We start from the raw sequence: 54,379 nt of genomic DNA, 5'->3' as shown, positions 1-54,379 counted from the left end.
TTCATGCCGATCGTGGTCCGCGCCCTGCCGGAGGCCGAGTACCAGGCCTGGCTGGCCAAGCAGAAGGGCGGTGAAGCCGCCGCTGCCGCCCCGGCCGCCGCCGCCCCGGTCGAAGTGGCCGCCGCCGCGACCACCGCCACCGACGCCGCCCCGGCCGCCGCTCCGGTGGAGGTTGCCGCCGCTCCGGCCGCCGCCGCCCCGGCTGCCCCCGCCGCCGCCAAGGACCTGTCCAAGGACGAGCTGATGAAGAAGGGCGAGCAGGTCTACACCGCCAACTGCTCGGCCTGCCACCAGCCCACCGGCAAGGGCCTGCCGCCGAACTTCCCGTCGCTGGTCGGCAGCAAGATCGTCAAGGGCGCCGCCGTCGACCACATCAAGCAGACGCTGAACGGCAAGGGCATGATGCCTCCGTTCAAGCACCTGTCCGATCTCGACGTCGCTGCCGTGGTGACCTATCAGCGCAACTCGTGGGGCAACAGCAGCGGTGTGGTCCAGCCCGCCGCCGTCGCCGCCGCGCGCTAAGAAATTCAGGAGTAGAACATGGCTCATCACGACCACGCCCACGACGATCACGCTCACGATCACGATCACGAGCACCATGGTCCCGAGAAGGGAATCATGCGGTGGATCAAGACCACCAACCACAAGGACCTGGGTACGCTGTACCTGTTCTTCGCGTTCACGATGTTCTTCATCGGCGGCCTGATGTCGCTGGTGATCCGCGCCGAGCTGTTCCACCCCGGCCTGCAGTTCGTCGATCCTGAGTTCTTCAACCAGATGACGACGATGCACGCGCTGGTGATGATCTTCGGCGGCGTGATGCCGGCCTGGGTCGGCCTGGCCAACTGGATGGTGCCGATGATGATCGGCTGCTCCGACCTGGCGCTGCCGCGCATCAACAACTGGGGCTTCTGGATCCTGCCCTTCGCCTTCACCATGCTGCTGGGCACGCTGTTCATGGAAGGCGGCTCCCCCGCGGGCGGCTGGACCATGTATCCGCCGCTGGTGCTGCAGACCGGCAACGCCTTCCCGTTCCTGATCTTCGCCGTGCATCTGATGGGCATCTCGTCGATCACCGGCGCGATCAACGTGGCGGTGACGATCCTGAACATGCGCGCCCCCGGCATGAGCCTGCTGAAGATGCCGCTGTTCGTCTGGACCTGGCTGATCACCGCCTACCTGCTGATCGCGGTCATGCCGGTGCTCGCCGGCGCCGTGACCATGCTGCTGACCGACAAGTACTTCCTCACCAGCTTCTTCACGGCGGCTGGCGGCGGCGACCCGGTCATGTTCCAGCACATCTTCTGGTTCTTCGGCCATCCCGAGGTGTACATCCTGATCCTGCCGGCCTTCGGCATCGTCAGCACGATCATCCCGACCTTCGCCCGCAAGGCGCTGTTCGGCTATGACTCGATGGTGTACGCGGTGGCGTCCATCGCCTTCCTGTCGTTCATCGTCTGGGCTCACCACATGTTCACGGTGGGCATGCCGCTGGCCGGCGAGCTGTTCTTCATGTTCGCCACCATGCTGATCGCCGTGCCCACGGGCGTGAAGGTGTTCAACTGGGTGGCCACGATGTGGAAGGGCTCGATGACCTTCGAGAGCCCGATGCTGTTCGCCCTGGCCTTCGTGTTCCTGTTCACCATCGGCGGCTTCTCGGGCCTGATGCTGGCCATCACCCCGGTGGACTTCCAGTACCACGACACCTACTTCGTCGTCGCCCACTTCCACTACGTGCTGGTGCCGGGCGCGGTGTTCGCGATCCTGGCCGGCGTGTACTACTGGATCCCGAAGTGGACCGGCCGCATGTACAGCGAGAAGTGGGGCAAGATCCACTTCTGGCTCTCGGCGATCTTCATCAACATCACGTTCTTCCCGCAGCACTTCGCAGGCCTCGCCGGCATGCAGCGCCGCGTGCCGGACTACGCCGTGCAGTTCGTCGACTGGAACGTCTGGTCCACGATCGGCGCCTTCGGCTTCTTCCTGGCCCAGTTCATCTTCATCATCAACATGCTCGCCTGCTGCTACGGCTGGTTCGGCCGCAAGCAGGGCCTGCCGGACCGCGTCTGGGAAGGCGCGCATGGCCTGGAGTGGACGGTGCCTTCGCCGGCCCCGTACCACACCTTCGAGGAGCCGCCGGTCGTTTCCGACAACGAACTGACCGCCGCGCATGACTCGGTCGATGCGCTGGATCACCACAAGCTGAGCTGATGACCATGGGCAGCGTCGATCTTCGCGCCCGGGCGCGCCGCAACAAGATCCTGGGGATCGTGCATCTCCTGATCGCGGTCGGCATCCTGGCGGCCTTCGTCGTCGCGCAGAGCCATCGCTGATGAACACCGGCGCGCGGCGCAGCACCTTCAAGTTCGTGCTCGTCGTGGCCGGCATGTTCGGCTTCGGTTTCGCGCTGGTGCCGATGTACAACGCGCTCTGCGACGCGATCGGCCTGAACGGCAAGGTCAAGATGCAGGCCGCGGTGGCGGAGCCGGTGCAGGTGGACACCAGCCGGACGGTGACGGTGCAGTTCGTCACCACCGTCAACGGCGGCAAGCCCTGGCAGTTCCGGGCCGAGGAGACCAGCGTCAAGGTCCACCCCGGCGAAATGCGCGCGGTGAAGTTCTACGCACGCAACACCGAGAACCGCGACCTGGTCGCGCAGGCCGTGCCCAACGTCGCGCCGATGGAAGCGGCGAAGCACATGCGCAAGACGGATTGCTTCTGCTTCAACCAGCAGCCGTTCGCGGCGGGCGAGGAGAAGCACATGCCGGTGGTATTCATGCTGGACCCCGCCCTGCCCAAGGACGTGGATACCGTCACGCTGTCGTATACGTTTTTTGAAGTCGAGCAGGTGGCCCACCAGGGCGCACCGGCACAACCGAAGATTTGAGACACAGAGGAACTGTCATGGCCGACCACGCCACACCGAATCCCGACCGCTATTTCGTACCCGCTCCCAGCGCCTGGCCGTTCGCGCTGACGGTGGCGCTGGTCGCGATCCTCGGCGGCGTCTCCAGCTACCTGGAAGACAAGCACATCGGCCCGCTGCCCATCTACGCCGGCGGCGCGCTGCTGGTCTACATCCTGTTCCGCTGGTTCCGCGGCGTGGCCCTGGAGAGCGAGGGCGGCTTCTACGGCGCGCAGGTGGACCGCACCTACCGCTGGAGCATGGCCTGGTTCATCTTCTCCGAGGTGATGTTCTTCGGCGCGTTCTTCGGCGCGCTGTACTACGCCCGTCACCTGTCGCTGCCCTGGTTGGGCGGCGAGGGCAGCAAGATCGAGACGAACCTGCAGCTGTGGCCCGGCTTCGAGAACGCCTGGCCGACCAACGGCCCGGCCAAGCTCAACGGCGACTTCGACACCATCCCGGCGTTCGACGTGCCCTTCGTCAACACCCTGCTGCTGCTGACCTCGGGCGTGACCCTGACCTTCGCGCACCACGCGCTCAAGGCCGGCAAGCGTACGCAGACGATCCTGTGGATGTGGGCGACGGTGGCCCTGGGCTGCGCCTTCCTGTTCCTGCAGGCCGAGGAATACATGCATGCCTACGGCGACCTGAACCTGAAGCTGGCTTCCGGCATCTACGGCTCGACCTTCTTCATGCTGACGGGCTTCCACGGCATGCACGTGACCCTGGGCACGATCATGCTGCTGGTGATCACGCTGCGCCTGATGTCCGGCCACTTCAAGCCGGACTCGCACTTCGGCTTCGAGGGCGTGGCCTGGTACTGGCACTTCGTGGACGTGGTCTGGATCGGCCTGTTCATCGTGGTCTACTGGCTCTGATCCGGCCGGCAGGAAACCACGGCTAAAAAAAGAAGGGGCGGCCATCCGGCCGCCCTTTTTCGTATCGGGGTTGGATTACTCAGGGAGCCTGTTGGGCGCTGGCGGCGGGGCGGCCCTGGTAGAGGCCGTGGGGCTTGAGCCAGCCCATGGCGTAGCTGAGGACCAGGAAGAGGATCAGCGTGACCGACAGGGCCACGCGCAGTTTCAGGCTGTTGAGCATGCGGCGGCGGTTGCCGGGGTCCTTCACCAGGAAGGTGCCGCCGGCGATCAGGGCGCCGATGATGGCCAGCAGCAGGACGATGACGATGGTTTTGACGATCATGGGCAGCACATCCGGAGGCGGGAAAGCGGCGACGCAGGGAACGCCTGTGGCCGCGGGCCGGTCATCTTACCGGTCCGCCACCGTGATCGCCCGCCACCCGCTCCCATGAAGTACAGCTTCCGACCGCCCTGGTGGGCCTGGCTGGCCACGGCCGCCCTCTGTGCCCTGATGATCAACCTGGGCCTCTGGCAGTACCACCGCGGCCAGGCCAAGGAAGCGCTGATGCAGGCCTACGCCGAGGCGGCCAGCGGGGCGGCGACGCCCTTCGACCCGGCCGAGCCTCCGCGGGCCGAGGCGATGCTGCGGCGCTCCCTGGCTGGCGAGTACCTGGGCCCGCGCCAGCTGCTGCTGGACAACCAGGGTTCCAGGCGCCGCGCCGGCTACCACGCCTGGACGCCGCTGCGCCTGGCGGACGGGGACCTGGTGATGGTGGACCGCGGCTGGCTGCCGGCCCATCCGGACCGCAGCCGGCTGCCGGTGCTGGACGTCCCGGCCGGCAAGCAGGCCGTCGAGGGTTTCTGGCGGCCGCTGCCGCGGCCGGGCCTGCGCATGGCGAGCGATAATTGCGCCGGGCGGCCTTTCCCGCGCGTGGTGCAGTACCCCACCGCCGAGGACCTGGTCTGCCTGTACCCGGGCGAGCGCGTGGCGCCCGGCCTGCTGCTGCTGGCGCCCGAGGTGCCCGGCGGCTATGAACGCGAATGGAATATCGGCGTCGAAGTGCCGCCGCAAAAGCACTACGGTTATGCCCTGCAGTGGTTCGCCTTCACCGCGACCCTGCTGGTCCTCTTCATCAGGCTCAATCTCAAGCGTCGACCATGAATCCCACCGAGCACCCCGTCGGCCGCGGCCGCGGCCAGTTCCTGCTGCTGGCCACGCTGTTCTTCGCGCCGCTGCTGCTGGCCATCGTCTTCTACTTCTTCGCCCCGGGATGGCAGCCGACCCACAAGACCAACTACGGCCAGCTGGTGACGCCGGCGCGGCCGCTGCCGGAACTGCAGCTGCTGGACGCGGCAGGCCAGCCGAAGGACCGTGAGGCCCTGCGCGGCAAGTGGAGCTTCGTCTACCTGGCCGGTGCCGGCTGCGAGACCGCCTGCCTGCAGAAGCTCTACCAGATCCGCCAGATCCGCACCCTGCTCAACGAGAAGCGCCAGCGCGTGCAGCGCGTGTATCTCGCCCCCGACCTCGCCGGCCTGAAGGCGGGGGAGGAGGCACTGAAGAAGGAGCACCCGGACCTGGTGTTCCTGGCCGCCAGCGGCCGGGGCGAGGACCTGGGCCGCTTCCTGGAAGCGCGTGACCCGCAGGCCCTCTACCTGATCGACCCGCTGGGCAACTGGCTGATGGTCTATCCGGGCGATGCGCAGTCGCCGGGCATCCTGAAGGACATCAAGAAGCTGCTGCGGCTCAGCCAGATCGGGTGATCCGCTGCGCCTTGGCGAGGCCTGGACGGCACCGCCTGCTGCGGATCATGGCGGCCAGGGACGGCCGCCCAGGGGGCGGATCAGGAGGCCAGGTCCCGCCATGGATGGCCCCCCGACGGTTTGCCGCCGCTGGGGCGAAATGCCCAACCGACCCCATCGTCCCGATCCTGTAAAATCCGCCCCCCGAACCCTGCCCCTCGCTGCCCTCCGGCCGCGTCACTAGCCTGCCGCCATGTCCTGGTTCCGCCGCATCAACTTCCTCGCCCTCTGCCTGTGCTTCGGTGTCGTCGTGCTCGGGGCCTTCGTGCGCCTCTCGGATGCCGGCCTGGGCTGCCCCGACTGGCCGGGCTGCTACGGCCACCTCGGCGTGCCGCAGGAAGCGCACGAGATCGCGCGCGCCGAGCAGAACTTCCCGCAGCGCCCGGTGGAGGCGCACAAGGCCTGGAAGGAGATGATCCACCGCTACTTCGCCTCCACGCTGGGCCTGCTGATCTTGGCGCTGGCGTTCATGAGCCTGAAGCTGCGCGAGCAGGGCGTGCCGCGGGTGCTGCCCTGGGCCCTGGTGGCCCTGGTGATCTTCCAGGGCATGCTCGGCATGTGGACCGTCACCGAACTGCTCAAGCCCCTGATCGTGACGGGGCACCTGATCGGCGGCATGACCACGCTGTCGCTGCTGGCCTGGCTGTGGCTGGCCAGCGGCCGCCCCGCCAAGGCCGCCGCCGATGCCGAACCCGCCCGCCACCGCTCCGAGCGCCAGCTGGCCATCGAGCTGCAGCGCGCTCCGGCACAGGAGGGTCCGTCGCCCCTGCCGCTGCCGCCGGCGAAGCTACGCCGCTATGCCCTGGCGGCCCTGCTGCTGGTCTGCCTGCAGATCTTCCTGGGCGGCTGGACCAGCACCAACTACTCGGCCCTGGCCTGCCCGGACCTGCCGACCTGCCACGGCAAGTGGCTGCCGGAGCTGGACGTCAAGACCGCCTTCACCCTGTGGCATGGCCTGGGTATCGACTACGAGCACGGCATCCTCGATGCGCGCGCCCGCGTGACCATCCACTTCTTCCACCGCGTCGGCGCCGTGGCCGTTACCGTGGCGCTGCTGCTGCTCGGCCTGTTCCTGTGGCGCCGCGGCGAGTTCCCGATCTGGCGCGGCTTCGGCGCCGCCGTGATCGCGGCACTGGCTCTGCAGCTGTCCATCGGCCTGTCCATCGTCAAGCTGCAGCTGCCGCTGGGCCTGGCCACGGCGCACAATGCCGGCGCCGCGATCCTCCTGCTGACCCTGGTCAGCCTCAATTTCTTCGCCTGGAAAGCCAGCCGGTAGGCGGCTAACGACATGGCAGCCACGATGGAACAGACCCTGGGCCTGCGGGCACGGCTCAACGAGTACTACGAGCTCACCAAGCCGCGCGTGGTGATGCTGATCGTGTTCACCGCGATCGTCGGCATGTTCCTGGCCGTGCCCGGCCTGCCACCCTGGGGCGGCTTCCTCTGGGGCACCCTCGGCATCGCGCTGCAGGCCGCCTCCGCCGCTGCGGTGAACCAGATCATCGACCGCAACATCGACGCCCGCATGGCCCGTACCTGCGGCCGCCCCCTGGTCACCGGCACCCTGACGATGACCGAATCCATCGCCTTCGCCACGGTGCTGGGCATCGCCGGCTTCGTGCTGCTGTGGTTTCTGGTCAACCCGCTGACGGCGGTGCTGACCCAGTTCACCCTGATCGGCTACGCCGGCATCTACACGCTGTACCTCAAGCGCGCCACGCCGCAGAACATCGTGATCGGCGGCGCCGCCGGCGCCGCGCCGCCGGTGCTGGGCTGGGTGGCGGTGACCGGGGAGGTGCACCCGCACTCCCTGATCCTGTTCCTGATCATCTTCATCTGGACGCCGCCGCATTTCTGGGCGCTGGCGATCGAGCGGCACAAGGAATACGCCGCCGCCGACATCCCGATGCTGCCGGTGACCCACGGCCTGGAGTTCACCCGTACCCAGGTGCTGCTCTACACCGTGCTGCTGACGGCGGTGACGGTGCTGCCTTTCGCCGTGGGCATGTCGGGCTGGCTGTACCTGGCCGGCACGCTGGTCCTCGACGGGCTGTTCCTGTACTACGCCTTCCGGCTCAAGTACGCGCCGGTGGCAGGCCTGCCGATGAAGACCTTCGGCTATTCGATCGTCTACCTGATGGCGATCTTCACCCTGCTGCTGGTGGACCACTACCTGACCCGCCCGGGGATGTGACGCGCGTCCCAACTGGCTGACTCCAAGGGACTTATTGCACTTTTTCGCGGTTCGACAAGCGGCTTTGGACTGTTGTAGAGTCAAAACGCAGTCGCTACAAGCCTGTATTCACCGCGGCCTTACCTCATCGTTCCACGACGGTGCTGTGCAATCCCCCGGCTACACTTGATGGCGGTTGAAGACCCCGCTTTCATCATTGAAATAGTTCAGAAGGAACGTTACATGTCGAATGTCTCCAATGGCACCGTCAAATGGTTCAATGAGGCCAAGGGTTTTGGCTTCATCACTCCGGAAGGCGGCGGTGAAGATCTGTTTGCGCACTTCCGCGAAATCCAGGGCACCGGCTTCAAGACCCTGAAGGAAGGACAGCGTGTCCAATTCGAGGTGCGCCGCGGCCCCAAGGGCCTGCAGGCGGCGGCGATCAAGCCGCTCTGAACGATCATTCCGCGGATCGTTTCACCCTCAGCCGCGGCCCACGCCGCGGCTGATTCTTTTGGGGCTCCCCCTTCTGCCGTGCCGGACCTGCCTTCCGGCCTGCATAGACAATTCATACTGTCGGGCGCCGACCGACGAGGCTTGCGGGCATTTGCCAATGGCCGGAGCCTGTCCAGTGGGCTAAACTGCCCCCTGATCGTGGAATAACCTTAGGCCGCAATCGTCGGCTTGCCTGTCTTTCTGTAGGGAGATGCATCACATGTTCGAGCGATTCCGCGGAGCCGGTACGGTCCTGGCCGGTTCCCTGGCCCTGTTGCTGGCTGCCTGCGGCGGCGGTGGTGGTGGCGGTGGCAGCGGCCCCAACGGCAGCGCAAAGTCCTGCTCCGAGCAGTTCAGCGCCGAGGCCGCCCAGGCCGACAGCACGTCCTGCCAGCCGGAGTACTACACCCAGTGCGACTCGCTCGACCTGCGCCTGCCGGTGAATTCGATGAATCCCTCCGAGTGCACCAAGGACGGCGCCGATGGCGGCGTGGTCGCCGAGAAGGGTAGCGCCGGCGGTACCAGCTACGACATGGTCCGTCCGGCCAACGGCGGCAAGAAGGGCCTGTACGTGGCCCTGCACTGGCGCAGCGGCAACGGCGCCACGATGATCAACAACATGCGCCTGTCCGAGCTGGCCAAGGCCCGCGACCTGACCGTCGTGGCCCCGGACTCGCCGTACAAGATCCTCGCCATCGCGCTGAGCGACTGGGACTATGAAGGCGCCCCCGAGGTGATCTCCGCGGTGATCGCCGACGCCAAGGCCCGCGCGGGCCTGCCCAACGACGTTCCGGTCATCCTGGCGGGCGTCTCCTCCGGCGCCGCGGCGGCCAACCGCTTCTTCTGCGCCGGCAACACCGGCATCAAGGGCCTGCTGCTGGTGGCTTCCGGCAAGATCAGCGAGGCCGAGTCCACCGAGTGCCTGTCCGCCGCCGCGGCAGCGGCCAAGGCCGCCACCGTCTCGCCGGTGGCCGTGGTCCTGGTCGAAGGCAGCAGCGATCCGGCCTACGAGGACACGGTGGTCAACTACGGCCACTTCCGCACGATCAATGGCTGCCCCGGCGCCGGCACCACGGTGGTGCTGAACGAGCAGGTGGACATCAACTACAGCAACAACTGCGGTTCCGGCCACGGCGCGGCGATGGTCACGGTCAAGGACAGCGGCCACAACTGGCCGGGCATGGATCGCCCGATCCCGCCGAACCCGCTGACGGACCTGATCCCCGGCGGCAGCAGCAGCGGCGCGATGAGCATCTTCGGCAAGGTCTCGTATTCGTTCGACGCGACCCTGCAGGGCTATGACCTGGTGCGCTCGCTGGATTGAGGCCTCCCCGGGCTGAAACAAAAAACCGCGGCCTCGTGCCGCGGTTTTTCTTTTGGGGGGCTGCGCAATGCAGGAGTGCGCCGCGCGCGCCCTGCAACATGCCGCTCAGCGCTTGGGCTTGAGCATGGTGCCGCTGCACTCGGGCGCGCCGCAGCGGCAGGCCCAGAGGGCCTTCATCTTCGCGGTCTGGCGCACCGGCAGGCTGATGCCGTAGTCGTAGGTCAGCTCCTCGCCCGCCGCGATCTCGCGCAGCGTCTCGATCAGGATGCGGTCCTTCTTCGGATTGCCGTCGGTGCTTTCCGCCCACACGGCCTGGCAGTTGGGGGCGCAGCTGTGGTTGAGCCAGCGCGCTTCGTTGCCCTCGACATTGGCATCGATGATGTAGCGCTCGTTGAGCGTGAACAGGAAGGTGTGCCCGGTATCGACGCCGCCTTCGTAGAGGCGGTCGGCCTGTGCATGCGTGAGCAGGCGGCCGCGGTACTCGATGAGTTCGTCGCCGGCGGCGAGCTTGCGGGCGGCGAAGACGCCGTTGCCATGGATGGGGGAGCGACGCGTGACGATCTTGCGGGACATGCGGTTGGAGCGGTGAGGGACTCGGCAGATTGTCCGCACGGAGCGTGCCATTGCGATGACGGCTGCCGGCGGGCTGCGCATTGTGGGCAAGTCTTTGTTCCGAGTCACGTTCATGGGGGGTTCAGTCGGGCATGACCATCCTGCTGGCACCGCATGACCGCGGAACGGCGGCCCTGAAGAGGCCGGACGTCACCCCCATGACAGGAGTCACCGACATGAAAACCCTCACTCGAACGCGTCTGCTGATCGCCGCCGGCGCCCTGGCCGCGATGCCCGGCCTGGCCGCCGCCCACAACTACACCTACCTGGAAGGCGGCTTCCTGAACCGCGACTACGGCCCCGACGACGAATCCGGCTTCCGCATCGCCGGATCGGGCGACATCCACCGGAACGTCGCGCTGATCGGCGAATACGCCGATACCGGCGACCTGGAGCAGATCAGCGCCGGTGCGCTGTTCCACACGCCGCTGAACAACATCCTGGACTTCACCGCGGGCGCCACCTACGAGCACATCGAGTTCGGCCCGGCCGACGACAACGGTTTCGGCCTGCGCACGGGCCTGCGCTGGCAGAACGCCGACGGCCGCCTGGAGCTGGCGCCCGAGATCCGCTACGTGGATTTCGGCGATGACGATGACACCTCGCTGCGCGTCTCCGGCCTCTACGGCCTGACGCCGCAGCTCGACCTGGTGGCGGCGGTGCAGGGCGCGGGCGACGACGACCGCCTGGAAGCGGGCCTGCGCTACAACTTCGGTCCGCGCCTCACCGGCCGCTGAGTCCGGTTTGGTGGCCAAAGGCGGCGCCCTCCGGGGCGCCGCCTTTTTTGTGCCCGCCCGCGGCGCTTCCCGCCTTAGGCGGACAGGCCTGTAGGGGTTTTTCGCACGGCTCCGGCCTGGGGCGGGGCGTATGCTCGCGCCGGGGTCCAGGGCTGGGGAGCCCGCTCAGCGGTAGACAAGGAGAGTCTGAAAATGAAAGGCAAAACGATCCTCGGCATGCTCGCCATGCTGGGCATGGCCGGCATCGCACAGGCACAGCAGGCCACGGCCCCCCAACCGATCCGCGGCCTGGTCAGCCAACTGATCCCCGACCAGTACATCGTCGAACTGGCGCCGGACGCGGCCCGCAGCGGGCCGCTGCGGCAGGTCGCCCAGGGCCTGGTGGGCAGTGTCGGCGGCGGCGAGCTGCGGCAGGTCTATACCCACGCGCTCAAGGGCTTCAGCGTGCGCCTGCCGGCCGTCGCGGCCGAGGCCCTGGCGCGCAACCCGCGCGTGCTGCGCATCGAGCAGGATCGCACGCTGTTCCTCAGCGAGACCCAGGTGAACCCGCCGTCCTACGGCCTGGACCGCATCGACCAGGTCGACCTGCCGCTGGACGGGCAGTACAGCTACCCCGCGACCGCCGGCCAGAACGTGCATGTCTACGTGATCGACACCGGCCTCAATGCCGCGCACACCGACTTCGGTACCCGCGTCAGCACCGGGCGAAACTTCGCCGCCAACGGCAGCGAGGGCTTGCTGTGCACGCTGCTGGGCCTGGGCTGCCCGCCCACCGACCCGGCCAACACCACCGACTGCAACGGCCACGGCACGCACGTCTCGGGCACGGCGGTGGGCAGCAGCTTCGGCGTGGCCAAGCGCGCGACCCTGCACCCGGTGCGCGTATTCGGCTGCGGCCGCAGCACCGCCACCTCCACCATCATCGCGGGCGTGGACTGGGTCGCCGCCAACCGGCAGCTGCCGGCGGTGGCCAACCTGTCGCTGGGCGGCGGCGCTTCCGACCTGCTCGACACGGCGGTCAACAACCTGATCGATGCCGGCGTGACGGTGGTGGTCGCGGCGGGCAACGAGACGGCCAACGCCTGCAACGGCTCGCCCAGCCGCGTGCCGCGCGCCATCACGGTCGGCGCCACCACCAACACCGACGCGAGGGCCTCCTACTCGAACTTCGGCGCCTGCCTGGACCTGTTCGCGCCGGGCTCCAGCATCGTGTCGGCGGCCTACAACAGCAGCACCGGCTCCAGCACCCTCAGCGGCACCTCGATGGCCAGCCCGCACGTGGCGGGCGCGGCGGCGCGCTATCTCGCCGCCAACATCGGTGCCAGCCCCGCGGCGGTGGATGCGGCCCTGAAGGCCGCCGCCAGCAGCGGCAAGGTCGGCAGCCCGGGCACGGGTTCGCCCAACCTGCTGCTGCGCCTGGACCCCGTCGCCTACTGAGCAACAGTTCCTCCGCTCGGCGGGCCCATCTGGGCCCGCCTTCTTTTTGCCCGCTTCAGAAGATGCCGCAGGCCAGCCCGGCGGCCAGGGTCTGGCCCAGTTCACGGCAGCGCGACAAGGCGGCCTCGTCGGGCTCGCCCTGCACGATCAGCGCTTCGGCCACGCGGGTCCAGCCGTAGCCGGTGGCGATGCGCTCCAGCGCGCGCACCGCGCCCGTCCCGTCGTTGCCGGCGGACACGAACATGGCCCAGGGCAGCCCCAGCGTCTTGCCCTCGGCCGGGTAGTAGGTGCGATCGAGGAAATCCTTCACCGCGCCGCTGAGGTAGCCGAAGTTCTCGGGCGTGCCGATCAGCAGGCCCTGCGCCCAGAGCAGGTCGTCCAGGCTGGCGTCGAAGGCGCGCAGCACGCGCAGCTCCACGTCATCGGCGAATTCCCCGGCGCCTTGGCGCACCGCCTCCATGAGCCGGGCCGTATGGCCGCTCTGGCTGTGGTAGACGAGCAGCAGGCGCTTCATTCCGCGATCAGGATCTGGGTGCCGCGCCAGGCCTGGCCCGGGGCCAGGCGGACGGGTGCCAGCGTGCTGCCGGCCTCGACGCAAAGCATCCGCAGCCAGCCGTCGGGCTCCATGTCGGCCAGGGTGGCGGTGAGCCCGGCGGCCGGGTTCCACACCACCGTGTCGGTGAAGCCCTCCTGGCGGATGCGCAGGCGCCGCGCGGGTTCCTCCAGCCGCAGTTCGCCCGGGGCATCGACGTAGATGCGGTCGATCCATTCGCCCAGCTGCAGCGGCTCCTGCTGCTGCACGTGGTACTCGCGGTGGCGGACGGCGTCGAGATAGCGGCAGCCCTGCAGGCCATGCAGGCGGGTCTGCCGGATGTCGTCGACCTGCAGGTAGCTGTGCAGCGCCGCGGTGAACTCGAAGGCCGCGCTGCCGGTGTTGAGCACCGTCAGCGCCGCTTCCAGCCGGTTCGCCTGCATGGCGAGGTCGAGCCGCAGTTCGAAGGGATGCGGCCAGAGCGCGAGCGTCTGCGGCGACTCGCGCAGCCGCATGCGGCAGCCCGCCGGGCCCTGCTGCTCCAGCGCCCAGGGCTGCACGCGCGCGAAGCCATGCTTGGGCAGCGGGCCGTGTCCCGAGAACTGGGGGAACACCACCGGGATGCCGCCGCGCACCGAGACGCCGTGGCGGTACTCCGCGGCCGGGCTGAGGAACAGGCGGTTGCCGTGCTCCCCCGCAGGCACCCAGGACAGCAGCTGCGCGCCGTAGGGCAGCAGTTCCAGGCTCGCACCGTCCGCTCCCTGCAGGCGCAGCGGCTGGAACGGGTCGGAACAAGGGGCGGGGGCAGCTTGGCTCATGAGCAGGGCGGATGGTCCGAGGGGTCAATCCAAGCATAGCCTGCCCGTGACAGAATCCGGCATCTCCTTCGGCGCGAGTGACCCATGCCGCACGTCAGGGCCAATGGCCTGCAGATCTGCTACGAAACCTTCGGCAATCCGTCCAATCCGGCGCTGCTGCTGATCATGGGCCTGGGCGCCCAGCTGGTGCACTGGCCCGATGCCTTCTGCGAGGCCCTGGCGGCCGGCGGCTACCATGTGATCCGCTTCGACAACCGCGACATCGGGCTGTCGGAGAAGCTGGACCACCTCGGCAAGCCGGACCTGATGCGCAGCGGCCTGCTGTACACGCTGCGCCTGCCGCAGAAGGCCGGCTACCGGCTGGACGACATGGCCGAGGACGCCGTGGCCCTGCTCGATGCGCTGAAGATCAAGACCGCGCACGTGGTGGGCCTGTCCATGGGCGGCATGATCGCGCAGGTCCTGGGCATCCGGCATGCCAGCCGCGTGCGCAGCCTGACGCTGATCATGACCAGCAGCGGCAACCCCTGGCTCAAGAAGCCCTCTCTGCGCGTGCAGATGCGCATGATGTCCAAGCCCAAGGCGCGCGACCGCGAGAGCCTGCTGCAGTTCGGCATGAACACCTGGCGCATGATCGGCAGCCCGGGCTATCCCTCGCCGGAGCCGGAACTGCGCGAGTACGTGGGCCGCGCGCTGGACCGCAACATCCACCCGCAGGGCCTGGCGCGGCAGATGGTCGCGATCATGGCCTCCGGCAGCCGCGTGAAGCAGCTGTCGCGCATCAAGGCGCCTACGCTGATCATCCACGGCGACAAGGATCCGCTGGTGCCGGTGCCGGCGGCGCATGACCTGAAGAAGCACATTCCCGAGGCGCAGCTGGAGATCATCCACGGCATGGGCCATGACCTGCCCTCGGCGCTGCTGCCCAAGCTCTCGCACCTGATCCTGCACCATGCCAAGCACGCCGAGCGTTCGCACGGACGCAAGCCCGGCACGCCGGCGGGGCGCAGCGCGGCGCGCGCGTGAGCGCCAGCGGCGAGTCGCGCCGCCGCACCGTGATCGCCGTGGGCCTGGGCCAGCTGCTGGCCTGGGGCTCCAGCTACTACCTGCTCGCCACGCTGGCGCGGCCCATGGCCGCGACGCTGGGCCTGGCGCCTCCCACGGTCTACCTGATGTTCTCCGCCGCGCTGCTGCTGGCCGCGGCGCTGGGCCCGGTGGTGGGCGGGCTGATCGACCGCCACGGCGGACGCCGCGTCCTGCTGGCCTCCAACCTGGCGTTTGCCACGGCGCACCTGCTGATGGCCACGGCCCAGGGGCCGCTGCAGCTGGCGCTGGGCTGGCTGCTGCTGGGCGCGGCGATGCCCATGGGCCTCTACGATGCCGCCTTCTCCACCCTGGTCAGCCTGTATCGCGGCGACGCCCGCCGCTCCATCGTCGGCGTGACCCTGCTTGGCGGCTTCTCCAGCACCGTGAGCTGGCCGCTGACCGCGGCGCTGGAGGCGCACTACGGCTGGCGCGTGGCCTGCGCCGTGTGGGCGCTGGCGCACCTGACCATCGGCCTGGGCATCCACGGCTGGCTGGTGCCGCGCGTGGAGCGCCCCCTGGAGATGCATCGCGCCGAGGCCGCCGCGCCCGCCGCGGGCCCTCCGGCGCTCACCATGTGGGTGATCGCCGGGGCCTTCACCTGCTCCGGACTGGTGTTCGCCGGCATGGCCACGCACCTGCCGCGCATCCTGGAGCGGATCGGCTGCACGCCTGCCGTGGCGGTGGCGGCGGCCTCCCTGTTCGGCGTCTCCCAGGTGGCGGGGCGCCTGGCCGAAGCCGGCTACCTCAACCGCTTCCATCCGCTGGTGGCGGCGCGCATCTCGATGTCGCTGCATCCGCTCGGGGTGATGCTGATCATGGCCTTCGGCGCGCCCTTCGCCGCGGTGTTCACGGTGCTGCATGGCATGGGCACCGGCCTGATGACCATCATCAAGGGCACGCTGCCGCTGGCGCTGTTCGGCCCCGCCGGCTTCGGGCGGCGCGCCGGCTGGCTGGAGGCGCCCTCGCGCGTCGCCCAGGCGGCCGCGCCACTGGCGTTCGGCATCGGGGTGGACCGGCTCGGCGGCCATGTGCTGTGGATCTCCGCCGGCATAGGCTTGACCGGCTTGAGCGGGTTGCTGTGGCTGCGGCGCAGTGCTTCCGCGACCAAACATTCTTGAGGAGCAGGACATGACGAAGAAGACCCATCCGCTGGCCGAGGCGCTGCTGGATGCCCACGTGCAGTTCACGCTGGAACAGCTGGAGGGCGAGGAGCTGAAGGCGGTGGTGGCCGAGCTGCTCGACGAGGGCCTGGCCGACGCGGCGAAGCTGAAGCTCTCCGAGGCGGTGACCAAGAAGCAGATCAAGGACACCGCCCATACCTATGCGGCGAACCTGGACCTGGGCGCCGGCATTCCCGAGCTGGTGGGCGAGATCGCGCGCGTCGTGCACGCGCACCCGGCGCTGGACGATACGCGCCTGAGCGCCCTGATGAGCGACCGCCAGTTCGAGGAATTCACCGACCTGGTGCTGGAGCAGAGGTCGGCGCGCGAGGCGATCGTGCGCGGCGTGGTGGCCAGCCCGCTGTACGGCCGCATCGCCTCGGAACTGCTGCTCAGCGGCATCCGCGGCTATCTGTCGCAGTCCAACCTGGGCGAGAACATCCCCGGCGCGCGCTCGATGATGAAGCTGGGCAAGGCCGTGCTGAGCCGCGCCGCCGCCGTGTCGGGCCTCGACGACACCGTCGAGGAGGGCCTGCGCCGCTACATCGCCAAGAGCGTCGGCAGCGCCTCGCAGCGCGCGGTGGAGATGCTGCTGGACGAGGAGGGCGACGAGATCCTGCGCGATGCCGCGCTGCGGGCCTGGAAGGAGCTGAAGAACCTGCGCCTGGGCGAACTGCGCCGCCACATCGACGAGCGCACTCTGGAGGAATTCTTCGTCACCGGCTTCGAGTACTGGCGCGAGCTGCGCAAGGCGCCGATCTACACGCAGCTGATCGACGCCGGCATCGACGCCTTCTTCGAGCGCTATGGCAAGGTCTCGCTCAAGGCCCTGCTGGACGACCTGGGCATCGACCGCGACCTGATGCTGGCCGAGGCCATGCGCCATGCGCCGCACGTGATCCAGGCGCTGAAGAAAAAGAAGATGCTGGAACCCAGCGTGCGGCGCCTGCTGCAGCGCTTCTACCATTCCGGCGCCTTCGAGAAGGCGCTGGCCGCGCACGGCGGCTGAAACGCGGGGCCGGATGCAGGAGCCAGCTTGCCGGCTCCTGCATCGGCAGATCCTGCGGGTTCAATTGAGCGGCGACTGCTGCGGGTAGTCCACGCCCGGGTTCACCTGCGGCAGGGCCGAGCACTCCAGCGCACCCACCACCACCTCCTGCGGCGCCTGGCTGGCCGCGGGCGGCGGCGGGTTGCCGTAGGGCTTCACGCCCTCCTGCAGGCCGCGCGGGGTGTAGTTGCAGACCCAGACCTCGGCCGTCTCGCAGCGTGCGCGGCCGCAGCCCACTTCCTCGGTGGCGCCCCAGATCATCTGCAGATACTGGCCGCATTGCGTGCCGCCCTGCTTGCGGCACTGGTGCAGGTTGTGGTCGTAGTCTCGGCCTTCCTCGTTCCAGCGCGAGACCACCTGCGCCGCGGTACGGCGGTAGCCCTCGTAGGCCTGGCCGGCGGTGGCGCGGAACACGTTCTCGCCGTACTTCTCGCGGCGGGCCATGTCGGGGTTGTAGCGCGCGGCGCAGTTCTCGCGCGCCAGCTGGTCGGCCCAGGACTGGGCCTGCGCCGCGGCCGCGGCCGACCAGCGCAGCGGAGCCTGGCCCACGGCGGCGCGGATGCCGTTGTGGGCGCCCAGCATGCCCTCGAAGCCCGGCGGCTCGGCCTGGGCCTGCAACATGCCCGGCAGCGAGCCCAGGGCCAGCAGCAGTGCGGCGATCAGTCCTGTCTTCATGTCCCTCACCTCGCTCCTGAGCCCGGACACCCGTCCGGGGCTGACACCATGGACCTCAGCGGCCGGCGAAGGATTCCGCCAGGAAGTCCTTCATCATCTCGAAGGCGCGCTTGGCGGCGCGCGGGTCGTACATCGCCTTGCCCGGCTGGTTGGCGTCGGGGTCGGTGAAGGAGTGCACCGCGCCGCCGAAGCGCATCATCTGCCAGTCCACCTTGGCAGCGCGCATCTCGTCGAGGAAGGCGTTGATCTGCGCCACCGGCACGTAGGGGTCGGCGTCGCCGTGCAGCACCAGGATGCGCGCCTTGGGCGGCTGGCTCGGCGCCGGCGCGTCCAGCGAGGGGTTGCCGTGGAAGGACACGACGGCGCTCAGCTCCTCGCCGGTGCGCGCCAGCTCCAGCACGGTGGAGCCGCCGAAGCAGAAGCCGATGGCGGCGATCTTGTCCGGGTTGGCCGGCAGCTTGAGCTTCTTCACCGCGGCCTGGGCCTGCTCCTTGGCGGCCTTCACGCGGGTGCGCAGCACCAGGCGGTTGCCGTAGAGCTGACCCACCAGCTTGCCGGCGGCGTCGGGATTGGCCGGCTGCTGGTCGCGGCCGTACATGTCGGCCAGGAAGACCACGTAGTCGCGCCCCGCGATCTTGCGGGCCTGGCGGCGATTGGCCTCGGAGGTGCCCATCCAGTTGGGCACCATCAGCACCACCGGGCGCTTCTTGGCGCCGGCGGTGTCGTAGTAGACGTAGCCGCGGTAGGCCTGGTCGCCCACCTGGTAGTCCACCACCTTTTCCACGGTCCTGGCCTGCGCTCCGCCGGCGAGGCAAAGCGCCCCGGCAGCCAGCAGTGCCGCGATCCCGTTGCGTATCTTCATGCTCTCGCTCCCTGCGATCTGCCGGCGGCCTCAGGGGCGGCCGAGGAAATCCTGCTTGCCCAGTTCCACGCCGTTGTGGCGCAGGATGTTGTAGGCCGTGGTGGCGTGGAAGTAGGCGTTGGGCAGCACGAAGAACTGAAGGTAGTCGCGGCCGCTGAAATTCATTTCCCCGCGCGGCGACTTGAGCTGGATCGGCCGGTCCTCGCTGCCGTCGATCTGCTCCGGGCGGAATTCCCTGAGGAAGGCCAGCGTCCGGTCGATGCGCGCGATCAGCTCGGCGAACGTGGTCTCGGTGTCCTCGTAGCGCGGCACGTCCACGCCGGCCAGGCGCGCGGCGGCACCCTTGACCATGTCGGTGGCGATCTGGACCTGCCGCGTCAGCGGGAACATGTCCGGGTAGAGGCGGAAGCCGGTGAGGGCCGCCGGGTCCAGCTTGCGCGCCTCGGCATGGGCCGCCGCTTTCTCCAGGATGCCGCGCAGGCTGGCGAGCAGGCGGACGAAGGCCGGCACCGAGGCGGAATACATGGTCAGGCTCATGGAATACCTCGCAGGATCAGGCAGTTCGGATGCCGGATTCTAAGGTTTTGCGGAGCCCTTGGGTTGAATCCCGGTCCGGCGCCCGCGGGCATGGCGCGGGTTCAGATTCGGTTAAGACCGTTGCGCTAGTGTCAGGGCCGTCTACCACGCGATCCGAGGTCGCATATGAAACGCACCATCCTGGGTTTTCTGGCTCTTGCCGGCGCCACCATCGCCAGCCCCACCTTCGCCGGTGACGACCGCGCGGTCGGCGCCGTGATCGGCGGCGTCGCCGGCGGCGCCATCGGCCACTCGGCCGGCGGGTCCGACGGCGCCGTGGTCGGCGCGGTCCTGGGCGCCGTGGTGGGTGCCGCGATCGCGGACGACCGCCACGATCACCGCCACTACCGCTCGTCCTCCTACCGCGAGGACTACTACTATGCGCCGCCTCCGCGCGTGGTCCACTACCGCGAACCGCCCCGCGTGGTGCATCACCACTACCGTGAGCCGGTGCGCCATGTCTACCACCGTGACTACCGCGGCGGCCGCCATGACCACCGCCATGACTGGCGCCACGACCGCCGCCACGACCGCCGCCACGACCGCCGCCATGACCGCGGCGACGGCCGCTGGGACCGTGACGACCGCCGCGGCCACTGGAACGGCCGCCACTGAGGTCATTGCTGCAGGGCACAAAAAGGCGGGCTTCGGCCCGCCTTTTTGCTTATGCTCGCCGCATGGACGAAGAACGCCTGATCGAGCTGGAAATCCGCTTCGCGCACCAGGAGGAAACCCTGCGCGTGCTCAACGACATCGTCACCCGCCAGCAGGACCGTATCGAGCGGCTGGAGCAGATCTGCCGCCAGCTGGCCGAGAAGGCCATGGGGGCGGGGGACGGGGTGTTCAAGGGGACGGCGGCGGACGAGGTGCCGCCGCATTATTGAGTGTTGAAGCTAAGATTCCATTCTGCCTCTGAAATGGGTTCAGAACTCCTTGCACGACCGAATTACATCGGACGAGCTTTTCCACTTTGTTGGCCATGGGCGTCCCGCTGACCATGAAGCTAACTTCGGGGTGTTGAGCAAAGTTCTCAGGACAGGATGCATTTCACATCCGCCACACGATGGAACGGCAGGCAGGATTGGTTATACCGTCACTTGGAACAAGCATCTCGAGGATGAAACACTTATTGTTCCGACGGTTACGTGCTTTGCAGATATACCCAAGAATGCACTTTCAATACACATTAGCAAATATGGCGCGTTTGGCGTCGCATTGTCCCGGAGTTTGTTAGTAGCTCGAGGAGCTAGACCGGTAACTTACATTCCGCTCAGTTCTGGAGATTGGATGTCCCTATCAGGACGAGGATTGTTGCGAGATATAGAGGCTATTCGTAAAGGGTTTAGTATTCGGGTTATCGAACCTTGCAAAGAATGCTTGCCGAAGTCCCGAACGTACGGAAAGGAGCCAAGCACTTTTGAAGAGGCTATTGCTGCAGTTGAGGAAATTCTGGATAAGGAGTTCCTCCCTTTCTTAAAGCCATTCAATTCCGAGCTTTCAGACTGCGATGCCGACAATTTCTATATGGAACGCGAATGGCGGAAATATGGAAATATGAAATTCCGCGCATCTGACGTTACAACTGTAGTGGTAGCGAAAGGCTACGAAGAGCGCCTTCTCGTAGAATTCCCTGAGTATGCTGATCGCATATTGCCTATTTCCATATGATTCGTCGCGATGGGGAGGTCGCATGCTTTCGCTGAGTCCCTCTGAAATGAGTGTTGATCTCGCCTGCCAGGGGCTGTTCCCCTAGCCAGCACGAGGTAAGAAACGTAGGGTGGAAAGGCGTAGCGTGCCTACCTAGTGGGTTTTCCCGGAATGGGCCAAAGCCCGCCCTGCTACCTGCTAAAGTCAATTTCATATGGCATTTAATCCGTTCACCTATCGAACTGACACTATTGCTCCGAGGAGTTCTGTCCGAAAAACCTTGGATTTTTACAACTTAAAATATGATTCTTTCGTCCTGGCTGTATTTTTCTGGAATATTTATATTTTTCTGGCAGCTTTAACTACAAGAAGGTGTCATGCCGCGAGGATCCTCACGCTCTAGTGAAATCTTTAAAGCTGTTCTGGATACAGCTGCGCGTCAACTGCATATCGAATCCGACAGGGCAGCCGCGTTCCAGCATAGGGGAATAAGAGGTGACGAGAGGGCAGCCGCTCTTGCAAATTTTCTTCGCCAGCAGTTGCCCGGCAATATTGGTGTTGCAAAGGGTGAGGCGATCGATTTTCTTGATCGAAGAACGGGACAACTCGACATTCTTATCTACGATGCGGAAATGTCAGCGCCTATAAGCGCTCAATCCGAGAATGTCTTAGTGCCAGCCGAGAGCCTGCTCGCAGTCATAGAGGTAAAGACCACCTTGACCCAAAGCGACCTCGACGATTGTTACAGCGCAGCGCGGAAGTTGCGCGCTCTTCGGCCTTTCAAACGATCCTTTGTTGGCGCAAGAGAAGAGGGTAGAGCGGCCAAAGACGGTAACTTTAGGTGCCTGCACGTAGTCTTCTCATATGGTACCAATTTGATTGCAGAAGGATGGTTGGAGAAGGAGTTTCGACGGTTGATGCTTTCAGCAGAGAAAGTCAAAGGCAAGCCCGGCTTGATCGATGTTGTTTATGTCTTGAGTCGGGGCATGATTCGACCTGCAAATCAGACGGGGAAGATCAATGACGAAGATCAGCTAAATACCTTCCTGGAATTCTATCTGCACTTAGTGAATTTCCTTCGGAGAGAGATGCCACGACGTCCGGCGATGGATTGGCAGGCATACTCGACAAAAACGTCCAAAGGCTGGACGCAACTTGGCAAGTTGGCCTCAGCTCTAGAATCGTAGGAATGCGAGAAGCGGAGGGTCAGCTCTATCCTTTTCTGTTGCAGCTGGTGGGGCATCTCCGCATCCGATTGGCAGCCTTGCGTTGCGGCAGCCTCACCACCGCATCAGCACCGCGCCCCAGGTGAAACCCGAGCCGAAGGCCACGGCGCAGACCAGGTCGCCCTTCTTCACCTTGCCCAGCGCCCGCGCCTCGGAAAGGCACAGCGGGATGGTGGCGGCGGTGGTATTGCCGTACTTCTGGATGTTGTTGTGCACCTTGCTCTCGTCGATCTGGAGCAGCTTGGCCACCATCTCGTTGATGCGCAGGTTGGCCTGGTGCGGGATCAGCATGTCGATGTCGGACACGGCCAGCCCCTGCGCCGACAGCACCTCGTGGATCACCTCGGGCATGCGCTTGACCGCGGTCTTGAAGACCTTCTGGCCTTCCATGTTGGGCCAGATGCGGCCCTCGTCGATGTCCTGCTGGGTGACGAAGGCCTCGCGCCCCGCGGCCATGCCGGGCCACTGCATGGCTAGGCATTCGGCGTCGCTGCCGTCGGAGTGCACGCGGCTGGCGAGGATGCCGCGTTCCGGCTCGTCGCTGGCGCCGATCACGGCCGCGCCGGCGGCATCGCCGAACAGCACGCTGACGGTGCGTCCGCGCGTCGACTTGTCCAGGCCGCGCGAATGCACCTCGCCGCCGATCAGCAGGATCTTCCGGTACTGGCCCGAGCGGATGAAGGCGTCGGCCATCTGCAGGCCGTAGACGAAGCCGGAGCACTGCTGGCGGATGTCGAAGGCCGGCACGTGGCCGATGCCCAGTTCGCGCTGCACCAGCACGCCGCAACCGGGGAAGAAGTAATCCGGCGACAGCGTGGCGTAGATGATGCAGTCGATCTCGCCGGCCTCGCAGCCGGCGTCGGCCAGCGCCGCGCGGGCGGCCTTGACGCCCATGGTGTAGTTGCCGTCCTCGGGCTGCACCCAGTGCCGCTCCTCGATGCCGGAGCGCTCCACGATCCACTCGTGGCTGGTTTCCATGACCTGCACCAGGTCGTGGTTGGTGACGACGCGGGAGGGGACGTAGGTGCCCAAGCCCAGAATACGTGCGCGCGGTGTGGTCACAGGAGTCCCCGGTAGTGAGGCGCCGATAGTAGCGGCCGGACCGGGGAATGGGGAGTGGTGGGCGCTAGCCTGGGCGCAGCACGGTCCTGAAGCCGACGTGCGAGGTCGGCAGGTCCGCTTCCTGCGGATGCCGCGCCGAGGCGCGGTAGCGCACGCAGAAGTTCGCGGCGCAGAGATAGCTGCCGCCCTTGATCACCGCCACCGCGGCGTCGATGGCCGGGCGGGCCAGCGCGGCATCGCCGTGCCCGTGGGGCTGGCGCGGGCCGGCGTATTCGTCGCGGGTCCATTCCCAGACGTTGCCGATGGCGTCGTGCAGGCCGTAGGCATTGGCGGCGTAGCAGCCCACCGGGGCGCGGCCGGCGTAGTGGTCGCGGGCGTCGTCGGTGTAGGGGAAGTTGCCCTGCCAGAAGTTGGCCTTGGGGGCCTCGGCATTGCCGACGGCGAGGTCGGCCTCCGGATTGCCCAGGCCGGCCTTGGCGGCGGCCTCCCACTCCGCTTCGGCGGGCAGGTCGCGGCCCAGCCAGCGGGCGTAGGCCATGGCATCGGCGCGGGTGACCTGGACCACGGGATGGTTGTCGCGCCCCTCGATGCCGCTGGCGGGTCCCTCGGGGTGGCGCCAGTCGGCCCCGGCCTGGTACTTCCACCAGGAGGAGGGGCTGGCCGCGGCGTCCGTGGCCGGGCTGGCGAAGACGGCGCCGCCGCCCTGGCGCTCGGCGTCGGTGACGTATCCGGTGGCGGCGACGAAGGCGGCGAACTGCGCGTTGCTGACCTCGGTGGCGTCGATCCAGAAGCTGCCGATCCGTTCGCGCAGCACGGGACGCTCGTCGGCGTAGCCGCGGTCGGATCCCAGCTCGGCTTCGGCGGCGGCCACGCGGACCATGCCGGCCTTGCGGTCGTCCAGCCAGCCCGGCGGCAGGCCCCCGTAGTGCGCGCAGCGTTCGAAGTTGCCGAGCGCCGCCTGTTCCGGACCGGTGTCCGGGGCGCGCTGCGTCAGCCAGGCGGCGAAGAGCAGCCCCGGCAGGGCCAGCAGGCCGCTCCCGAGCCATGCCGTCCGGCGCCATCCGGGCTTCACGGGAGCTTCTCGCGGGAGTGGGTGCCGAGGGCGGTATTCATGAGGCTTTTGCGGGGAAAGCGTGAATATATAGGCTGGGAGCGGTCAAGCCTGCCGAAAACGATGTTTTTCTAAGCATGTAACGCAATCGCCGGGCCGCCGCGCCTTGAACGGCCCCGTTGCGGTCATACTGGAAGAAGATGCGGCCAGCCGGCCGCACAGCCTGGTGGACGGATCATGATCAGCTCCCTTTTCGGCGGCAGCAGCCTGCGCATCAGCCCCAAGGATTTCCCGGCTCCGGCGGAGGATGCGCCGCTGGCGGCGCGGCCCGGCCGCGCGCTGGCGGTGCTGGCGGGCGGCTGCTTCTGGTGCACGGAGGCGGTATACCTGGAGCTGGACGGCGTGCTGTCGGTGGTGTCGGGCTACTCCGGCGGCACGGCGGAGACGGCGGACTACAAGAGCGTCTGCACGGGCCGCACCGAGCATGCCGAGGTGATCCAGATCGAGTACGACCCCTCGCGCCTGAGCTTCGGCGCGCTGCTGAAGATCTTCTTCGCCGTGGCGCACGACCCGACGCAGCTTGACCGCCAGGGCAATGACGTAGGCACGCAGTACCGTTCCGCGATCTTCTACGCGGACGCGGAGCAGAAGCGCATCGCCGAGGCCTACATCCGCCAGCTCGACGCCGCCCAGGTGTTCTCCTCCAAGATCGTCACGCGGCTGGAGCCGCTGGAGGAGTTCTTCGAAGCCGAGGCCTATCACCAGAACTACGCCGCGCTGAATCCCGGTCAGGGCTACATCCAGGCGGTGGCCATGCCCAAAGTGGAGAAGCTGCGCAAGTACTTCGGCGATCAGCTCAAGGGCTGACGCTCAGGATTCCTCGGGTTTCCACTCGAGCCGCAGCAGCTTCATCAGCGCCCGCGCATCGCGCGGTGCGCAGACCTTGGCATCGTTGTCGAAGTAGCAGTACACGTCGCGTGGCCGGCTGCCGCCGCTCCATTTGCGGATGCGGCGCGCCCAGCGACGCAGCGCTTCGTCGGTATAGCCGCTGGTGTAGAGCTCCTCGTCGCCGTGCAGGCGCAGGTAGACGAAGTCGGCGGTCAGTTCCTCGATGTACGGCCATTTGCCGGCGGTATCGGCGAATACCACGGCCACGTTGTGGCGGCGCAGCTGCCGCAGGAAGGCTTCATCCTCGAAACTCCCGTGCCGCACCTCCAGCGCATGCCGGAAGCGCACCTCCGGCGCCGCCAGCTTCGCGCGTCCGCTCAGCAGGGGGCCGCGGCGGCGTGCCAGCGCCGAGGCGCTGGCGGCATCCCGCGGCAGCAGGGCCAGGAAGTCCTCCAGCAGGCCCTCGTCGTAGCGCAGGCTGGGCGGCAGCTGCCACAGCATCGGGCCCAGCTTGTCGCCGAGCGCGAACAGGCCCGAAGCCAGGAAATTGGAGATTTCCTGGCGTACGCCGCGCAGGCGGCGGATGTGCGTGATGTAGCGGTTGGCCTTGACGCTGAAGACGAAACCCTCGGGTGTGTCGCGATGCCAGCGCGCGTAGCTCCGCGGCTTCTGCAGGGAATAGAAGGAACCGTTGAGCTCGATGCTGGGGAATTGCCGCGAGGCGTACTCGAGTTCGCGCTTCTGTGCGAACTCCTGCGGATAGAAAACGCCGCGCCAGGGCGCATAACGCCAGCCCGAGATGCCGATGCGGATCCTGCCCGTGGTTTTGCCCATGTTCATCTGAGCGGAGCGACCGGCGTTTCGTTCCGGTGGCGTTCAGGCGAGTGTTGCGATGCTGGTCCCCGAGCTTCCAGGACGGAGAAAGACACATGCAACGCAAGGAAGAAATCCTCAGTCGCCTCGATGAACTGCTGACGGCCGAACTGCCGGATGCCGGCGGCGGATTCGACTTCGACGATGACCTGCTGCCGGGACTCAGCCGGGCCGGGCGCGGCGGCGACGACCTTACCCCCGCCACGCTGCTGCGCGAGCACGGCAGCCTGTGGGCCACGCGCCGCGGCGAGGACGACATGGGGCTCGAAGACCCGGATGCCTTCGCGCTGAGCGAGGCCTGGGAACTGGAGTCGCCGCGCCGCCGCCAGTTGCATTGAAGCGTGGCGGCGTTCTGCATGCAGGCCTGTTCGGCCCGTGCAGAACGCCGCCCGATGCCGACCCGGGGAAGGAGAGCCTCCTGTGGAGACTGCAGCCGCTATCGCCGGCCCCCTGCTGATGGGCCTGGTGGCCGTGGGTGTCCTGCTCTCGATCAAGATCGCGCGACGGCGGGAGGCCACGCGCAGCGCGAGTGCCGGCCGGGCGTCCCGCGTGGGCGAGACGGTGCCGGCGCAGCCGCTGTCGCGGCAGGATGCCGCCGCCATGATCCGCCGTTACGTCTGGTCGGCGGCGGCGATCGTAGCGGCCTTGCTGCTGGCGCTGCTGCTGATGGCCTGAGGGACCTTCGGCGACGCGGTCAGGGAACCAGGCCCAGGGCACGGCCCTGCGTCAGGCAACGGGTCCATTCCACCAGGGCATCGAGCTGCCTGCGGATCAGTTCACGGGCCTTTTCGTCCTTCAGATCTCCGGAGGCATCGAAGGCCGCGCTCGCCGGGCCGATCATGATTTCCGGCTTGTTCAGGGGATGCATGTCGAGCGACAGCAGCACCTGGCGCAGATGCGCCTGCGCGCGCGCCGTGCCGAAGCGGCCCGCGGATACCCCCAGCAGGGCCACCGGCTTGCCGCCCCAGGCGCTGTCGCCATAGGGCCGCGAGGCCCAGTCGATGGCGTTCTTCAGCACGCCGGGGATCGAGTAGTTGTACTCCGGCGTGGCGATCAGGATCGCATCGGCGGCGCGGATGCGGCGCTTGAAGTCCGACACGGCCGCCGGCGGCGTCTTCTCCTGATCCTCGCTGAAGGGGGTGATCGGCGACAGGTCGAAGATCTCCAGGCGGACATCCTCGGGCAGCAGTTGCCCGGCCACGCGCAGGGCGGCGCGGTTGTAGGACTTTTCGCGGAGACTGCCGGCGAAACCCAGGATGTTGACGATCGACATGGCGGTTCCTTTGCGGGGATGAATGTGCGAAGCCCCGGAACTTTAGGCCGGTCCGGCGGGGTCTGAAAGATTGGGACAAGGATTGTCCGGAGGAATTTCATGAAGACCGTCAGCATCGTCGCCGTGGCACTCGCGTTCATGAGCGCCGCGGCCATTTCCCAGCAGCCTTCCGGCGCGCCGGGCCGTATCGGCGGCGTGGCTTCCGGCAATCCGGCCGCCGCAGGCGCCTCGGTGGGCGCCACGGCCACGCCGCCGGCGCCTGCCGTGGCGCAGCCCTCGATCAGCGGAGCGCAGACCACCCAGCCCCAGCCCCCGGGCGCCAGCGGCACGGTTCCTGCGGCGCCGGGGCTGTCGTCTCCGGCTGCCGCACCTGCCGCGGGCGTCGGCGGCGCGGTGGGCAGCAACGGCGTGGCCTTCCGCAGCCTGGACGCCAACGGCGATGGACGATTGCTGAGGGGCGAGCTGCAGGACCCGGCGCTGGTATCCAACTTCCGCACCCTGGACATGAACAACGACGGCGTGCTGTCGGAGCAGGAGTACCGCCGCTTCGACACGGACCCCTCGGTCCTGCGTTAAGGCTGCGCTCAGCGCTGCCGGTGTAGCTTCGGCGGTGCCGTCGGCGCCCGCCGGCGGGCATTCATCCCGAACAGGAGCGACACATGAAAAGGAATTTCCTCGTGGGCCTTGGCCTGACTCTTGCCGCGAGCGCGGCCTTTGCCGCCGACAACGGCGTACTGCCCACCGCGAGCCCGGGCTCCGCGCCTTCGTCCGTGCCGGGCGCCGCCGCCGACGTGGGTATCAGCGCGGGCGGCGACTTCGGCAGCCTGGACGCCAATGCCGATGGCAAGCTGACCCGCTCGGAGGTCAAGTCCAACAGCGAGCTCACGGCGCGCTTCAAGGCCCTGGACAAGAACAAGGACGGCAAGCTGTCGTCCGACGAGTACGCCGCGCGCAATACCGACAGCAGCGGCGGCTCGGGCCTGGACAAGCCGATCAACTAGGATCGCGTTCCAGGAAAAAGGGCCGCTCCAAGCGGCCCCTTTTTCTTCATGTCTCCGGCGCATGATGCGGCGGCTTGGACTGGCCGGCGCGCTTGAACGGCCACAGCAACTGTGCCCACCAGCCTTCCGGCAGCGTGTAGCCGAGCACGCCATAGGTGCTGGGCCAGCGGTCCCTCGGCAGGTGCTTGGTGCCGAACAGGGCGTCGATCCACGGGAAGTGCAGGGCGAAGTTCTTGTCCAGCGCCTCCTGTTCCGAGCTGTGGTGCCAGTGGTGGAAGCGCGGCAGCGCGATGACGTGCTCCAGCCAGCCGAAGCGTCCGCCGACGTTGGAATGCAGGAACACGGCATGGAAGGACACGAAGGCGAGATAGGCGTAGACCGCGGGCTGCGCGAAGCCGAGCAGGTACAGCGGCAGGAAGGTGGTGCCGCGCACGATCACGATGTCCAGCAGGTGCAGGCGCGAGCCGGCGATCCAGTCCATGTGCTCCACCGAGTGGTGCACCGCATGGAAGCGCCATAGCCAGGGCGTGGTGTGGAAGGTCCGGTGGATCGCGTACTCGGCGAGGTCCGCGACGATCATCACCTCGATGAACTGCAGCCACAGCGGCTGCGACTGCACCGCGGCCTGCAGCTGCGGGCCGGTGAGCCAGGCGAAGATCACGGTGGCGGGCAGCAGCGTCAGGTAGGTGATGAGCTGCACCAGCAGGTGGCTGACGAAGAAGTGCTGCAGGTCCGTGACCCAGCCGCGGCGGAACACGCTCTGTCCGCGGCGGTAGGGGAAAAGGCGTTCCATCGGCACGAACACCAGCGTCAACACGAGCAGCGTCAGGATGAACCAGTCCAGGCCCAGGTAGAAATGCCGCTCGCTGCCCTGGTATCGCCCCAGCGGCACGTCCGAGCCGCCCAGGGCCACCGCGATCAGCGCCAGCAGGATGCCGGTGACCGCCAGCACCTTCTTGCGCCGCAGCATCGCGCTGAGGAAGGCCAGGAAGAACGACAGGCCGATGGACAGCTCCAGGATCGCGCGCATCAGCGGGATCGGATACTTGCCGCGCAACTCCTCGAACACCAGGTACTCGGGATAGCGGAAGCACAGCACCGCGAAGATCGACAGCGCGCCGAGGAACACCGACAGCGTGCCGCTGATCCAGCCGTAGCCGAATCCGGCCGGTTCATCGCTGGCAAAGGTTTTGGTGACCCACTGTTCCATCGACATCGCGACTCTCCCTGTCCCTGCCTGGCATGTTACGGCGCCGTGACAGGGACGGGGAGGACGGCGATCACAGTCCCTCAGGGGTCGGGGACGAAGCCGGCCGGAAAAGGCTCCGGGCGGCGCGGCGACCCGTCGCGGCGGGGCTTGGGAATCACGCCCCGTTCCACCAGCCTGCGCGGTGAGTCGTACCGGATCGTGATGATTTCCACGGGCTTTTCCGAGCCGCGCTCGAAGGAGGCGAATGCCGCGCCGGACCATTGCCGCTCGCCATGGCCGGTGCCCAGCGGCGCGGCCTGTGCCGCGCGGGACTTCGACTCCGCCGCGGCCGGTGCTCCTGCGCCGTCGGCGCTGGCGCTTTCCTCCCGCTGCGGTTCGCCGCCTCGCCAGCCATGCCAGGGGCGCGGTGCCGGGCGTTCCTCGAACAGGGCGATGCCGATCACGCCGACGTTGTCCGGGCGACCGGTGTGCGCGGCGTAGGAGTCCGGCAAGGCGGTGAAGGTGAAGCGGGCGACTTCGTCGAGGCTCTTGCGCCAGCCGTCCACCTCCAGCGAACCCCAGGACGGCAGGATGTAGCCGCTCTGCGCCGTGGAGGCGGTCTGGCCGCTGATCACGTTGATGCCATCGACGCTGGTCACCGCCAGCAGGCGTTCCCCGCGGCGGCTCTGGAGGTGGATCTCATACTCGTGCCCGCGCTCGCCGGCCACCCAGGCCTGTCCGCGATGGCGGTACAGCGGTAGGTAGCGGCCGTCGCTGCGGTCGTAGACCTGCACCTCGACGCGGCGGCCGGTGAAGGCTTCCTGTGCGGGCGCAGCCAGGGGCAGCAGGGCGGCGAGGAACATCAGGGCAGGCTTGATCATGGACAGGCTCGTTGGGGACCTGAACCTGTAAACGCCGCGGCAAGGCTTTCGGGGTTAATCCACCGGCTTGCGCCGCAGGCTCTTCACGGCGCCGCGCCGCGTCTTGCCTTCCAGGCGCTGCTGGCGCTGGGCGCGGCTGGGCTTGGTGGCCTTGCGGATCTTGGGTGCCACCGCGGCGCGGCGGATCATCGCCGCCAGCCGCTGCAGGGCGGCGTCGCGGTTCATCTCCAGGCTGCGATGCTCCTGGGCCTTGATCACGATGACACCGTCGCGCGTGAGCGGCTGGCCTCCGGCCTGCAGCAGGCGCTGCTTGCAGTCTTCCGGCAGCGAGGAGGCGCCCACGTCGAAGCGCAACTGCGCCGCGTTGGCGGTCTTGTTGATGTTCTGGCCGCCGGCGCCCTGCGCGCGGATCGCGCTGAGATGGACTTCGTCCAGCGGCAGGCAGAGGCGGGGGTTGATGCGGAGTTGCGTCATCCGCGAATCCTGCGCAGCAACGCGCGCAGGCGCAACTCGATGGCGTCGAAGACTCGGGCGGCCGTGCGCGATTCGCGCGCCACCAGTACCGCCGCCAGCCCCACCACCGCCATGCCGGGGCCGGGCGCCGGCATCAGGACCACGCCGGCCAGCATCAGGACCAGGCCCAGCACCAGGCGGCAGGCCCCGAGAAAGGCGCCGCCCCGGCCGTGGCGGTGCTCGTGCCAGTCCTGGAAGCGTCTGCCCGGCTTGCCCCGGCGGAACTCCCGCCAGGATGATTTCAGGCGCGCCAGCGGCATGATCGTTTTCCGTGCAAACCCGGCCTATGACCGCCAGAAAATCACGGAAATTCCCCTGAGCCCTTGCTTTTTGGGCAGTTTTTCCGGTTTCGCTATCGACAAACCGCTCCCGGACGGGTAATGTCGGTCTCGCAGTCGCTTCAAGCATGTAAGCAGCATGGTGGTCTCCGTTGTCACAAACGGCTCCGTAACACCCCGGCTACGTTCCTTGATCGTTTGCACCCTGCGGGCGGGATGGCCCGATTTTCCTCAACGTTTTAAGGAATGTATCAATGAGCAACGTTTCCACCGGCACCGTCAAGTGGTTCAATGAAGCCAAGGGCTTCGGCTTCATCACCCCGGAAGGCGGCGGCGAAGACCTCTTCGCGCACTTCAAGGAAATCCAGGGTTCGGGCTTCCGCACCCTGACCGAAGGCCAGCGCGTCGAGTTCAAGGCGCAGCGCGGCCCGAAGGGCATGCAGGCGACGCAGATTCGCCCGCTCTAAGCCTCACCGCTTGGTCAAAGAACCGCGGCCTCGTGCCGCGGTTTTTTTATGCCCGAATCTTTTCTGCATATCCGCGCGCTAGGCTTGCCGCCATGAAGATCTACGTCGATGCCGACGCCTGCCCAAAGGTGATCAAGGGTGATTCGCCGCGCTTTGGCGATGACTCGATGTCATCGCCTGCGGCGGATCACGGGCGGCCATGGATGGCTGCCCGGGGGCTCAATGGGCGAAGTGAAGTCTCGCCATGGATGGCGCCACCATGAACATCTGGGTCGATGCCGACGCCTGTCCGAAGGTGATCAAGGAAATCCTGTTCCGCGCTGCCCTGCGTAAGCAGCTGGAGTTGGTTCTCGTCGCCAACCAGCCCCTGGCCGTGCCGCGCCAGCCCGGGGTGCGTGCCGTGACCGTGCCGCAGGGATTCGACGTGGCCGACAAGGCGATCGTGGACTGGGCGCAGGCCGGCGATATCGTCATCACCAACGACATCCCGCTGGCCGCGGGGGCGGTGGACAAGGGCGCGGTGGCGATCAGCCCGCGCGGCCAGCTCTGGACGCGCGAGAACGTGCGCCAGGCCCTGGGCCTGCGCAACTTCATGGATGAACTGCGCGGCGCCGGCGTGCAGACCGGCGGCCCCGCGGCGCTGGATCAACGTGACCGGCAAGCCTTCGCGGCGCAGCTCGACCGGCTGCTGGTGAAGGTTCCGGCGAGGAAGCCCATGGCGTGAAAGCCGCCTGCGGGAGTGCCTGCGTCGCCATGGGGGAGCAGCTGCGTCGCTGATCTGGGTGCGGTTCGCCTTCGGCGGGTCCAGGGTGAACGGCAATCTCGCTCCTCCTTGCTGGCCGGTCCATCCGGCCATCGAAACCCCATTCCGATCCGTGTAGGGTTCTAGCCCTCGATCATGGGGAGCCCAGGGCATGAAGCAGGTCACCATCACCGGCCACGGCGGTCCGGACAAGCTGCAGGTCCGCGAGTCGCCGGACCCGGTGCCCGCGGCGGGTGAATTGCGCGTGCGGGTCCGCGCCACCGGGATCAACTTCGCCGACATCCTCGCCCGCCAGGGCCTCTATCCGGACGCGCCGAAGACGCCCTGCGTGGTCGGCTACGAGGTGTCCGGCACGGTCGATGCGGTCGGTCCCGGCGTCGATGGCGGCTGGGTCGGGCAGGACGTGTTCGGCCTGACGCGCTTCGGCGGCTACTCGGACACGGTGGTGGTGCCGCAGGGGCAGATGTTCGCCAAGCCCGCCAGCCTCAGCCACGAGCAGGCGGCGGCCATCCCGGTGAACTACCTGACGGCCTGGCAGCTGCTGGTGGCGGCGGGCTCGCTGTCGGCCGACGAGACGGTGTTGATCCACAACGCCGGCGGCGGGGTCGGCCTGGCGGCGATCGACGTGGCTCGCCATGTCGGCGCCACGATCTATGGCACCGCCAGCGCCGGCAAGCACGCCTTCCTGAAGTCGCGCGGCCTGCACGAGGCCATCGACTACCGCGGCAAGGACTGGACGAGGGAATTGCACAGGCTCACGGGCGGCCGCGGCGTGGAGCTGATCACCGATCCCATCGGCGGCGGCCACTGGAAGAAGAGCTACAAGGCGCTGCGCCACAGCGGGCGGCTGGGCATGTTCGGCATCTCGGTGGTGACCGAATCGGGCCTGCTGGGGCCGCTCAAGCTGCTCAAGGCCGTGAGCGGCATGCCGCTGTTCAATCCCGTGAGCCTGATGAACGACAACCGCGGCGTGTTCGGCGTGAACATGGGCCATATGTGGCACGAGACCGCCAAGATCCGCGGCTGGATGGAGAAGCTGCTGGAAGGCGTGCGCGACGGCTGGGTGCGGCCGCACGTGGACCGGACCTGGCCGCTGGCCCAGGCCGGGGAGGCTCAGGCCTACATCGAATCCCGCGGTAACATCGGCAAGATCATCCTCATTCCCTGATCCATGGATCGCAAGGAACCCTCGCTTGATTCCGCAGACAACCCGCCGCTGCGCGCACAGCGCGGCGCACCCGTAGTGGCCGCCCGTCCTCGCCGCAAAAGCGGCCTGCGCCGCTGGTTCTGGCGGCTGCTGCTGGTCCTGGTGCTGTTCGTGCCGGTGACGCTGCTGCTGATGCGCTGGCTGCCCGTTCCCATCACGGCCTTCATGCTGCAGAGCTCCCAGTGGCCGCTGCAGCACGATTGGGTGCCGGCCTCGCAGATCGCGGATGTGGCACGCAAGGCGGTGGTGGCCTCGGAGGACCAGAAATTCTGGGACCACAACGGCTTCGACCTGGAGGCGATCGACAAGGCGCGCAAGCACAACAAGCGCGGCAAGAAGATCCGTGGTGCGTCCACCATCAGCCAGCAGACCGCCAAGAACCTCTACCTGTGGCCGGGTGGCGGCTACTTCCGCAAGGGCGTGGAGGCGGGCATCACGGTGCTGATGGAGCTGATGTGGCCCAAGGAGCGCATCCTGGAGGTCTACCTCAACATCGCCGAATTCGGCCCCGGCATCTACGGCGTGGAGGCGGCCTCGCAGGCCTACTTCAGGAAGCCGGCTGCCAAGCTCACCGCCAACGAGGCGGCGCGGCTGGCGGCGGTGCTGCCCAGTCCCAGGCGCTGGAGCGCCAAGGCACCGGGCGCCTACGTGCAGAAGCGTGTGCGCTGGATCATGGGCCAGATGGGCTACGGCGCCCGCGTGGCCGAGCCGGAGCCGCCGCCGCCCTTGCCGGGCGAGCCGATGGAGCCCGAGACGGGCGGATTGTTCGGCGGCAGCGATGCCGCGCCTGCGGCGGACGTCCCCGCGGCGACGGATGCGCCAGTGGAGCCGGCGCCCGCGGAGGGCGAGGCGCCTGTGCCGGTGGAAGCTCCGGTGGAGAGTGCGCCGGTGCCTGCGGAGGCGCCGGTGGAGGCCGCGCCGCCCGCAGCGGAGCCTGCCGCGGCGCCGTGAATCCTTCCCTCTTCCGCTGCGGGAGAGGGGAGCAAGGAAGCGTCAGTGTGCGCTCTCCGTCGCCGGGTTCTCCGTCAGCCTGTAGCGCGAGGTGAACAACAGCATCGGCACGGCCAGCACGCTGATCCAGGCGATCAGGATCAGCGCGTCGTTGTAGGTCAGCACGCTGACCTGGCGCTCGATGCGCAGGGCCAGCTCCACCAGCGGCAGCGGCAGGTCCTGCGACCAGCCGCCGTGTTCGGCCACGAAATCCCGCACCGGGTTGCGCGACAGGCTCAGCGATTCCGTGAGATTCTGCTCGTGCACGGCCCGTCGCCAGAAGATGATGGTGTTGATCGAGGCCAGGCCCAAGGCGCCGCCGAGGTTGCGCATCAGGCTGTACATGGCGCTGGCATTCTTCAGTTCCTGCATCGGCAGCGTGCACAGCGACAGCGTGGAGCAGCAGACCAGGGCCAGCATGAAGCCGGCGCCGCGCAGGAACTGCGGCAGCGCCAGTTCGGCGAAGCCGGTGTCGCCGGTGAGGTCGGTCATCATCCAGCTGCCGGATGCGACCAGCAGCGCGCCGAAGGCAAACAGCAGGCGCATGTCGTACTTGCGCGTCAGGCGGGCCGCGAAGGGCGCCGCCAGGAACATCGACAGGCCGCCGACCATCAGGGTGTTGCCGATCTGCTGGGAGGTGAAGTCGCGCAGCTGGCCCAGGAACACCGGCACGATGTAGTTGGTGGCGAACAGCGAGATGCTGAGGAACAGCGCAGCGACGTTGGCCCAGAGGAAGTGGCGGTTGCGGAACGGCCGCAGGCTGACGATGGGATTGTCGTGTGTCGTCACGCGGTGGAAGAACAGCAGGCCGGAGACGGTGCAGACCAGCGCCCAGCTGGCGATGGCCGGGTCATCCAGCCAGTTGTGCCCGGGACCTTCCTCCAGCACCCATTGCATCGAGCCGAGGAACAGGGCCATGTAGGCACTGCCGCGCAGGTCGATGCTGCGCCACAGCGTCCAGTCGGGCCGGTCGATGCGCACCAGCTGCCACACCAGGCCGCCGACGGCCAGGCCGGGCAGCAGGTTGATCAGGAACAGCCAGTGCCAGGACGTGGCGTCGGTGATCCAGCCGCCGATGATCGGGCCCAGCACCGGCGCCGTGCTCATGGTGATGCCGGCCACCACCTGCGGCACCAGGCGCTTCTTCGGCGAGGGGAACAGCGCGTACATCGCGGCGAAGGAGCAGGGGATCATGCCGCCGCCGAGGAAGCCCTGCAGCGCACGGAACAGGATCATCGACTCGATGCTCCAGGCGGTGGCGCAGAGCGCGCTGGCCAGCGTGAAGCCAAGGACGCTGACGGTGTAGTAGAGGCGCGTGGACATCATCCGCGTCAGGTAGCCGGACAGCGGGATCGCGATGACCTCGGCGATCAGGTAGGAGGACTGGATCCAGCCCAGTTCGGTGGGCGTGGCGGACAGGCCGGCCTGGATCTGGTTGAGGCTGCTGGCGACGATCTGGATGTCGAGGAAGGCCATGAACGCGCCGAAGCTCATGGCGACGAAGCCGTACCAGGCGCGCCGCTCCTCCGGCGACAGCGCGCCGCGCGGCTCCTCCTGGGGGAGGCTGGCCGAGTGGGCCGGGACGCTCATGGGCTGCGCGGGATCATCGTGGAGGCAGTATTCCGCCGCGCGCCGGGCGGCGAATCCCCCGATGCGATGAGAAATGGCTTGAGCTCGCCTCTCCCTGCGGGGAGAGGCGTTCCCAAAGGAAAACACCCGGCCGGAGCCGGGTGTCTGAGGGGGCTGAAAGGCGGGAGCCTAGTTGCGGTAGCCCTTCACCTTGACCTTGAAGCTGGTCGCCGGCCCCGGCGTGGGGGCGGTCTTGGTCTTGAGCTCGTAGTGGGGCGGGTCCAGTTCCAGGTCCAGCTTGTGGAACAGGCGCGCCATCGACAGCGCGATCTGCACCTCTGCCAGGCTCTTGCCCAGGCAGGTGTGCGGGCCGCGGCCATAGGGCGAGTAGACGCCGGGCTGCATGTGCTCGGCGCGGGGCTTGGCGTAGCGGTCGATGTCGAACTTCTTGGCGTTGGGCCAGTACTCTTCCATGAAATGCGGCACGCTGGTGGCGATGTAGATCATCTCGCCGGCGTGGATCTGGTGGCCCTCGAACACGAAGTCCTTGGTGGCGGTGCGCATCTGGGCCACGGCGATCGGGTAGAGGCGCATGGTCTCCATGATCGCGCCGTTGAGCGCCGGCAGCTTCTTCAGCAGGCCGTCCTCGTCCACCGTGCCGGCGGCGAACAGCTCGTCCACCTCCTTGAGCACGCGGGCCTTCACGTCCGGGTTCTTCAGCACCGTGTAGGTGATGGCGGCGGTGGTGTTGGCCACGGTGTCCAGGCCGGCGACGTAGGGGCCGGTCAGCGTCACGATCAGGTCGGAGGCCGGCATCACGTCCGGCTGCGTCAGGTGCGCGTGGTAGATGTCGTCGATCAGGTTGCGCTCTTCTTCCTTGATCGTCTTGGAACGGGCCTTGGCCTGGGCGATCATCTTCTCGCCCAGCTCGAACACGCGCGACTTGGCCTTCTTGTACTGCGGGTTCTTCAGCAGGATCTTCGGGCGCTGGCGCGTCACCAGCACGTTGAGGATGTGCAGGATCGTGGTGCGGATGTCCTTGACGTACTCCAGCGGCGCGGCACCGGTCAGGATGGTGCCGAGCTGGTCCACCACCATGTACTGCATCGCCGGCAGCACGCTCACCGACTTGCCCACCGGCCAGTCGCGCTTGAGGGCGCCGTCGGTGATCTGCACCAGCTCGTTGTAGCGGCCCTTGATCGACTCGCGCGAGTAGCCGCTGCGCATGATGTCGCGCAGCTGCTTGTGGGATTCGCCGTCCTCGCCGGTCAGCATGCGGGTGGCGCCGTACTCTTCCACCAGGCCCTGCCAGAACTCCTTGGAGCGCAGGCTTTCCTTGCCCTCGCGGGTGCCCAGGAAGTTGGCGGCCTCGACACCGGCGATCACGCAGTACTTGTTGCCCAGCACGTTGACCCGGAACACCGGGCCGTACTTGCGGTAGTTGTCCACGAAGAACTGGGCCGGGTCCTTGGCCATGCCGAGGACGCTGCCGATCAGGGGCAGGCCGGGGACCTGCGGGGTGGGGCGCAGCTCGAGCGACGGGGTGGCGGTGGACACGGCTTCTTCCTCGAATAGTGGTCATGGGCGGACAGGGGTCCGCCAGGGTGGCGTATTGGTACCAAACCGGGCCCGGGCCGAATTCATCCGGGCGGAGTAGGCGGCGGATCGGCCAAAGGGCCTGTATGCTGTAAAAAAACAAAAAGGAACCGGGATTCAGTCCCGGGGCGCCGGAGGGCGCAGGCCGATGGAGCAGGTCGACGAGCTACACCATGCCCGGCAACACCGGCGCTTCTGGGAACGGTTGCCGCCGGACCTGGAGCGCCAGTTCCGGGAGTCCCAGAGGGGGCGCTACCGCTATCCCCGGGCCATCCTGTTCCTGATTGCCGCGCTGGCCTATGGCCTGGCGCCGGCCTACGAGGACGCCCTGCTGTCGCCCTCGGTGGGCTTCCGCCCGCTGTTCAACCTCATCCAGTTCGGCTTCGTGGTGCCCCTGACCCTGGTCGCCAGCGTCCTGACCCTGGCGCCGGTGCCGCTGGTGGTGCGGCGCTGGGCGCAGGTGGTCGGCGTGGTGGCTTTCGTCGGCGGGGTGCTGCTGCTGCGCTACCACGCCCTGCGCGGCGAGCTGACCTATCCGCCGGAAATGCTGGGCATCGTGGTGATCGCGGTGGCCTTCTTCGGCGGGTTCTCTTCGCGGCGCGTGGCGCTCCTGGGCGGGGGGCTGATGGTGGCCGGCATCTGGGTGGAGTTGAACGCTCCGGATGCCTACACGCCGGCGCTCAATGCCCTGAGCCTGTTCTACATGGCGCTGATCGCGGTGCTCGCGTCGCTGACGCAGGAGTGGCAGGCACGCTCGGCCTGGATCAACCATCGCTACGTCACCGCGCTGGTGCGCACCGACCTGCTCACGGGCCTGTCCAGCCGCAGCGAGTTCAATCACCTGTTCCCGCGACTGCTGGCGATGGGGCGGCGCGAGTTGAAGCCCCTGGCGGTGGTGTTCCTCGACATCGATCACTTCAAGCGCATCAACGACCGCTATGGCCACCTGTTCGGCGACGAAGTGATCCGTCGCGTGGGGCGCTCGCTGGCGGCCCACTATGCGCGCAGGCCCTGGGACCTGTGTGCGCGCTTTGGCGGCGAGGAGTTCGTGCTGGCCTGCTACGACGCAGACCTGAACGCGCTGCCGGGCCAGGTGGCGGACCTGCTGCAGGCGGTCCGCGGCCTTCAGCTGGAGGCGCCGGAAAGCGGTGGGCCGGTGCCGATCAGCGCCAGCGCCGGCGCGCTCTGGGTGCTTCCGATCGAGGAGACGGTGGAACAGGTGCTGGGTGAAGCCGATGCCCTGCTGTACCGAGCCAAGGATCTCGGCCGCAATCGCGGCTGCGTGGCGCGCCATGGCTCCTCGGCGGAGATCATGGAGGTCGCCTGAGCGCGGTTCACCGCTGATTCATGGCAAGGCTGCTAGCGTGTCTCCTTCGATGGGCAGGAAGCCCAGGAGGATGCAACATGCATATGACGAAAGGACTTGTCGCGCTGGCCTTGGCTGCCGGCATCGCCGCGCCGATGGCGCAGGCCGAGATCTATACCAACGAAAAAGGCGAACGCGTGGAGTGCCACGATGAGGTGGTCAACACCGGGCGCAAGGGCGTGAACCCCACCGTGGGCGCCATCGGCGGTGCCGTGGCGGGCGGCGTCCTGGGCCACCAGATCGGCGGCGGCCGCGGCCAGGACATCGCCACTGCGGGCGGCGCCGTGGCCGGCGGCGTGGCCGGCAAGCGCATGGCCGAGAACAGCGGCAGCGGCCAGCAGCAGACCGTCACCCAGCGGGTCTGCCGTCCGCTGGGCTAGCGGGCTCGGCCTCAGTTCACGGCGGGCGGCAGCTTGTCGGCGAGGTCATCCAGGGAGTCGGCTGCCCCGCCCTGCTGCCCCTGCTGGCCGGGAGTGCGGTCGCGCGGCTGCGGCGGCGGAGTATCGCGTGGTTTCGGCGGAACCGGGTCCTTGATCCGGGGTGTCTGAATGCTGCGGCCGTCCTTGTGCTGCGTCATGGTTCTCTCCTTGAGTCCGAACCATTGGGACCGCGCGCAAGGACAGGACGTTCCCATCCATGGAAGGAGAAGACAGATGAGCAGGAAGCAGAAGAAGGTAGCCCTCGTCGGCCAGCACGCCGTCGACGAACTTTTCGACCGGGCGGACGGCCTGGTCACCGAGGGCCTGAGCCTGGTGGAGCAGCAGTTGCGCGGCCGTATCAGACAGGCGCGCCGCCGCGTGGACAGTCTCTATGAACGCTGGCCGGGCGGCAGCGGACGCGCCATCAGCGCCGCGACGCAGTATCTGCGAAATCATCCGGTCCAGGCGGCCGGCATCTGCGTGGGTGCCGGTGTCGTGGCGCTGGCCGTGGCAAACCGCCAGGCGGCACACTAGGCGGCGGCCATGACGGTACGGCCCAGTACGCGCATGCGCGCAGTGCTCGGCATCTACCGGGCGCTGCGCAAGCGGCACGGCAGCGCGCTGGCCCTGGTGACCCTGCAGCAGGAGTGGAAGAAGACCGGCCTGCGGCGCAGCGACCTGGACACGGCACTGGCGGAACTGGTCGCTCGCCAGTTCCTGCTGCGCGGCGAGCCGCCGGCTGCGGCCTACGAACTGAGCTGGCTGGGCGAGCGGGCGATCCATTCGCTGCGCTTCAATACCGGCTTCGGCGCGCTGCGCGACTGGGCCACGCTGCGGCGAGCCCGACGCCGCCGGCTGCAGCCGGCGGAGCCGGGTTCGTCGAGGCGGCGGCGCGACGACCGGCGCTGAGGCAGGCTGCACGGCGGCGGGCGAAACGCCGTTCCGCAGCGATTCAGCGCGGCGGTGGCAACATCGCAGACCAGGCATGGACGCCAGGAGAATGACGATGGAGCAGACCCGCGAGGCACGCCGGCACCCGCGCTCGCCGATGCCGCCGCAGCATCAGGACAAGCCGGGGTTCGAATTCAAGATGGAGCCGCGTCCGCAGTACCAGGCGCCCGGTTATCGCGGCTCCGGCAAGCTGGCGCACCGCGTGGCGCTGATCACCGGCGGCGACAGCGGCATCGGCCGCGCGGTGGCGACGCTGTACGCCCGTGAGGGCGCGGACGTGGCCATCGTGCACCTGCAGGAGGAGAAGCTGGATGCCTCCGAGACGCAGCGTGCGGTGGAAAGCGAGGGCCGTCAGTGCCTGCTGCTGCCCGGCGACGTGCGCGACCCCGGCTTCTGCCGGCGCGCCGTGGAGAACACGGTGGAATGCTTCGGCCGGCTCGATATCCTGGTCAACAATGCCGCGTTCCAGCAGAGCGTGGAGCGCCTGGAGGACCTCAGCGACGAGCAGATCGACCGCACGTTCCGCACCAACATCATCGGCTACATGCAGATGGCGCGCGCGGCGCTGCCGCATCTCAAGCCGGGGTCGGCGATCGTCAACTGCGGCTCCGTCACCGGGCTGGAGGGCAGCCATGCGCTGCTGGACTATTCCGCCACCAAGGGCGCGATCCACGCCTTCACCAAGTCCCTGGCGCAGAACCTGTTGCCGCGCGGCATCCGCGTGAACTGCGTGGCCCCGGGGCCGGTCTGGACGCCGCTGAACGTCGCGGACAAGACGGCAGAGAAAGTGGCGCAGCACGGAGCCAAGACGCCAATGAAGCGGCCGGCCCAGCCGGAGGAGATCGCGCCGGCCTTCGTGTTCTTCGCCTCCAACCTCGACTCCAGCTACATCACCGGCGAGGTGTTGTCGTTGCTGGGCGGAGAGACCACGGCCGCCTAGCCGGCGAACGGCTTTTCGCCGTTCGCCGGACCCTCGGTGCAGCGGCGTGTAAGAAAATTCCCCCATCCGTTCGGTGTAGAGCCGAGGCCGCCGCTTTCCCCCTATGATCGGCACAGGGGAAAGCCGACGTTTGTCATGACGCCGGCTCTATGAGTGCGAACGGGGGAAGCCTTGTCACAGGGAAACAGTGAGCCTGCCGCAAGCGGCCGGGGGCGCAGCGTCTCGCGCCGCGGAGTCATCAAGGGTCTGGGTTCGTTCGCCGCCGCGGCGGCCTGGGCGCCGCTGTTCCGCCTGACGCCGGCCGAGGCTGCCGCCGGCACGCCGCCGGCGGCCTTCCCGGCCGGCTTCGATCTCTACCGCCAGGGCTTCGAGAACTGGGCCGGCGACATCCGCGTGGATGCACTGTGGACCTGCTCGCCGCGCGACCCGCAGGAAGTGGTGACGCTGGCCAACTGGGCCAAGGCCCAGGGCTGGCGCCTGCGTCCGCGCGGCTCGATGCACAACTGGTCGCCGCTGGCGCTGGAGCCGGGCACGTCCTCCGACGCGCGCATCCTGATGGTGGACACCACCGCCCACCTGGCCGACATGCAGATGGTGGCGCCGCTGCCGGAGGCGGCGGTACGCGTGCAGGCCGGAGCGATGCTGGAAGACCTGCTGGGTTTCCTCGAAACCCATGGCTGCGGACTGGCCGCTTCGCCGGCGCCGGGCGACATCACCATCGGCGGCATGCTGGCCATCGGCTGCCATGGCACCGGCCTTCCGGCGCTGGGCGAGGCGCGCAAGCCGGGGCATACCTTCGGCACGCTCAGCAATCTCATCGTCAGCATCACCGCCGTGGTCTGGGACGAAGGCAGCGCCCGCTACGAGCTGCGCACCGTGCCGCGTTCGCACCCCCACTGCAAGGCGCTGATGACGCACCTGGGGCGCAGCTTCGTCACCGAGGTGGTGCTGCGCGCGGGCGCCAATACCAACCTGCGCTGCGTGAGCTACATGAACATACCGGCCAGCGAGATGTTCGCGGCGCCGGGCAGCGGCGGCCGCACGATCGCCAGCTTCGTCCAGCAGGCCGGCCGCATCGAGGCGATCCAGTTCCCGTTCACCTCGAATCCCTGGCTCAAGGTCTGGAGCGTCAGTCCGGCCAAGCCGCTGCTGTCGCGCAAGGTCACGCGCCCCTACAACTACGTATTCGCCGACGCGATCCCGCGCGTGGTCTCCGATCTCGCCGACCAGGTGCTGAGCGGCGTCGGCGCGGCAACCCCGGCCTTTGGCGCCGTCGAATACACCGTGAGCAGCGCCGGGCTGCTGGCGACGCTGTCGCAGGACATCTGGGGTCCGTCGAAGAACCTGATGCTGTACGTGAAACCGACCACGCTGCGCGTCACGGCCAACGGCTATGCCATCCTGACCTCGCGCGCCAACATCCAGCGCGTGATCCACGAATTCAACCAGAAGTACCAGGCCATGATGCAGGCCTACCAGGCCCGCGGGCAGTACCCCGTCAACGGTCCGGTGGAGATCCGCATCACCGGCCTGGACCACCCGGAGCATGTCGGCATCCCCGGTGCCGAGGCCCCGGCGCTTTCGGCCGTGCGCCCACGCCCGGATCACCCGGAATGGGACGTGGCGATCTGGCTGGACCTGCTGACCTTTCCCGGCACGCCCCACGCCAATGAATTCTTCCGCGAGTTCGAGCTCTGGGCCTTCCAGAACTACAGCGGAAGCTACGCGACGATGCGCGTGGAGTGGTCCAAGGGCTGGGGCTACGGCACCGGCGCGGCCTGGACCGATCCGCTGGTGCTGGGCCAGCACATCCCGCAGGGCTTCCGCGCCGCCGCCGGCCCGCAGGAGAACTGGGACTGGGCGCTGCAGAAGCTCGACCAGTTCGACCCGCACCGCATCTTCAGCAGCCCGATGCTGGATCGGCTCATGCCGGCCTAGGGAAGTTCTGGAAAGGCGGTCCGTGCCGCGCCTGTCGAAGCAGTGGCGGTCCCCGCGGCAGGTCAGCGAGTGCCGTCCTCCCTCGACAGGCTCAGGGCGAACGGCGGCTTCTTCAGGGAGACCCTGGCAGTTCGTCGATCCCCCAAACGAAAAAGGCGCCGCGCGGCGCCTTTTTTTTCAGCGTGCGGGTGCCGTGCGGTCCTGGTCGCTTTCCTCGCGCGGGCGCGGCGCGTTCTCGAAGATGCGCGCCACCAGCGACAGGAAGTGCACGCCCATGTCGACCTCTTCGGGCGTCATGTAGTCGATGGCCCAGCGCATCAGCGCCTGGCCGTTGGTCACCATCTGCAGCATGAAGCGCTCACCCTTGGGCGTGAGCTTGATCAGCTTCTCCCGGCCGGAATCCGGGTCTTCCATGATCTGGATCAGCCCCAGCGGCGGCTTGGACATGGCCCTCAGGGCCTTGGAGACCGAGCTGCTGGTGATCTCGAACCAGTCCATCATCGCCTTCTCGACGAACTTGCGGCGCATCAGCTTGCCGTCGACACCCTGCGAGCGGATCAGCCACATGATCACGGTCTGGTGGCGGTTCAGGGCCTTGCCGGACCGCAGCGTGTCCTCGATGGTCATGCCCACCGTGTAGTGGATGGGATAGAACAGTTCCAGCAACTCGTGCGGCCCGTTCAGATGCGGGATGCGGCGGACTTCGGTGGTCCTTGAAACGCCTTTCTTCTGGTTCACGGGGCTCTGGTCGGGCAGGAGGTCTGGTCTTCGCGGCCGAGGCTATACCAAGCCCGCTGCCGGCGGCGGAACTGTTTATATCCTGAAATATAGTATCTTGGAAAACAAGAATAAAAAATAATTATGTCTTGACGGACATAATTAACAAAAGCACACTCTCGCGCCGCCCGCCGGGACCCGGCGGGCGCCTTTTCCATGGCGCGGGAGGACTGCGATGCACGGTGACAACGGGACGAAGGGGGTGGGAACGGGGCTGTCCGGGCTGCTGCAGGCCCAGCAGGCGGCCTATGCAGCGGAGCCGTATCCATCGGCGGAACAGCGCATCGACCGGCTGCGGCGGTTGCTCGCCGTGCTGGAGAGCCATGAGTCGCGCATCGTCGAAGCCCTGAGCGCAGACTTCGGCTACCGCTCGCCGCACCAGACCTGGTTCGCCGAGGTGGTCACCACCGCCAAGCCGCTGCGCCTGGCCATCTCCCGGCTGCGTCACTGGATGCGTCCGGAGCGCCGCAGCCCCGGCCTGCCGTTCAAGCTGCTCGGCGCGCGTGCGGAGGTGCACTACCAGCCGCTGGGCGTGGTCGGTGTGATCAGCCCCTGGAACGTGCCCGTCAATCTGGCGATCGCGCCCCTGGCGGGAATCCTCGCCGCCGGCAACCGGGTGATGATGAAGCCCTCGGAAGCCACGCCGGCGACGGCGGCGCTGCTGCAGGAGATGATCGCCTCCGCTTTCGGCCCCGCGGAGCTGGCCGTGGTCACCGGCGGCGTCGAGGTGGGCCGCGAGTTCAGCGCGCTGCCTTTCGACCACCTGCTGTACACGGGTGGCGAGGTGGTGGCGAAGCACATCATGCGGGCGGCTTCGGAACACCTGACGCCGCTGACCCTGGAATTGGGCGGCAAGTCGCCGACGCTGATCGGCGAGGGCGCCGACCTGGCGTTGGCGGCGCGGCGCATTGCCTTCGGCAAGGTGTTCAACGCCGGCCAGGTCTGCCTGGCGCCGGACTACGTGCTGGTGCCGAATGCGCGCAAGCGCGAACTGGTCGATGCGCTGATCGAAGCCTTCAAGGGCATGCTGCCCGAGTCCTCCGGCAGCCGCGACTTCGTCGCCGCGATCAACGAGCGGCACGCCGGCCGCCTGCGCGGCTACGTGCAGGAGGCCCGCGCTTCGGGCGCGGAAGTGATCGAGTTGGAGTGGACCGGCCGCAGCGAGTTGCCGGGTGCGAGCATGGTGCCGCTGACGATGGTGGTGGAGCCCGCACCGTCCCTGGCGCTGATGCGCGAGGAAATCTTCGGCCCCCTGCTGCCCATCGTGGGCTACGACTGCTTCGAGGACGCCCTGGCATCGATCAATGCCAGGCCGCGCCCGCTGGCCCTGTACTACTTCGGCGACGATCGCCGTCAGGTCCGCGAACTGCTGACGCGCACCGTGTCCGGCGGCGTCACGCTCAACGACGTGATCATGCACTACACGATGGACGACCTGCCCTTCGGCGGCGTGGGCGCCAGCGGCATGGGGGCCTATCACGGCCGCGACGGCTTCAGGCGCTTCTCGCATGCGCGCGCCGTCTACCGCCAGAGCCGCTTCGACGTCGGCGCCATGCTGCGCCCGCCCTACGGTCCGCGCTTCGAGCGCATCGCCCGCGTCCTGCAGAAGCACGGCTGACCCGGTCCCGCCGGCGTATCGCGACATATTGTGTCCTTGACACAATAGTGTCCAAAAGACACAATCAACTAATAACCACATTGAACGTGCGATTGAGGAAAGCCCCGTGAGCCAGACCCGTCTGCCCGACGCAGCCAGCTTCACCGTCGAGTCCCTGAACCGGCCCGAGGTGATCGCCAATCCCTATCCGTACTACGCGCTGCTGCGCGACCGTCCGCCGCAGTTCGGCCTGCGCGACTGGCCTCCGGGGACGGTGCCCGGCCAGGACGTGCCCGAGCCCTCCTGGGTCTTCCTGAAGTACGCCGATGTCGCGGCGGCGGCGAAGAACCACGATGCCTTCTCCTCCCGCGATCCGATGCAGGAGGCGTCCGATGCGCCGACGCTGATGCTGGTCAACCATGACCGGCCGCGGCATACGGTGCTGCGCAACATCGCCAAGCAGGCCTTCACGCCCAAGCGCGTCGAGCACGACGTGGCGCCCTGGGTGGAGCGCACCGTCGCCGGCATGATCGCGGAACTGCCGGACGGCGATGTCGAGTTCATGCACGACTTCGCCGAGGTGCTGCCGGCCCGCGTGATGACCCGGCTGATCGGCACGCCGGAGGGCGACTACGACAAGCTGCGCCGCTGGGCGAGCGCGTTCATGGTGACCTCCGACTTCACGCTGGAGGAGCGCAACCAGTGCAACCGCGAGATCGCGATGTACTACGCGGAGGCCGTGGCCGAGCGCTACCGCGACATCGAGCGCGGCCTGACGCCGCCGGACGACCTGATGACCGCCTTCATCCGCGCCGAGGACGAGGGCGAGAGCCTGACGCGCGACGAGGTCACGCGCTTCTGCCTGACGCTGGTCGTGGCGGGCGCCGAAACCACCGGCTACCTGCTGGGCAACCTGGCCTGCACGCTGGCGCAGGAACCGCAGTTCTTCCCGATGCTGAAACAGGACCGCCGCCTGGTGCGGCCCTTCATCGAGGAGAGCCTGCGCCGCGACGGTCCGCCGCAGCGCCTGTTCCGCGTGGCGACCATGGACGTGGAGATCGGCGGCGCGCAGATCCGCGCCGGCGAGTGGGCGGCGCTGTTCTACGCCGCCGCCAACCGCGATCCGGCGGTATTCGAATCGCCGGACGAGTTCATCCTGAACCGCCCCAACGTCGGCCGCCAGCTCACCTTCGGCCACGGCATCCACCACTGCATGGGCGCCGGCATCGCCCGCCTGGAGGCCGACAAGATGATCAACGGCCTGCTCGACCGCTGCTCGCGCATCGACCCCGGCAGCCAGCCCTTCAAGCGGCAGACCGGCGGCCTGCTGAACTACGGGCTCGACCGCTGCCCGATCGTGCTGGTGCGCTGAGCGCACCGGGAGAAGCCGCACATGTCGCTGCAACTGACGCGCAACGGCGCCGTGGCCGAAATCCTGATGGACCGGGCCGAGCGCATGAACGCGCTCGACACCGCATTCTGGAGCGAACTGCCGCGCCTGCTCGACGAGGTGGATGCCGACCCCTCGATCCGCGTGCTGCTGCTGCAGGGCAGCGGCAAGCACTTCAGCGCCGGCATGGACCTGGATTTCTTCCCGGCGATCCGCGAGCGGGACAACGGCGAGCCTGGCCGCTACCGCGACTGGATCCGCCGCAAGGTGCTGGCCCTGCAGGCGGCGCTGACGCGGCTCGAGACCCTGCGCGTGCCGGTGATCGCAGTGACCCAGGGAGCCTGCATCGGCGGCGCCCTGGACCTGGCCTGCTGCACCAACCTGCGTTTCGCCACGGCCGATGCCTACTTCCGTATCCACGAGATCAACATCGGGATGATGGCTGACCTCGGCGTGCTGCAGCGCTTGCCGCGGCTGCTGCCGGCGGCCCTGGTGCAGGAACTGGCCCTGACCGGCCGGCCGATGAACGCCGCGGAAGCGCTGCAGCGCGGTTTCGTCAACGCGGTGTCCGACAGCCACGAGCAGGCCCTGCAACTGGCGCGCGAGACCGCGGCGCGCATCGCCGCGCTGTCGCCGCTGGCGGTGGTCGGCACCAAGGCGGCGCTGAACCATGCCCGCGACCACCGCGTGGCCGACGGCCTGGAGTTCGCCAGCCTGTGGAATGCCGCCATGTTCGTGTCGGAAGACGTGCCGCTGGCGCTGACGGCGCAGAGGCAGCGCGGCTCCGCGCAATTCCAGGACCTGCTGCCCTGAGGGCAGACCGCTTTTTCAGCGCGTGCCCATGCCAGGGCGCGCCATCGACCGGAACATTCGAAAGTGAAGATCCATGTCATCGACCGGGCCGGCCGCGCCCATGAGTTGGAAGCCGATGCCGGCGAGGCGCTGGTGAATCCGTTGAGCTTCGCCAACCTGGTGGAAGCAACCTGCGGCGGTGCCTGCTCCTGTGCCACCTGCCAGGTCTACGTCGATCCCGGCTGGCTGGAGCGGCTGCCGCCGGCCGTGGGCGACGAGAGCCAGTTGCTGCCGGAGCTGCTGAACACTCAGCCGAACAGCCGCCTGGCCTGCCAGGTACTAATGAGCCCCGCGCTGGACGGCATCCGCCTGACCGTGGCGCCCGAGCAGTAAAGACCATAACCGAGGAGACCCGAGCATGAGCATGAACCCTGTCGAGACGACCCAGGAAATCTTCACGCGCTTCGGCGCCAAGGACGTGCCGGGCATCGTCGAGCTGCTGGACGACGACATCCGCATCGAGTTCTACGGACCGTCGGTGATCCCTTACGCCGGCGATTACCGGGGCAAGGAAGAGGCTCGGCGCTTCTTCGAGACCGTGCTCGGCTCGGTGGACATCCACCAGTTCGATGCCGAGCAGATGCTGCGCGACGGCGACATGGTGACGGTGACCGGCGTGCTGCACCTGACGGCCCGCGCCACCGGGCGTCCCATCCGCTCCGACTTCGCCCATGTCATCACGGTGCGCGACGGCAAGTGGCTGCGGTTCCGCGACTTCATGAACACGGCAGTGGCCGTGGCCGCCTTCTCGCGCTGAGGAGCCGGCCATGTCGATCGATCGCCGCATCGCCGCGGGCGACCTCGGCCTGTTCCTGGCCCTGGCGGTGCCGGGGCTGGGCCCCTGGCTGGTCGAAGCCCTGCTGCAGCTCAACGGGATGCTGGGGCTGCCGGGGCAGGGCGGCATGCAGGGGCTGTCGCCGCTGCTGCTGGGCTTGATGGGCTTGCTGGGTGCCGGCTTCGCCTGGGCGCGCCTGGCGGCGCCGGCGGGCCTGCTGCGCAAGCCCGCCATGCTGGTGAAGGCTGCCGCGGTACTGCTGTTCGTGCTGGCGGTGCTGGGTGGCGCGCCTGCCGTGCTGCTGCTGCTCGCAGCGGCCGATGCCTTTGCGGCAGTCCTGCTGGCGGTGGCCCGTGACCCGCGCTGAAGCGAGTCCGCTGCAGGGGGCGCGGCAAGACATGCCGGGCACGGTGATCGAGGCCTTCACCGCGACCGCGAGGCGCCTGGCCTCGAAGCCGGCGCTGCGCCACAAGCGCGATGGGCGCTGGCATACGCTGAGCTTCCGCGAATATCACGCGGAGGTGATGACCGTTGCGCGCGCCTTCATCCGGCTGGGCCTGCGTCCCGGCGAGACGGTTTCGATCCTGGGCGGCAACAGCCCGCAGTGGCTGATCGCGGACCTGGCGGCTATCGCCGCGGGCGGCGTGGCGGCGGGCATCTATGCCACTTCCAGCGCCGGGCAGTGCCAGTACGTTGCCGAACACAGCGGCTCGGCGATCGTCGTGGTGGAGGATTCGTCCCAGCTGGCCAAGCTGCTGGCCGTGCGCGCCTCGCTGCCCGGACTGCAGGCCATCGTGCTGATGAAGGGAGACAGCGACCTGGCCGGCGTCCACGGCTGGGAGCGCTTGTATGACCTGGCCGAGACCGTCCCCGAGGCGCAGCTGGAGGCCCGGCTGGCGGCCCAGCGCCCGGGCGATCTCGCCACGCTGATCTACACCTCCGGCACCACCGGCACGCCCAAGGCGGTGATGCTGTCCCACGACAACCTGCTGTGGACCGCGCGCGGCGCGGCCGGCCTGCTCCGTGCACGCGAGGGACAGGACTGGCTCAGCTACCTGCCTCTTTCCCACGTTGCGGAGCAGATGCTGACGCTGCACGTGCCCATCCACGTCGGCAGCTGCGTGTGGTTCGCCGAGAGCCTGGAGCGTCTGCCCGCCAACCTTCCCGAAGTGCGTCCGCACAGCTTCCTGGGCGTGCCGCGCGTCTGGGAGAAGATCCAGGCGCGGCTCCAGGGCCTGGAGGCTCAGGCCCCCTTCGCGCGCCGCTGGCTGATGCGATGGGCGCGCGGAGTGGGACGGGCGGCAGCGCGGGCGCAGGAACGCGGCGGCCGGCCGCCGGCGCTCCTGCCGGTGGCGGATCGCCTGGTGCTGTCGAAGTTGCGTGCGGGGCTGGGGCTGGACCGCGCGCACCACTGCGCCACCGGCGCCGCGCCCATCGCCGCCGATACCGCCGCCTTCTTTGCCGGACTGGGCCTGCCGCTCTACGAGATCTACGGCCAGAGCGAATCCACCGGCGCCTGCACCATGGGCGGACCCGGGCGCCATCGCAGCGGCTCCGTCGGCCAGCCGTGGGACGGGCTGCAACTGCGGCTGGATACCGATGGCGAAATCCTGCTGCGCGGGCCCTGCGTGTTCATGGGCTACCTGCACAACGAGCAGGCCACGCGGGAGGCGCTCGACGAATCCGGCTGGCTGCGCACCGGCGATGTCGGCCGCATGGACGCCGAGGGCTTCCTCCACCTCGTCGATCGCAAGAAGGAACTGATCATCACCGCCGGCGGCGAGAACATCTCGCCGGCGCATGTCGAGGGCGAGATGAAATCCATTCCCGCCGTCGGCCAGGTCTGCGTCATCGGCGACCGGCGCAGGTATCTTGTCGCGCTGTTCACCCTGGACCCGCTGCTGCTGCCCGCGGTGGCGCAGGCGGCGGGCAGCCTCGCCACGACCGCGGCGGAGGCCGCCGGGTGCCCCGCCTTCACAGGCTGGTTCGCGGCGCAGGTGGAGCAGGTCAACCGCCGCCTTGCGCGCGTGCAGACGATCAAGCGCTGGGCGCTGCTGCCGGAGCCGTTCTCGCTGCAGAACGGCGAGCTGACGCCGACCATGAAGACGCGCCGCGCCGCGATCCTGCAGCGGCATGCCGCCGTCATCGAGGGCTTGTACGACTGAGCGGGCCGCCTTGCCGGGAGCTCAGGCTCAAAAGCCGTCCAAATGACACAATATTAATATTGACAACATTCAAGCATGGATATAATATTTATGGGACGGTGAGAAGTCATAAGAAGCCGCCGCCGCCGTCGAGGCTGGCGAGCGACAAAGAAGCACATGAGGAGACACATGCCGTTCATCACTCCATCTTCAGTGCCTGTTCCGATTCGCTGCCGGCACCCTTGGCCGGCCGCCGCGCCAGGTGCCTGCCTGACGTAACCGCCGCCGGCCGGAAGGCCCTGCGGCACCGCTGAAAAGCCGTTCGAGTAACGAGGTGGCAGTCGGCCCCGGCCGATCCTGCCGGGATCACTGCGCGCGCTTCGTGCCGCCGGTCCCGCCGGGAGCGGGTGCAGGGTTCGCTGCATGGATCAAGTGGAGGCGCCCTGTCCTGCAACGAAGCGGGGGCGCGTGACCGATATGGAAGGTGCCATGAAGAAGAAACTAAGGAATGCAGCCGTCGTGGGTGTCTGCATCGCGGCGATGGGCGCGCAGGCGCAGGAAGCTTCTGCGCCCGATGCGCTCGATGAACTGCTCGGCTCGGAGCTGTTCACCGACGAGGGCGCCGGATCTGCGCCGGCCGCTGCACCGGCGCCGGCGGATGCAGCGCCCGCCGGGGATTCTGCTGCCGCGGCGGAATCGCAGCCGGCGGCTGCCGCCGGGCCGGCGCCCGCGCAGCCGCAGCCTTCGGCTTCCCAGGACACCGCCAAGGTCTATGACGAGACCATCCCGGTGGCCCAGAAGGAGTCCGAGCCGGCGAATCCCATCAAGGAGCCCAAGAGCCGCCTGGTGGAGGAGATCGTGGTCACCGCGCAGAAGCGCGAGGAAAACCTGCAGGACGTGCCCATCACGATCAACGCCTTCAGCGGGGAGAAGCTGGATGCCTTCGGCGTGGAGTCCACCGCCGACCTGCAGAAGATCACGCCGGGCCTGACCTATACCTACTCCTACGGCTACAGCGTCATCTTCATCCGCGGCGTCGGCACCGATGCCTTCCTGCCCAATGCCGATCCCAGCGTCGCCACCTACATCGACGGCATCAACATCGGACCCAGCCAGGGCAAGCAGGATTCGCTCGGGCCGGTGAAGCGCGTGGAGGTGCTGAAGGGCCCGCAGGGCACGCTGTTCGGCCGCAATGCGACGGCGGGTGCCATCAACATCGTCACCGAGGATCCGCCCGACGAGTTCATGGGCACCTTCAAGACCGAATTCGGCAACTACAACTCGCGCAAGTACCAGCTGTACATCGGCACGCCAGTCACCGAGTCCATCGGCGCCACGCTGGCGCTTTTCAAGGAGGACCAGGACCTCTACGGCCGCAACGAGATTTTCGGCCGGCCCGGCCCGATGCGCGAGGACTACGTCAAAGGCGGTCGCGCGAAGATCAGGATGCAGGCCACCGACGACCTCAGCCTGACCCTGGTCGGCTCCTACAACAAGCAGTTCAACAGCAACTCGCTGTCGCAGGAGAACACCCGCCCGGCGCCGATCCTGGTCGGCGGCGTGCCGCCCGATCCGCTGGACCGGGTCTGGCACAACAACTACCAGGGCGGCAACGAGACCACCAACACCCTCTACGGTGCGACGCTGGAGTGGCTCACCGGATTCTCCGACGTCAAGTTCATCTTCTCGGATAACGAGGCCGTGGTGGACGAGGCGATGTACGACTTCGACTCCACCGCCACCTCGCAGGCCACCTTCTACAGCAACGACCAGTTCAACAAGCAGCGCACCTACGAGCTGCAGTTCGTCTCCAACCAGGAGACTCCGGGGTCGGACAAGATCCAGTGGGCGGCGGGCCTGTACCGTCTGGAGGGCGAGGGCGGCTTCGGCAGCCTCTACCTGACGCTCAATGCCCTGGGCGTGGGCTCGAATGTCCTCGGCCTGCCGCAGTTGCTGGGCCGGGTGGGCGGCCTGCTGGGCCTGAACAACCTGGACTACAACATCAATCAGCTGATCAATGCCTCGAACGACATCGTTCTGGGCAACGGCGGCATCCTGACCACGGAGTCCAATTCGGCCTACCTGCAGGGCACCTGGTTCGCCACCGACTGGCTCGACATCACCCTGGGCGCCCGCTACCAGATGGAAACCCGCGGCATCACCAACAGCTACCTCGAGGTGGTGTTGCCGACGGCGGGCGAACCGCCCAACGACTATTTCGACTCCGGCAGCCGCGCGCAGAACCTGCGCCTGCGCAACTTCCAGGCGCCGGACCTGGACGACAAGACCCTGTCGCCGAAGCTGGCGATCCAGGTCCACCCCTGGGACAACTTCCAGGTCTATGCCTCCGCCCAGCGCGCCTTCAAGAGCCCGACCTACAACATCGTCAACTTCTTCTCCAACCCGGACCCGGTGAAGCGCGAGACCGCCACGTCCTACGAGCTGGGCTTCAAGTCCGACCTGCTGGACGGCGCCCTGCGCTTCAATGCCGCGATCTTCCACACGCGGATCGACGAACTGCTGACCGCCATCGTGTCCGTCACCTCGGGCGGCGTGGTGTCCTTCAGGAATGCGGGCGAGGCGCAGATCAACGGTGCCGAGTTCGACGCCCTGTGGCAGCCCATGCCCAGCCTGAATCCGGGCCTGGCCATTGCCGCGAGCGCGACCTACCTGGACGGCAAGTACACCGACTACAAGGATGGCTCGGGCTTCGACGACACCACCGGCCTCTACTTCGGGAAGGACAGCCTGCTGCTGCTGCCGGCCCGCGATTTCACCGGCAACGATATCGTGCGCACCCCGAAGTTCACCGGCAGCATCTCGGTGAACCAGGCGATTCCGGCGGGCCGCTTCGGCTCCTTCGAATTGGGCGTGGACTACTACTACAACAGTGGATTCAACACCACGCCGCAGAACTCGCCGCTGTACGAGCAGCCGGCCTATGACCTTCTGGGTGGCCGCATTGCCTACTTCTACGAGCCCTGGGGTCTGCAACTCACGGCCTTTGTCGACAACGCGCTCGATGAGCAGTACGCCCAGGCCATCGTGCAGCACGACTTCGGCCGCACCGTGACGCTGGCACCGCCTCGCCTCTACGGCCTGCGCCTCAAATGGGATTTCTGAAGATGAAACAGCAAGGAATGTCGAACATGCCTTCCCGTCATGGCAAGAACAGCCTGGGCCTGCTGGCGGCCGTACTGCTGGTACCCGTTGCCCATGCCGCCTCCCTGCCGGACGTGATCAAGGCAGGTGAAAGCTTCATGGTCGCCCAGGCCGATTCGCAGAAGCGCGTGGACGCACTGGCCGAACAGGGCCGTGACCTGGCCAACGACTACCGCACGACGCTGCGCGAGACCGAAGGCCTGAAGCTGTACCTGCAGCAGCTGCGGGCGCAGCTCAAGAGCCAGGAAGAGGAGATGGCGGTGATCCGCCAGGAATCCTCCGAACTGGAGCGCACCAACATCGAGATCCTGCCGCTGATGCAGCGCATGCTGGGCTCGCTGGAGCAGTTCGTGCAGCTGGACGTCCCGTTTCTCAAGGACGAGCGCGTGGCGCGGGTGGCCAAGCTCAACGAGATGATGCCGCGCGCCGACGTGACCGTCTCGGAGAAATACCGGCGGATCGTCGAGGCCTACCAGATCGAGATGGAATACGGCCGG

Annotated in this window: 63 protein-coding genes and 1 pseudogene (1 of these 64 cut by a window edge); 45 read left to right on the top strand and 19 right to left on the bottom strand. The window is 67.7% G+C overall.

The window, feature by feature from the left end; genetic code table 11:
- The 5 genes in view from coxB to C3942_RS19865 are tightly spaced (at most 18 nt apart) and all read left to right on the top strand, a layout consistent with a single transcriptional unit that may run on beyond the window.
- On the top strand, positions 1-522 hold the 3' portion of the coding sequence (gene coxB, locus C3942_RS19880) for a cytochrome c oxidase subunit II (protein WP_104232164.1). 783 nt of this gene lie to the left of the window's left edge; the window shows 522 of its 1,305 coding nt (coding positions 784-1,305); the start codon falls outside the window, past its left edge; the stop codon is at positions 520-522.
- 18 nt (positions 523-540) lie between these two features.
- Positions 541-2,211, top strand: a complete 1,671-nt coding sequence (locus C3942_RS19875; protein WP_104232119.1) for a cytochrome c oxidase subunit I — start codon at positions 541-543, stop codon at positions 2,209-2,211.
- On the top strand, positions 2,211-2,333 hold the full coding sequence (locus C3942_RS22885) for a hypothetical protein (protein ID WP_279331288.1): 123 nt from the start codon (positions 2,211-2,213) through the stop codon (positions 2,331-2,333). Before C3942_RS19875 ends, C3942_RS22885 begins: the two co-directional genes overlap by 1 nt.
- A complete protein-coding gene (locus tag C3942_RS19870; RefSeq protein WP_104232118.1) occupies positions 2,333-2,887 on the top strand; it encodes a cytochrome c oxidase assembly protein in 555 nt (184 codons plus the stop codon). The genes C3942_RS22885 and C3942_RS19870 overlap by 1 nt, the downstream gene beginning before the upstream one ends.
- Before the next feature lie 17 nt (positions 2,888-2,904).
- Entirely contained in the window at positions 2,905-3,783 is an 879-nt protein-coding gene (locus C3942_RS19865) for a cytochrome c oxidase subunit 3 (RefSeq protein ID WP_104232117.1), read from the top strand.
- Positions 3,784-3,862: 79 nt separating this feature from the next.
- On the opposite strand, the gene C3942_RS19860 is transcribed toward C3942_RS19865, so the two are convergent.
- Positions 3,863-4,105, bottom strand: coding sequence for a twin transmembrane helix small protein (locus C3942_RS19860; RefSeq protein ID WP_104232116.1), 243 nt, complete (start codon positions 4,103-4,105; stop codon positions 3,863-3,865).
- A 105-nt stretch (positions 4,106-4,210) separates the two neighbouring features.
- On the opposite strand from C3942_RS19860, the gene C3942_RS19855 reads away from it, so the two are divergent.
- The 6 genes from C3942_RS19855 (at position 4,211) to C3942_RS19830 (ending at position 9,554) form a co-directional block, all read left to right on the top strand.
- Entirely contained in the window at positions 4,211-4,924 is a 714-nt protein-coding gene (locus tag C3942_RS19855) for an SURF1 family protein (RefSeq protein ID WP_104232115.1), read from the top strand.
- Positions 4,921-5,523 (top strand): SCO family protein, encoded by a 603-nt coding sequence (locus tag C3942_RS19850; RefSeq protein WP_165797550.1) that lies wholly within the window; start codon positions 4,921-4,923, stop codon positions 5,521-5,523. The genes C3942_RS19855 and C3942_RS19850 overlap by 4 nt, the downstream gene beginning before the upstream one ends.
- Positions 5,524-5,755: 232 nt before the next feature.
- Entirely contained in the window at positions 5,756-6,838 is a 1,083-nt protein-coding gene (locus tag C3942_RS19845; protein ID WP_104232113.1) for a COX15/CtaA family protein, read from the top strand.
- Positions 6,839-6,850: 12 nt separating this feature from the next.
- Entirely contained in the window at positions 6,851-7,756 is a 906-nt protein-coding gene (cyoE, locus tag C3942_RS19840) for a heme o synthase (protein ID WP_104232112.1), read from the top strand.
- 222 nt (positions 7,757-7,978) lie between these two features.
- Positions 7,979-8,191: a cold-shock protein gene (locus tag C3942_RS19835; RefSeq protein WP_104232111.1), complete on the top strand. Its 213-nt coding sequence runs from the start codon at positions 7,979-7,981 to the stop codon at positions 8,189-8,191.
- Between the two features lie 259 nt (positions 8,192-8,450).
- Positions 8,451-9,554, top strand: coding sequence for an alpha/beta hydrolase family protein (locus C3942_RS19830; protein ID WP_104232110.1), 1,104 nt, complete (start codon positions 8,451-8,453; stop codon positions 9,552-9,554).
- Positions 9,555-9,659: 105 nt separating this feature from the next.
- Here the strand turns inward: C3942_RS19830 and C3942_RS19825 are convergent, their stop codons facing one another.
- Positions 9,660-10,127 (bottom strand): SET domain-containing protein, encoded by a 468-nt coding sequence (locus tag C3942_RS19825; protein ID WP_104232109.1) that lies wholly within the window; start codon positions 10,125-10,127, stop codon positions 9,660-9,662.
- Positions 10,128-10,342: 215 nt separating this feature from the next.
- Between C3942_RS19825 and C3942_RS19820 the strand changes: the two genes are divergently transcribed.
- The gene (locus tag C3942_RS19820; protein WP_104232108.1) at positions 10,343-10,903 is read left to right on the top strand and encodes a hypothetical protein; all 561 of its coding nucleotides are present in this window, start codon (positions 10,343-10,345) and stop codon (positions 10,901-10,903) included.
- Positions 10,904-11,095: 192 nt separating this feature from the next.
- Entirely contained in the window at positions 11,096-12,340 is a 1,245-nt protein-coding gene (locus C3942_RS19815; RefSeq protein WP_243393687.1) for a S8 family peptidase, read from the top strand.
- Positions 12,341-12,395: 55 nt separating this feature from the next.
- Here the strand turns inward: C3942_RS19815 and C3942_RS19810 are convergent, their stop codons facing one another.
- Complete coding sequence (locus C3942_RS19810) at positions 12,396-12,854, bottom strand: flavodoxin family protein (RefSeq protein WP_104232107.1); 459 nt, start codon at positions 12,852-12,854, stop codon at positions 12,396-12,398.
- Positions 12,851-13,690: a D-hexose-6-phosphate mutarotase gene (locus C3942_RS19805; RefSeq protein ID WP_104232106.1), complete on the bottom strand. Its 840-nt coding sequence runs from the start codon at positions 13,688-13,690 to the stop codon at positions 12,851-12,853. Before C3942_RS19805 ends, C3942_RS19810 begins: the two co-directional genes overlap by 4 nt.
- Positions 13,691-13,774: 84 nt before the next feature.
- Between C3942_RS19805 and C3942_RS19800 the strand changes: the two genes are divergently transcribed.
- The 3 genes from C3942_RS19800 to C3942_RS19790 are packed head-to-tail and all read left to right on the top strand — an operon-like array spanning position 13,775 to position 16,945.
- Complete coding sequence (locus C3942_RS19800) at positions 13,775-14,716, top strand: alpha/beta fold hydrolase (RefSeq protein ID WP_104232105.1); 942 nt, start codon at positions 13,775-13,777, stop codon at positions 14,714-14,716.
- Positions 14,713-15,894, top strand: a complete 1,182-nt coding sequence (locus C3942_RS19795; protein WP_104232104.1) for an MFS transporter — start codon at positions 14,713-14,715, stop codon at positions 15,892-15,894. The genes C3942_RS19800 and C3942_RS19795 overlap by 4 nt, the downstream gene beginning before the upstream one ends.
- 10 nt (positions 15,895-15,904) lie before the next feature.
- Positions 15,905-16,945 (top strand): hypothetical protein, encoded by a 1,041-nt coding sequence (locus tag C3942_RS19790; protein ID WP_104232103.1) that lies wholly within the window; start codon positions 15,905-15,907, stop codon positions 16,943-16,945.
- A gap of 60 nt (positions 16,946-17,005) precedes the next feature.
- Here the strand turns inward: C3942_RS19790 and C3942_RS19785 are convergent, their stop codons facing one another.
- Genes C3942_RS19785 through C3942_RS19775 form a run of 3 tightly spaced genes read right to left on the bottom strand, consistent with a single transcriptional unit; the run spans position 17,006 to position 19,058 of the window.
- Positions 17,006-17,659, bottom strand: a complete 654-nt coding sequence (locus tag C3942_RS19785) for a CAP domain-containing protein (RefSeq protein WP_104232102.1) — start codon at positions 17,657-17,659, stop codon at positions 17,006-17,008.
- 55 nt (positions 17,660-17,714) lie between these two features.
- Positions 17,715-18,521, bottom strand: a complete 807-nt coding sequence (locus C3942_RS19780; protein ID WP_104232101.1) for a dienelactone hydrolase family protein — start codon at positions 18,519-18,521, stop codon at positions 17,715-17,717.
- A gap of 30 nt (positions 18,522-18,551) precedes the next feature.
- Positions 18,552-19,058 carry a DUF1993 domain-containing protein gene (locus C3942_RS19775; RefSeq protein WP_104232100.1) on the bottom strand — a complete coding sequence of 169 codons (507 nt, stop codon included), beginning with the start codon at positions 19,056-19,058 and terminating at the stop codon, positions 18,552-18,554.
- 165 nt (positions 19,059-19,223) lie between these two features.
- On the opposite strand from C3942_RS19775, the gene C3942_RS22560 reads away from it, so the two are divergent.
- From C3942_RS22560 to C3942_RS22135, 4 genes are all read left to right on the top strand, one after another.
- Entirely contained in the window at positions 19,224-19,712 is a 489-nt protein-coding gene (locus C3942_RS22560; RefSeq protein WP_207766161.1) for a glycine zipper 2TM domain-containing protein, read from the top strand.
- A gap of 62 nt (positions 19,713-19,774) precedes the next feature.
- Positions 19,775-19,981 carry a SlyX family protein gene (locus C3942_RS19765; RefSeq protein WP_104232099.1) on the top strand — a complete coding sequence of 69 codons (207 nt, stop codon included), beginning with the start codon at positions 19,775-19,777 and terminating at the stop codon, positions 19,979-19,981.
- A 130-nt stretch (positions 19,982-20,111) separates the two neighbouring features.
- Complete coding sequence (locus C3942_RS19760; RefSeq protein ID WP_243393691.1) at positions 20,112-20,765, top strand: abortive infection system antitoxin AbiGi family protein; 654 nt, start codon at positions 20,112-20,114, stop codon at positions 20,763-20,765.
- A gap of 356 nt (positions 20,766-21,121) precedes the next feature.
- Positions 21,122-21,931: a DUF6602 domain-containing protein gene (locus C3942_RS22135; protein ID WP_133164370.1), complete on the top strand. Its 810-nt coding sequence runs from the start codon at positions 21,122-21,124 to the stop codon at positions 21,929-21,931.
- A 93-nt stretch (positions 21,932-22,024) separates the two neighbouring features.
- Here C3942_RS22135 and C3942_RS19755 read toward each other — a convergent pair whose 3' ends face one another.
- Positions 22,025-23,032, bottom strand: a complete 1,008-nt coding sequence (locus tag C3942_RS19755) for a 3-oxoacyl-ACP synthase III family protein (RefSeq protein ID WP_104232097.1) — start codon at positions 23,030-23,032, stop codon at positions 22,025-22,027.
- A gap of 64 nt (positions 23,033-23,096) precedes the next feature.
- On the bottom strand, positions 23,097-24,104 hold the full coding sequence (locus tag C3942_RS19750) for an SUMF1/EgtB/PvdO family nonheme iron enzyme (RefSeq protein ID WP_104232096.1): 1,008 nt from the start codon (positions 24,102-24,104) through the stop codon (positions 23,097-23,099).
- A gap of 216 nt (positions 24,105-24,320) precedes the next feature.
- Between C3942_RS19750 and msrA the strand changes: the two genes are divergently transcribed.
- Positions 24,321-24,950, top strand: coding sequence for a peptide-methionine (S)-S-oxide reductase MsrA (gene msrA, locus C3942_RS19745; protein ID WP_104232095.1), 630 nt, complete (start codon positions 24,321-24,323; stop codon positions 24,948-24,950).
- A 3-nt stretch (positions 24,951-24,953) separates the two neighbouring features.
- Here msrA and C3942_RS19740 read toward each other — a convergent pair whose 3' ends face one another.
- Positions 24,954-25,811 (bottom strand): DUF72 domain-containing protein, encoded by an 858-nt coding sequence (locus tag C3942_RS19740; RefSeq protein WP_104232094.1) that lies wholly within the window; start codon positions 25,809-25,811, stop codon positions 24,954-24,956.
- 89 nt (positions 25,812-25,900) lie between these two features.
- Here C3942_RS19740 and C3942_RS19735 point away from each other — a divergent pair, with 89 nt between their 5' ends.
- Positions 25,901-26,182: a hypothetical protein gene (locus tag C3942_RS19735; protein WP_104232093.1), complete on the top strand. Its 282-nt coding sequence runs from the start codon at positions 25,901-25,903 to the stop codon at positions 26,180-26,182.
- Positions 26,183-26,264: 82 nt separating this feature from the next.
- Complete coding sequence (locus tag C3942_RS19730) at positions 26,265-26,519, top strand: hypothetical protein (RefSeq protein WP_133164369.1); 255 nt, start codon at positions 26,265-26,267, stop codon at positions 26,517-26,519.
- A 19-nt stretch (positions 26,520-26,538) separates the two neighbouring features.
- Here the strand turns inward: C3942_RS19730 and C3942_RS19725 are convergent, their stop codons facing one another.
- Positions 26,539-27,117, bottom strand: a complete 579-nt coding sequence (locus tag C3942_RS19725; RefSeq protein WP_104232091.1) for an NADPH-dependent FMN reductase — start codon at positions 27,115-27,117, stop codon at positions 26,539-26,541.
- Between the two features lie 99 nt (positions 27,118-27,216).
- On the opposite strand from C3942_RS19725, the gene C3942_RS19720 reads away from it, so the two are divergent.
- Together C3942_RS19720 and C3942_RS19715 are read left to right on the top strand one after the other, a co-directional pair.
- Positions 27,217-27,693 (top strand): EF-hand domain-containing protein, encoded by a 477-nt coding sequence (locus tag C3942_RS19720; protein WP_104232090.1) that lies wholly within the window; start codon positions 27,217-27,219, stop codon positions 27,691-27,693.
- Between the two features lie 83 nt (positions 27,694-27,776).
- Positions 27,777-28,118 carry an EF-hand domain-containing protein gene (locus tag C3942_RS19715; RefSeq protein ID WP_104232089.1) on the top strand — a complete coding sequence of 114 codons (342 nt, stop codon included), beginning with the start codon at positions 27,777-27,779 and terminating at the stop codon, positions 28,116-28,118.
- Between the two features lie 46 nt (positions 28,119-28,164).
- Here the strand turns inward: C3942_RS19715 and C3942_RS19710 are convergent, their stop codons facing one another.
- From C3942_RS19710 to C3942_RS19695, 4 genes are all read right to left on the bottom strand, one after another.
- A complete protein-coding gene (locus C3942_RS19710) occupies positions 28,165-29,334 on the bottom strand; it encodes a sterol desaturase family protein (protein WP_104232088.1) in 1,170 nt (389 codons plus the stop codon).
- A 74-nt stretch (positions 29,335-29,408) separates the two neighbouring features.
- Complete coding sequence (locus tag C3942_RS19705; RefSeq protein ID WP_207766159.1) at positions 29,409-30,188, bottom strand: hypothetical protein; 780 nt, start codon at positions 30,186-30,188, stop codon at positions 29,409-29,411.
- A gap of 54 nt (positions 30,189-30,242) precedes the next feature.
- Positions 30,243-30,662: an alternative ribosome rescue aminoacyl-tRNA hydrolase ArfB gene (gene arfB / locus C3942_RS19700; protein WP_104232087.1), complete on the bottom strand. Its 420-nt coding sequence runs from the start codon at positions 30,660-30,662 to the stop codon at positions 30,243-30,245.
- Positions 30,659-30,961, bottom strand: a complete 303-nt coding sequence (locus tag C3942_RS19695; protein ID WP_104232086.1) for a PGPGW domain-containing protein — start codon at positions 30,959-30,961, stop codon at positions 30,659-30,661. Before C3942_RS19695 ends, arfB begins: the two co-directional genes overlap by 4 nt.
- 272 nt (positions 30,962-31,233) lie before the next feature.
- Between C3942_RS19695 and C3942_RS19690 the strand changes: the two genes are divergently transcribed.
- The 5 genes and pseudogenes from C3942_RS19690 to mtgA all read left to right on the top strand — a co-directional run.
- Complete coding sequence (locus tag C3942_RS19690) at positions 31,234-31,446, top strand: cold-shock protein (protein WP_104232085.1); 213 nt, start codon at positions 31,234-31,236, stop codon at positions 31,444-31,446.
- 92 nt (positions 31,447-31,538) lie between these two features.
- Positions 31,539-31,709 (top strand): hypothetical protein, encoded by a 171-nt coding sequence (locus tag C3942_RS22435; protein ID WP_165797548.1) that lies wholly within the window; start codon positions 31,539-31,541, stop codon positions 31,707-31,709.
- The gene (locus C3942_RS19685) at positions 31,706-32,170 is read left to right on the top strand and encodes a YaiI/YqxD family protein (protein ID WP_104232161.1); all 465 of its coding nucleotides are present in this window, start codon (positions 31,706-31,708) and stop codon (positions 32,168-32,170) included. The genes C3942_RS22435 and C3942_RS19685 overlap by 4 nt, the downstream gene beginning before the upstream one ends.
- Before the next feature lie 190 nt (positions 32,171-32,360).
- The gene (locus tag C3942_RS19680) at positions 32,361-33,377 is read left to right on the top strand and encodes a synaptic vesicle VAT-1 family membrane protein (protein ID WP_104232084.1); all 1,017 of its coding nucleotides are present in this window, start codon (positions 32,361-32,363) and stop codon (positions 33,375-33,377) included.
- Positions 33,378-33,380: 3 nt separating this feature from the next.
- Positions 33,381-34,103, top strand: a pseudogene (gene mtgA / locus C3942_RS19675) (monofunctional biosynthetic peptidoglycan transglycosylase); the annotation flags it as partial.
- 306 nt (positions 34,104-34,409) lie between these two features.
- Here the strand turns inward: mtgA and C3942_RS19670 are convergent.
- A complete protein-coding gene (locus C3942_RS19670; RefSeq protein WP_104232082.1) occupies positions 34,410-35,996 on the bottom strand; it encodes a DHA2 family efflux MFS transporter permease subunit in 1,587 nt (528 codons plus the stop codon).
- A gap of 168 nt (positions 35,997-36,164) precedes the next feature.
- Positions 36,165-37,532 carry a cytochrome P450 gene (locus C3942_RS19665; RefSeq protein WP_104232081.1) on the bottom strand — a complete coding sequence of 456 codons (1,368 nt, stop codon included), beginning with the start codon at positions 37,530-37,532 and terminating at the stop codon, positions 36,165-36,167.
- 187 nt (positions 37,533-37,719) lie between these two features.
- Between C3942_RS19665 and C3942_RS19660 the strand changes: the two genes are divergently transcribed.
- Together C3942_RS19660 and C3942_RS22880 are read left to right on the top strand one after the other, a co-directional pair.
- Positions 37,720-38,898 (top strand): GGDEF domain-containing protein, encoded by a 1,179-nt coding sequence (locus tag C3942_RS19660; RefSeq protein ID WP_104232080.1) that lies wholly within the window; start codon positions 37,720-37,722, stop codon positions 38,896-38,898.
- Between the two features lie 77 nt (positions 38,899-38,975).
- Complete coding sequence (locus C3942_RS22880; RefSeq protein ID WP_104232079.1) at positions 38,976-39,317, top strand: glycine zipper 2TM domain-containing protein; 342 nt, start codon at positions 38,976-38,978, stop codon at positions 39,315-39,317.
- Positions 39,318-39,328: 11 nt separating this feature from the next.
- Here C3942_RS22880 and C3942_RS19650 read toward each other — a convergent pair whose 3' ends face one another.
- Complete coding sequence (locus tag C3942_RS19650) at positions 39,329-39,514, bottom strand: hypothetical protein (protein ID WP_104232078.1); 186 nt, start codon at positions 39,512-39,514, stop codon at positions 39,329-39,331.
- Between the two features lie 76 nt (positions 39,515-39,590).
- Between C3942_RS19650 and C3942_RS19645 the strand changes: the two genes are divergently transcribed.
- The 4 genes from C3942_RS19645 (at position 39,591) to C3942_RS19630 (ending at position 43,185) form a co-directional block, all read left to right on the top strand.
- On the top strand, positions 39,591-39,890 hold the full coding sequence (locus C3942_RS19645; protein WP_104232077.1) for a hypothetical protein: 300 nt from the start codon (positions 39,591-39,593) through the stop codon (positions 39,888-39,890).
- A 33-nt stretch (positions 39,891-39,923) separates the two neighbouring features.
- On the top strand, positions 39,924-40,265 hold the full coding sequence (locus tag C3942_RS19640) for a hypothetical protein (RefSeq protein WP_104232076.1): 342 nt from the start codon (positions 39,924-39,926) through the stop codon (positions 40,263-40,265).
- A 97-nt stretch (positions 40,266-40,362) separates the two neighbouring features.
- Positions 40,363-41,247: an SDR family oxidoreductase gene (locus C3942_RS19635; RefSeq protein WP_243393683.1), complete on the top strand. Its 885-nt coding sequence runs from the start codon at positions 40,363-40,365 to the stop codon at positions 41,245-41,247.
- 171 nt (positions 41,248-41,418) lie between these two features.
- The gene (locus C3942_RS19630; RefSeq protein ID WP_104232074.1) at positions 41,419-43,185 is read left to right on the top strand and encodes a cholesterol oxidase substrate-binding domain-containing protein; all 1,767 of its coding nucleotides are present in this window, start codon (positions 41,419-41,421) and stop codon (positions 43,183-43,185) included.
- Between the two features lie 177 nt (positions 43,186-43,362).
- On the opposite strand, the gene C3942_RS19625 is transcribed toward C3942_RS19630, so the two are convergent.
- Complete coding sequence (locus tag C3942_RS19625) at positions 43,363-43,923, bottom strand: winged helix DNA-binding protein (RefSeq protein WP_104232073.1); 561 nt, start codon at positions 43,921-43,923, stop codon at positions 43,363-43,365.
- A 214-nt stretch (positions 43,924-44,137) separates the two neighbouring features.
- On the opposite strand from C3942_RS19625, the gene C3942_RS19620 reads away from it, so the two are divergent.
- The 9 genes from C3942_RS19620 to C3942_RS19580 form a co-directional block, all read left to right on the top strand.
- Entirely contained in the window at positions 44,138-45,580 is a 1,443-nt protein-coding gene (locus tag C3942_RS19620; protein ID WP_104232072.1) for a coniferyl aldehyde dehydrogenase, read from the top strand.
- A 106-nt stretch (positions 45,581-45,686) separates the two neighbouring features.
- Entirely contained in the window at positions 45,687-46,931 is a 1,245-nt protein-coding gene (locus C3942_RS19615) for a cytochrome P450 (RefSeq protein WP_207766158.1), read from the top strand.
- Positions 46,932-46,952: 21 nt separating this feature from the next.
- On the top strand, positions 46,953-47,762 hold the full coding sequence (locus C3942_RS19610; RefSeq protein ID WP_104232070.1) for an enoyl-CoA hydratase-related protein: 810 nt from the start codon (positions 46,953-46,955) through the stop codon (positions 47,760-47,762).
- A gap of 63 nt (positions 47,763-47,825) precedes the next feature.
- On the top strand, positions 47,826-48,134 hold the full coding sequence (locus tag C3942_RS19605) for a 2Fe-2S iron-sulfur cluster-binding protein (protein ID WP_104232069.1): 309 nt from the start codon (positions 47,826-47,828) through the stop codon (positions 48,132-48,134).
- 25 nt (positions 48,135-48,159) lie between these two features.
- Positions 48,160-48,558 carry a nuclear transport factor 2 family protein gene (locus C3942_RS19600; RefSeq protein ID WP_104232068.1) on the top strand — a complete coding sequence of 133 codons (399 nt, stop codon included), beginning with the start codon at positions 48,160-48,162 and terminating at the stop codon, positions 48,556-48,558.
- A gap of 10 nt (positions 48,559-48,568) precedes the next feature.
- A complete protein-coding gene (locus C3942_RS19595; RefSeq protein WP_104232067.1) occupies positions 48,569-48,943 on the top strand; it encodes a hypothetical protein in 375 nt (124 codons plus the stop codon).
- On the top strand, positions 48,930-50,741 hold the full coding sequence (locus C3942_RS19590) for an AMP-dependent synthetase/ligase (protein WP_165797547.1): 1,812 nt from the start codon (positions 48,930-48,932) through the stop codon (positions 50,739-50,741). The genes C3942_RS19595 and C3942_RS19590 overlap by 14 nt, the downstream gene beginning before the upstream one ends.
- A gap of 468 nt (positions 50,742-51,209) precedes the next feature.
- Positions 51,210-53,843: a TonB-dependent receptor gene (locus tag C3942_RS19585; protein WP_207766157.1), complete on the top strand. Its 2,634-nt coding sequence runs from the start codon at positions 51,210-51,212 to the stop codon at positions 53,841-53,843.
- Positions 53,844-53,869: 26 nt separating this feature from the next.
- Positions 53,870-54,379: DUF3450 domain-containing protein (locus tag C3942_RS19580; protein ID WP_165797546.1), on the top strand; the 510-nt coding region annotated here is incomplete at its 3' end.

Source organism: Solimonas fluminis, assembly GCF_002930645.1.
GTDB lineage: Bacteria > Pseudomonadota > Gammaproteobacteria > Nevskiales > Nevskiaceae > Solimonas_A > Solimonas_A fluminis.
Note: the sequence above shows the minus strand (reverse complement) of the source record. Positions and strands in the feature narration are given on the sequence as shown.

Coding starts and splice junctions, on each gene's coding strand:
- C3942_RS19585 (WP_207766157.1), top strand. CDS start 51,210: ATGAAGAAGAAACTAAGGAATGCAGCCGTCGTGGGTGTCTGCATCGCG.
- C3942_RS19670 (WP_104232082.1), bottom strand. CDS start 35,996: ATGAGCGTCCCGGCCCACTCGGCCAGCCTCCCCCAGGAGGAGCCGCGC.
- C3942_RS19765 (WP_104232099.1), top strand. CDS start 19,775: ATGGACGAAGAACGCCTGATCGAGCTGGAAATCCGCTTCGCGCACCAG.
- C3942_RS19720 (WP_104232090.1), top strand. CDS start 27,217: ATGAAGACCGTCAGCATCGTCGCCGTGGCACTCGCGTTCATGAGCGCC.
- C3942_RS19845 (WP_104232113.1), top strand. CDS start 5,756: ATGTCCTGGTTCCGCCGCATCAACTTCCTCGCCCTCTGCCTGTGCTTC.
- C3942_RS22135 (WP_133164370.1), top strand. CDS start 21,122: ATGCCGCGAGGATCCTCACGCTCTAGTGAAATCTTTAAAGCTGTTCTG.
- C3942_RS19860 (WP_104232116.1), bottom strand. CDS start 4,105: ATGATCGTCAAAACCATCGTCATCGTCCTGCTGCTGGCCATCATCGGC.
- C3942_RS19680 (WP_104232084.1), top strand. CDS start 32,361: ATGAAGCAGGTCACCATCACCGGCCACGGCGGTCCGGACAAGCTGCAG.
- C3942_RS19660 (WP_104232080.1), top strand. CDS start 37,720: ATGGAGCAGGTCGACGAGCTACACCATGCCCGGCAACACCGGCGCTTC.
- C3942_RS19815 (WP_243393687.1), top strand. CDS start 11,096: ATGAAAGGCAAAACGATCCTCGGCATGCTCGCCATGCTGGGCATGGCC.
- C3942_RS19610 (WP_104232070.1), top strand. CDS start 46,953: ATGTCGCTGCAACTGACGCGCAACGGCGCCGTGGCCGAAATCCTGATG.
- C3942_RS19640 (WP_104232076.1), top strand. CDS start 39,924: ATGCGCGCAGTGCTCGGCATCTACCGGGCGCTGCGCAAGCGGCACGGC.
- C3942_RS22560 (WP_207766161.1), top strand. CDS start 19,224: ATGAAACGCACCATCCTGGGTTTTCTGGCTCTTGCCGGCGCCACCATC.
- C3942_RS19600 (WP_104232068.1), top strand. CDS start 48,160: ATGAGCATGAACCCTGTCGAGACGACCCAGGAAATCTTCACGCGCTTC.
- C3942_RS22435 (WP_165797548.1), top strand. CDS start 31,539: ATGAAGATCTACGTCGATGCCGACGCCTGCCCAAAGGTGATCAAGGGT.
- C3942_RS19870 (WP_104232118.1), top strand. CDS start 2,333: ATGAACACCGGCGCGCGGCGCAGCACCTTCAAGTTCGTGCTCGTCGTG.
- C3942_RS19645 (WP_104232077.1), top strand. CDS start 39,591: ATGAGCAGGAAGCAGAAGAAGGTAGCCCTCGTCGGCCAGCACGCCGTC.
- C3942_RS22880 (WP_104232079.1), top strand. CDS start 38,976: ATGCATATGACGAAAGGACTTGTCGCGCTGGCCTTGGCTGCCGGCATC.
- C3942_RS19620 (WP_104232072.1), top strand. CDS start 44,138: ATGCACGGTGACAACGGGACGAAGGGGGTGGGAACGGGGCTGTCCGGG.
- C3942_RS19710 (WP_104232088.1), bottom strand. CDS start 29,334: ATGTCGATGGAACAGTGGGTCACCAAAACCTTTGCCAGCGATGAACCG.
- C3942_RS19595 (WP_104232067.1), top strand. CDS start 48,569: ATGTCGATCGATCGCCGCATCGCCGCGGGCGACCTCGGCCTGTTCCTG.
- C3942_RS19830 (WP_104232110.1), top strand. CDS start 8,451: ATGTTCGAGCGATTCCGCGGAGCCGGTACGGTCCTGGCCGGTTCCCTG.
- C3942_RS19810 (WP_104232107.1), bottom strand. CDS start 12,854: ATGAAGCGCCTGCTGCTCGTCTACCACAGCCAGAGCGGCCATACGGCC.
- C3942_RS19740 (WP_104232094.1), bottom strand. CDS start 25,811: ATGAACATGGGCAAAACCACGGGCAGGATCCGCATCGGCATCTCGGGC.
- C3942_RS19690 (WP_104232085.1), top strand. CDS start 31,234: ATGAGCAACGTTTCCACCGGCACCGTCAAGTGGTTCAATGAAGCCAAG.
- C3942_RS19865 (WP_104232117.1), top strand. CDS start 2,905: ATGGCCGACCACGCCACACCGAATCCCGACCGCTATTTCGTACCCGCT.
- C3942_RS19855 (WP_104232115.1), top strand. CDS start 4,211: ATGAAGTACAGCTTCCGACCGCCCTGGTGGGCCTGGCTGGCCACGGCC.
- C3942_RS19650 (WP_104232078.1), bottom strand. CDS start 39,514: ATGACGCAGCACAAGGACGGCCGCAGCATTCAGACACCCCGGATCAAG.
- C3942_RS19735 (WP_104232093.1), top strand. CDS start 25,901: ATGCAACGCAAGGAAGAAATCCTCAGTCGCCTCGATGAACTGCTGACG.
- arfB (WP_104232087.1), bottom strand. CDS start 30,662: ATGACGCAACTCCGCATCAACCCCCGCCTCTGCCTGCCGCTGGACGAA.
- C3942_RS19820 (WP_104232108.1), top strand. CDS start 10,343: ATGAAAACCCTCACTCGAACGCGTCTGCTGATCGCCGCCGGCGCCCTG.
- C3942_RS19850 (WP_165797550.1), top strand. CDS start 4,921: ATGAATCCCACCGAGCACCCCGTCGGCCGCGGCCGCGGCCAGTTCCTG.
- C3942_RS19825 (WP_104232109.1), bottom strand. CDS start 10,127: ATGTCCCGCAAGATCGTCACGCGTCGCTCCCCCATCCATGGCAACGGC.
- C3942_RS19715 (WP_104232089.1), top strand. CDS start 27,777: ATGAAAAGGAATTTCCTCGTGGGCCTTGGCCTGACTCTTGCCGCGAGC.
- C3942_RS19635 (WP_243393683.1), top strand. CDS start 40,363: ATGGAGCAGACCCGCGAGGCACGCCGGCACCCGCGCTCGCCGATGCCG.
- C3942_RS19785 (WP_104232102.1), bottom strand. CDS start 17,659: ATGAAGACAGGACTGATCGCCGCACTGCTGCTGGCCCTGGGCTCGCTG.
- C3942_RS19875 (WP_104232119.1), top strand. CDS start 541: ATGGCTCATCACGACCACGCCCACGACGATCACGCTCACGATCACGAT.
- C3942_RS19780 (WP_104232101.1), bottom strand. CDS start 18,521: ATGAAGATACGCAACGGGATCGCGGCACTGCTGGCTGCCGGGGCGCTT.
- C3942_RS19805 (WP_104232106.1), bottom strand. CDS start 13,690: ATGAGCCAAGCTGCCCCCGCCCCTTGTTCCGACCCGTTCCAGCCGCTG.
- C3942_RS19695 (WP_104232086.1), bottom strand. CDS start 30,961: ATGCCGCTGGCGCGCCTGAAATCATCCTGGCGGGAGTTCCGCCGGGGC.
- C3942_RS19685 (WP_104232161.1), top strand. CDS start 31,706: ATGAACATCTGGGTCGATGCCGACGCCTGTCCGAAGGTGATCAAGGAA.
- cyoE (WP_104232112.1), top strand. CDS start 6,851: ATGGCAGCCACGATGGAACAGACCCTGGGCCTGCGGGCACGGCTCAAC.
- msrA (WP_104232095.1), top strand. CDS start 24,321: ATGATCAGCTCCCTTTTCGGCGGCAGCAGCCTGCGCATCAGCCCCAAG.
- C3942_RS19725 (WP_104232091.1), bottom strand. CDS start 27,117: ATGTCGATCGTCAACATCCTGGGTTTCGCCGGCAGTCTCCGCGAAAAG.
- C3942_RS19800 (WP_104232105.1), top strand. CDS start 13,775: ATGCCGCACGTCAGGGCCAATGGCCTGCAGATCTGCTACGAAACCTTC.
- C3942_RS19705 (WP_207766159.1), bottom strand. CDS start 30,188: ATGATCAAGCCTGCCCTGATGTTCCTCGCCGCCCTGCTGCCCCTGGCT.
- C3942_RS19775 (WP_104232100.1), bottom strand. CDS start 19,058: ATGAGCCTGACCATGTATTCCGCCTCGGTGCCGGCCTTCGTCCGCCTG.
- C3942_RS22885 (WP_279331288.1), top strand. CDS start 2,211: ATGACCATGGGCAGCGTCGATCTTCGCGCCCGGGCGCGCCGCAACAAG.
- C3942_RS19835 (WP_104232111.1), top strand. CDS start 7,979: ATGTCGAATGTCTCCAATGGCACCGTCAAATGGTTCAATGAGGCCAAG.
- C3942_RS19790 (WP_104232103.1), top strand. CDS start 15,905: ATGACGAAGAAGACCCATCCGCTGGCCGAGGCGCTGCTGGATGCCCAC.